The following is a 55,910-nucleotide window of genomic DNA, read 5'->3' on the forward strand; positions in this document are numbered from 1 at the left end:
AGTTGCCAGATTCACAGGCTGACACCCCCTCATCGCGGGCAAGCCCGGCTCCCACATTTGGTCCGCAGCTGTGCCTAGTGGTCCAGCGCACTCAAGATCGCATGGGCCACTTTCACCCGCTCCCCGTTCGGGTAGTTCTTGTTCGCCAGGATCACCACGCCCATATCCTTGCTCGGCACATACGCCACGTAGGCGCCGAAGCCGTTGGTGGAACCGGTTTTGTTCACCAGTGTGTCAGCGTGCGGGGCCTGCGGTGGGGTCAGCCAATTGACCGCGTGCGGCTCCCGGGCCATCGGGGTCGAGTTGCCGGCGAGCAGTGCATCTAGCTTGATGGGGTAGGGGTACAGCTCCCAACCCAGCCCCTGGGTCATGCCGTCCACGGTGTAGTAACCGGTGTGCGTGGTGGCAATCGCTTGCTGCAACGGCTTTTCCAGGCCCTCGGGGTGCATGTTCGCTTCCACGTACTTGAGCAAGTCTGCGGCGCTGGTCTTCACGCCGTAGGCTTCGCTGTCCATTGCGCCCGGGCCGACCCGCACGGGTTTGCCATCGTTGCCATACCCTTGGGCGTACAGCTTCATCTGGCTTTGCGGCACCCGGATGAAGGTGTGTTTCAGGCCGAGTTTGGGGATCAGGGTGTTTTCCATCAACTGATCGAACGGCTGCTTGAGGCTCTGCGCGGCCAGGTAGCCGAACAGGCCCAGGCTGGGGTTGGAATACAAGCGATGGGTGCCGGGGGCGAAATCGGGTTTCCAGTGCTGGAAGTAGCTGATCATGTGCTGATTGTTGTCGGCCTCTGCCGGAAACTGCAGGGGCAGGCCGCCGGCGGTATAGGTACCGAGCTGGAGTACGCTGATGCGGTCGAAGGTGTCGCCCTTCAAGGCGGGCAGGTACTGGCTGGCCGGGGCCGACAGGTCAAGCGTGCCGCTGGCCACCGCGTACCCGGCGAGGGTCGCGGTAAAGGTCTTGCTCACCGAGCCAATCTCGAACAGGGTGTTCTCGCTGACAGCTTGCCTGGCATCCTTGGAGGCGACGCCGTAATTAAAGTATTGAGTCTTGCCGTTCTGTACGACGCCGACCACAAGGCCCGGGATGGACTGCTGCTGCATCAGCGGTTTGACGCTGGCGTCGACCACGGCGCGCAGGTCGTTGGCGGCCAGGCACTGCCCTGCACCGATAAGGAGTGCAAGTGCCGTGAAATGACGCACTCCAGAGAGTAAATAGTGAGGCATGATAGCGCTTCCATGAGAGTGATCGATTGAATGGATAGCCTGCGCGGGCGTGGCAAATGTAGGCAGTTCGCCCGTTTCGGACAAACGATCAAATCTCGCCCCAGCCATTAGAAATTTTATGGGCTAAACATGCTGCGTTCCCATCTGCCCCTCAACGCCCTGCGTGCCTTCGAGGCTTCCGCCCGACATTTGAGCTTCACCCGCGCGGCCATCGAGCTGTGCGTGACCCAGGCGGCAGTCAGTCATCAGGTCAAAAGCCTGGAGGCGCAACTCAACGTCACGTTGTTCAAGCGCCTGCCACGGGGCCTGATGCTGACCCGCGAGGGCGAAACCCTGCTGCCGGTGTTGCGCGAGTCGTTCGACCGCATCGCCTTGACCCTGGGCCAGTTCGAAGGCGGGCATTACCGCGAAGTGCTCAGCGTCGGCGCCGTCGGTACCTTTGCCGTGGGCTGGCTGCTGCCGCGCCTGGCGGAATTCCAGAGCCGTCACCCGTTCATCGACCTGCGTCTGTCCACCCACAACAACCGCGTCGACGTGGCCGCCGAGGGTCTGGATTATGCGATCCGCTTCGGGGCCGGCGCCTGGCACGGCACCGACGCCAGCCAACTGCTGGAGGCGCCGCTCACGGTGCTGTGCGTACCGCCGCTCGCCGAGCAATTGCAGGTGCCCGCCGACCTGCTGAAACACACCTTGCTGCGCTCCTACCGCGCCGATGAATGGAACCTGTGGTTCCAGGCCGCCGGTTTGCCCGCCGATACCCTGGTGCCGCGCAGCATTGTGTTTGACTCGTCATTGGCGATGATGGAGGCGGCGCTGCAAGGCATCGGCGTGGCGTTGGCGCCGGCGATGATGTTTTCACGCCAGTTGGAAAGCGACGGCATTCGTCAGCCGTTCGACATCGGCATCACCACCGGCAGCTACTGGCTGACCCGTTTGCAGTCGCGGGCCGAGACGCCCGCGATGCTGGCGTTCAAGGCGTGGTTGCTGCAAACGGCTGCGGGCTAGGCCAGGTATTTGCGAAACCAGCCCAAGGTCCTGTCCCACGCCAGGTTCGCCGCCGCCTCGTCATAACGCGGCGTCGAATCATTGTGGAAGCCATGGTTGGCGCCCTTGTAGATATACGCCTCGTAGTGGGTGCCGGCGGCTTTCAAGGCGGTTTCGTAGGCTGGCCAGCCTTCGTTGATCCGCGTGTCCAGCTCGCCGTAATGCAGCATGATCGGTGCCTTGATGCGCGGCACGTCCTTGGCCTCCGGCTGGCGCCCGTAGAAGGACACGGCCGCGCCCAGTTCCGGGTAGGCCACCGCCGCCGCATTGGTCACGCCGCCGCCGTAGCAGAACCCGGTGATGCCGACCTTGCCGGTGCTGCTGTCGTGGTGCATCAGCCATTCGATGGCGGCGAAGAAATCATTCATCAACTTGGTGGGGTCGACCGTTTGTTGCAGCGCCACGCCTTTTTCATCGTTGCCGGGGTAACCGCCCACCGAGGTCAGGCCGTCCGGGGCAAGGGCAATGAAACCGGCCTTGGCCAGGCGCCGGGCGACGTCTTCGATGTAGGGGTTCAAGCCGCGGTTTTCATGCACCACCACCACGGCGGGCAGTTTGCCGCTGGCCTTGGCCGGGCGCACCAGGTAGCCGCGTACGCTGCCGTTGCCCTTGGGCGAGGGGTAGGTGATGTAGTCGGCGACGATGTCCGGATCGGTGAACTTCACTTGCTCGGCCAGCGCATAGTCGGGGCTCAGGGCGGTGAGCAGGGCGGACGCGGTCAGCCCGGCGAAGGTGAACTGCGCGGCGCGGTCGAGAAATTCGCGGCGGTTGATCTTGCCATGGGCGTAGCCGTCATAGAGTTCCAACAGTTCGGGAGCAAAGTCTTTCGCGGTGAGACGAGTCATCGGTGCATTCCTCGATTGGCGGTGGCGGTCAATGTAGCCCTTCGCGGCCATCGACGACTACCCTGTGTGACAGGGCAGGAGGCGGACGGGGAATAAAATCCATGGATGAGCTGTTAGCTGAGCACGTGTGTCCTTTTCTCTTGCGGAGCGTTCCATGAAGCGTCGAATCAGCCCGGCCGTCGTACTGGCTCTCGTCTTTGGTTTTTTCTCCAGCGCCCAGGCGGTGGAGTACAAGGATGTCAATCGCACCGCCAGCCAGATCAGTTTCACCTACAAGCAATTGGGCCAGCGGGTGTATGGCACGTTCAGTGATTTCGAAGGCACGCTGACCTTCGACACGCAAAAGCCCGAGGCCGGGCATGCGCTGCTCAAGATCCAATTGGCGAGCATCGATGCCGGCAGCCCCGACGCCAATGACGAGTTGCAGCGTGCCTCGTGGTTCGACACCGCGACCTACCCGGTGGGCGTCTACGAGTCCACCGGCGTCAAGGCGCTGGGCGACAACCGCTTCACGATCAGCGGCAACCTGACCATCAAAGGCACCACGCGCCCGGTGAATGTGGACGTGGTACTCAAGGAGCAAAGCGGTATCGGCGTGTTCGACGGCGAGTTCGTGCTCAAGCGCGGCGACTTCAAGATCGGCGAGGGGGAGTGGGCGGGCAACAGCGTGGTGTCCAACGATATCAACATCAAGTTCAAGATGGTTGCGCCGCAACGCTAGTTTGCCACTTGGTAAAGATGTCGACTGATACACCGCTATCGCAGGCAAGCCAGCTCCCACAGGGAACTTGTGGTGGTTGGAAAAACGCTGTCAGCAGTGGCATCGCGCCGCAACGCTAGCGTGCGAACTTTTTGGCCCCGGCCACGCAGCCGATGACCGCAACGGTCACCAGCACCATGCCCAGGCTGACCGCCTCATGCAGCAGTCCCGCCGCCAGCGCCAGGCCGAAGAACGGTTGCAGCAACTGCAATTGGCCGACGGCGGCGATGCCACCCTGAGCCAGCCCGCGGTACCAGAATACAAAGCCGATCAGCATGCTGAACAGCGACACATAACCCAGGCTCAACCAGGCCGGCCAGCCGATGCCGGTGAAGCTCGGCGGTGCGAGAATCAGGCTCAACGGCGCCACCACGGGCAGCGACACCACCAGCGCCCAGCAGATCACCTGCCAGCCACCCAGGCTGCGTGACAACGTGGCGCCTTCGGCATAACCCAGCCCGCAGGCCAGCACCGCCAGCAGCATCAACACATCACCGACGGGGGCGGCGCTCACGCCCTGGGCCACCGCGTAACCCATCACCAGCGCGCTGCCCAGGATCGAAAACAACCAGAACACCGGGCGCGGTCGCTCGCCGCCGCGCAGCACGCCAAACACCGCCGTGGCCAATGGCAGCAGGCCGATGAACACGATGGAGTGCGCCGAAGTCACGTATTGCAGGGCCAGCGCCGTGAGCAGCGGAAAGCCGATCACCACGCCCAGGGCGACGATCACCAAGGGCCCCCACTGATGGCGCGCGGGGCGTTTTTCCCGGAACAGCCACAGCAGCCCCACGCCGAGTACGGCGGCGATGGTGGCGCGAATCAGGGTGAGGAACACCGGCTCGAATTGCATCACCGCCAGGCGCGTGGCAGGCAATGAGCCGCTGAAGATCACCACGCCGATAAAGCCGTTGATCCAGCCTTGGGCGTTGTGGCTCGGGGTGTCGAGGGAAGCTGTGCGTTCCATGGGAAGTATCCGAAAAGGCAGGGTTGCGTAGCCGGCATCCTAGGACTGAAGATTAAGACAATCAAAAAATTGTCATGGATACATCCCCATGCCCCGCGCCCGCTACAAATCCCTGGTCGACCGCTTTGCCGAGGACATCCGCTCGGGAAAAATGCCGCCCGGCACGCGCCTGCCGACCCATCGCCAATTGGCCGCCGACCATGGCCTGGCCCTGGCCACCGCCAGCCGCGTCTACACCGAGCTTGAAAGCATGGGGCTGGTCAGTGGCGAAACCGGGCGCGGCACCTTCGTACGCGAAATCTCCCTGCCACCGGGGCAGGGCAGTGGGCAGATGAGCGTGGCGGCAGGGATGCTCGACCTGAATTTCAATTACCCGTCGCTGCCCGGCCAGGCCGACCTGCTGCGTACCGCCTTGCGCCAGTTGGCGCTGTCCGGCGACCTGGAGGCGCTGCTGCGCTACCAGCCCCACGCCGGTCGCCTGCATGAGCGCGCAGCGATGGCGCGGCACTTGTTGAGCCGGGGGCTGACGCTGGCGGCTGAGCAGGTCTTGCTGGTCAGTGGCGCGCAGCACGGGTTGGCGGTGACGATGATGGCGCTGCTCAAGCCAGGCGATGTGATCGCGGTCGACGCGCTGACCTATTCCGGGTTCAAGGTGCTGGCCGAAACCCTGCATCTGGAGATCGTCGCGATCCCGGTCACTGCCAGCGGTCCCGATCTGGATCATCTGCAACAACTGTGTCGCCGACGTACGGTGCGTGCGGTGTACAGCATGCCGACGCTGCACAATCCGTTGGGTTGGGTGCTGGACAAGGCACAGCGCGAGCGACTGGTGACTATCGCCCGCCAGCACAACCTGATGATCATCGAAGATGCGGCCTACGCGTTTCTGGCCGATGACGCGCCGCCGCCACTGGCGAGCCTGGCGCCGGAGCGCACGGTGTATGTGGGCGGGTTGTCGAAGAGTGTCGCGACCGGTTTACGGGTGGGCTTTGTTTCGGCGCCGGCGGCCTGGGTGAAGGTGCTGGAACGCACGATCATGGCTACCACCTGGAACGTGCCCGGGGTGATGAGTGCGATTGCGGTGGCCTGGATCGAGGACGGCACCGTGGCGCGACTGGAAGCGCAGAAGCGCAAGGACGCCCGGGCGCGTCAAGCGCTGGCCACGCAGGTGCTGGCGGGGTTGCCGTATACCCGCCATCCGTCCTCGTATTTTTTGTGGTTGCCCCTGCCGGAAGAGGCAAGGGCCGATCAGATCGCCATGGCCTTGCAGCGCGACAACGTGTCCGTCTCCACTGCCGAGCCGTTCGCAGTGTCAGCCCAGGTGCCCCACGCACTGCGCCTGGCACTGGGCTCGGTGGACATGCCGGCCCTGCGCGAGGCGTTGCTCAAGGTAAGACGGGTGGTGGAGCCGTATTAGGCGCTGTCTCAGTATTTGTAAGCCTGGCGACCGATCAGCAGCCATTTGCCTTTCTGTTTCTGCCAGACCTGGAAGTTGTCGATATCGGTCGGCACTTCTACGCCACTGTTCACGGCCAGCGCGTGGAAGTGGTTGCGCACCAGGGCGGTGTCGCCGTCCATCGTGATGGTCTGGTTCTGCATCTCAAGGGTCTTGAAGGCGCTGGTATGGGTTTCCAGGTCGGCGATGAATTGCGCCTTGTTCTGCACCTTGCCGCTGGAGTGCCCGTAGGTGAGTTTGTCCGAGGTCAGCGCGTGCAGTTGCTTGAGGTCCAGATGGAGCATGGCCTGGGTCAGTTGGTCGACGGCCTGGGCCACATCTTTCTCGGCGTTGGCCGGCGCTGCCGCGACGTAGCCGGTGAACAGGCACAGAAAACCGATCAGCAGTTTGGCTTTTTGCATGGGTGTTTCCTTATTGTTGTTGGGGGTGGCGACGACTGTTTTAGTCGTCGTACAACCATGCAATATTTCAGGTGGATAAGGAAAGTGAAATTTTGAATATCTTGAAAAGATTCGTTTTTGCGGGGCTCTTAGAAATAATTGTTCTTGTACGACGTCTCAACACATCAAGAGTCTTCTGACAATCGCGACACTGACTTTCTAGGCGGATGGCTCATGGCTATGCTATCGCCGCATTGTCCCCATCGATCAGGAGCCCAGCCCATGACACCCGACGAAAAATACCAGGCCGCCCAACAGCGCCTCGGCTATCAACTGGACGAATTCAAGGTGGGCGGCAACTACACGCCGTTGGTGCGCGACGGCAACCACCTGTATATCAGCGGCCAGATTCCCCGGGTGGGCGACACCATCGTGTTGCCGGGCAAGGTCGGTGACAGCCTGACACTGGCCCAGGCACAGACCGCCGCCGGCGTCAGTGCACTGCGTTGCCTGGGTTTGCTCAAGCAGGCGTTGGGCTCGCTGGACCGGGTCAAGGCGATCCCGCGCATTGCTGTGTACGTGCGCAGCGCCGAAGACTTCGACCAGCAAAGCGAAGTGGCCAACGGCGCGTCGGACCTGCTCCATGAAATCCTGGGCAGCGCGGGCGTGCATACCCGCACCTCGGTGGGCGTGATGCAACTGCCGAAATCGGCGGCGGTGGAGGTGGAGATGATCGCGGTGGCGCACAGCGCCTGATGTGAACCCCCGTTGGCAGAGCTTTTCCAGCCACTGCCAGTCCCCTGTGGGAGCGGGCTTGCCCGCGAAAGCGGTGCATCAGTCGGCATCTGCTTGACTGAAAGACCGCTCCCGCAAGTTCGACCGGGTTCAGTCTTCTCCCAACGGTGGCGTACGCGGCGGAATCCGGCGTTTGCTGCCGGTGGCTTCAAACGCCGAGGCAAACCGCAGCAGCGCCGAATCGTCATACGCGCGACCGGCAAAGGTCAGGCCAACGGGCATGCCGATGTCCGCCATCACGCCCATCGGCACGGTGACGGTGGGCACGCCCAGGTGGCGGATGGCGAGGTTGCCGTTGGCCACCCAGATCCCGTTGCTCCAGGCGATATCGGCGGACGCTTCGTTCACGTCGGCGTCCGCCGGGCCCACATCGGCCACGGTGGGGAACAGCACAGCGTCCAGCCCGAGACTGTCCATCCAGTCTTCCAGGTCGAGCTTGCGGGTTTGTTCGAGGCCGCGCAGGCCGTCGGGTACGGTGCTGATCTGGTCCCACGGGGTGATGCCGCGTTCCGCCATGCGCACATACTCGTCCATGCCGGCGGCCAGGTCGTCTTCACGGTTGGGCAGGGTGCCGGGGTCGTGGGGGAAGATCTTCGGCCCGTCCACATCCGCCAGGCGGTTCAGGTTCGGGTCGTTGTTGGCACGCAGGAAATCGTCAAAGGCCCAGGCCGACAGTTCCCACAGTTCGTCGTGCAGAAATTCCTTCGACACCAGGCCACGGGTGAATACCGTCGGGGCCCCGGGGCGGTCGCCTTCGCAGTTGGACACCAGCGGGAAATCCACTTCGATCACTTCGGCACCGGCCGCTTCCAGCGCCTGGCGGGCGTCTTTCCACAGGTCGACGACGCTGGCACGGGTGTTGATCTTCTGTCCGGTCGGCCCGCCGATGCCGGGTTTTTCGCTGGTGCCGGCGTCGGGGTCGGCGTTGATGTACATGCGGGGTACGCCGAATCGTTTTCCGGCAAGGGATTCGGATGTTGCTGCCAACTCGATGTAGGACGCCGGGCGCACCGATGTCACGCTGGGGATCGGCACCCAGGGTTGCAGGCGCCACAAGTCACCCCGGGTGTCCGGGTCTTCGGCGACTACCACGTCGAGCACTTCCAGCAGATCGGCCATGGTGCGCGCGTACGGCACCACCACGTCCATGGTCGGGGTCAGCGGCCAGTTGCCGCGCACTGAAATCACCCCACGGGATGGCGTGTAGGCGCACAGGCCATTGTTGGAGGCCGGGCCGCGTCCGCTGGACCAGGTCTCTTCGGCTACGCCGAACGCCGCAAAGCTTGCCGCCGTGGCGGTGCCGGCGCCGTTGGAGGAGCCGGAGGCGAAGGGCGCGGTGAGGTAGTTGGCGTTGTACGGGCTTTCGGCGCGGCCATACACGCCGCGCTGCATGCCGCCGTTGGCCATCGGCGGCATATTGGTCTTGCCCAGGCAGATGGCGCCGCCGCCGCGCAGGCGTTCGATGGTGAACGCATCTCGCTGGGCGACCAGGCGGGCAAACGCCGGGCTGCCGGAGGCGGCGGTCAGGCCCTTGACGAGGTAACTGTCTTTGGCGGTGTAAGGAATGCCGTCCAGGGGGCCCAGGGTTTCGCCCTTGGCCCGGCGCACATCGGACGCCTCGGCTTCTTTCAGGGCGTCGGGGTTGCGCACCACCACAGCGTTCAAGGCAGTCGCGGTCTGCGGCCCGTCGTAGGCATCGATCCGCGCGAGGTAGGCTTTTATCAGTTCAACGGCAGTGGTCTGGCCGGCTTCCAGCGCAGCGCGCAATTGGGCAATGGAGACTTCGGTAACTTGCATCACGTTTTTTTCGCCGCCTTCAAGTGGGAGGTATGGCGGCAGTCTACGGACAGATATTTCACAAAACCAGCGTCGCATGGTCGGCGTAGGCCGCACGCATGACCTGCCAGGTGTACTCGTCGGCGGGGATCAGGTGTTCGATACGCAGCGAGGTCAGGGTGATGTCCTGGGGCATGCCGAAGGTGGTGAAGGTCGACAGAAAGTTCAGCTCGCCCCGGGCGGAACGGATGCGCGTCAGCACCAACGGCGGCAGTTGCGCCGGCAGCTCGGTGCTGGCTGGTACAGGCAACGTCGTCAGTAATGCAGCCAGTTCGGGGTTGCCCAGTGCTTCGCGGGTTGCCCGCTGCCAGGCGAGCGTGCGGATCTCCTCGGCGTTGATCAGGTGGTCGCCCAGGCCGCCCGTTTGCAGCAGCGTGGTGAGCAGGTTCAAGCCATCAACCGCGTCCGCCGGCAGGCCGACCAACCCGAACAGCACGGCAGCGCTGGCATTCGCCGCCAGCACCTCCCAGTGGCCGCCGAGCAAAATCGCCGGGGCAGGGTTGTTGGCATGCAGCACGTGATCAACCGCTTCTCGTACCGCCGACATGGCGGGCGAGACGAGCGGGGTGGCCGTGTAGCGGGGGGCGTAGCCGCTGGCGAGGAACACCCGGTTGCACTGCTCCAGCGGTGCGTCCAGCGCGCTCAACATCCGATGCAAGGTGCCCGGGCTCGGCTTGGCACGCCCGGTTTCGATGCAACTGAGATGGCGCTGGGAAACACCGGTGATCAGTGCCAGGTCCAATTGGCTGAGCTTGGCGCTGCGACGTAACTGGCGCAGTAGCTCGCCGGCACTAGGGGGCTTGTCCATGAGATGTTCATGACCTCCGAGGTCATTGCGAGGGGCGCTACCTTATCACTAGGGTGGGCTTCGATCACTTCAAGGACGACACCATGTGCAGACCCTCTCTTGCCCTGGCCGCGTTGCTGGGCTTTTCGCTGTACACCCTGGCCACGATGCTGACGGCGCAGCAATCGCTGTTGGCGTTCGGGCTGCAATTGCTGTCGCGGCCCGACACCGCGCAGGTGGTCATCGATCTTTACCTGATGGCAGTGCTGGCCTGTGTGTGGATGCACCGGGATGCCCGCAGGCGCGGGCGTTCGGTGGCATCGTTGGTGCCTTACTTTGTGCTGACGGCGGTATTCGTATCGGTGGGGCCGTTGTTGTATCTGGTGGTGAATGGTGGTCGGGATGAATGAGCTGTCAGCGGTTTATGCAGCGTGCGTGCGTTCTGTCTGACAGGGTGCGGCGTTTTTATTGGGGCGGCTTCGCCGCCCGGCGCGGGACAAGCCCGCTCACTACAAGAAGGCGCTGGTTCCGGTGCGGTCCACCAGGCGAATGCTGTCGCGTCCGCCGCGCTTGGACTCGTACAGCGAGGTGTCGCCTTGTTCGATCAGGGCGCAGAGGTTGGCGGGCGGTTGGTCGAACAGGTTGGTGCCGATGCTCAAGGTCACCGGGGCCGGGGTGGTGAAGGTCTGCGAGGCCAGTTGCTGGAACTGGTCGCGCAGACTGCTGCCCAGCTCGACGACCTGTTCGGTACAGGCGGGGGTCAACAGGATCACGAATTCATCGCCCCCCAGGCGCGCCGCCAGCGCTCCTTGGGGTACGACCGCGCGGATCATCTCGCTGAGGGCGATCAGCAGACGGTCGCCGGCGCTGTGGCCGTAGTGGTCGTTGACCAACTTGAAGTTGTCGATATCGATCAGCAGCAGGGCGCCCGGGTTGGTTGGCGATACCTGGCCCAGCAGGCGCGGCGCCTGCAGGTCGAGGGCGCGTCGGTTGAACAGCGCGGTCAGTGGGTCGCGGGCGGCCAGGCGGGCAATCTGCTGTTCGCGGCGGTAGCGCTCGGAACCGGTCATCGACAGCGCGATCAGCATGATCGCCATCGCGCCTTCCACCAGGGACACCTGAATGATTTCGCCCTTGAACGCCGCCAGGTCGATCAACGTGCCAGGGATCAACACCGACAGCGCCTTGGCCACATAAAACGCACCGTGGACCAGCAGCACATACCGCAGTTGCACCGCGCCGATGCTCAGGGACTTGCCATGGGGCCGCAGCAGGAAACTGGCGCGCAGGGTCGGCAGCGCCACCAGCAGGGATTGCACCGCCATCATGGCCTTGGACCATGAAGGATCGGCGGGCAACATCAGCATGCCGAGCCAGATCACCAGCATCAGCAGCCATAGCAGCGACAGGCGCACCTGGGTAAAACGCGCCACGCCGAGCAGGAACAGAAAGTGAGCGGTCACCAGCAAGCCGTTGGCGAACCAGATGCCGATCATCAGGAAACCATTGAGGCGCAGAAGCGCCAGGGTGGAGCCGATGCTGATGATCGCGAACCCCGTCGCCCAATACAGCAGCGAGCGTTCACGAACGCTGCGCCATTCAACTGCCAGGTACAGGGCGGCAGCGGCGGCCAGGGCGACCGTAAGGGCCAGAATCGTAGGAGGGTCGAGCGTCATGTCTTGCCGGGTCTGCCTGGTGTGCGTTCAAAAACGCGATTGTAAGCGCACACGCAGGTTTTTCAGAACACTCATCGTGATAGCACACGGCCATCCGATGATCGGCGGGTCAGACGCCCTTGGTCGACGGCAGCAATATCGTCAGGATGCCCGCCAGCGGCAGGAACGAGCACAGCTTATAGACGTACTCGATGCCATGGCCGTCGGCGAGTAGGCCGAGCAGCGCGGCGCCGATCCCGCTGAAGCCGAACATCAGGCCGAAGAAGATCCCGGCGATCATGCCCACGTTGCCCGGCACCAGTTCCTGGGCGTACACCACGATGGCCGAGAAGGCCGAGGCGATGACGAACCCGATCACGACGCTCAACACGGCCGTCCAGAACAGGTCGACATAGGGCAGGGCCAGGGTGAACGGCGCAGCGCCGAGGATGGAGAACCAGATGACCTTCTTGCGCCCGATCTTGTCGCCGATCGGGCCGCCCGCGAAGGTGCCGACGGCCACTGCGCCGAGGAACAGGAACAGATACATCTGGGAATTGGCGACCGACAGCTGGAATTTTTCGATCAGGTAGAAGGTGAAGTAGCTGGTCAGGCTGGTCATGTAGAAGTATTTGGAGAACACCAGCAGCGCCAGCACCACCAGGGCAAAGGTCACGCGGCCTTTCGACAGGCCGTGGGTCGCCTTGCCGCCTTGCTTGAGCTTGAACAGATTGAGGTGGTTGCCGTACCAGCGGCTCAGGCCGTACAGCACCAGGATCGCGAACACGGCGAACAATCCGAACCAGGCGATATGGCTCTGGCCGTAGGGAATGATGATTGCCGCCGCCAGCAACGGGCCGAAGGCGCTGCCGGTGTTGCCGCCCACCTGGAAGGTCGACTGCGCCAGGCCGTAGCGGCCGCCGGAGGCCAGACGCGCCACGCGCGAGGTTTCCGGGTGGAAGGTCGACGAGCCGACGCCCACCAGCGCCGCCGCCAGCAAAATCGCCGGGAACGTGCCGACGAACGCGAGCATCAGGATGCCGATCAAGGTGCACACCATGCCCGCCGGCAAGAGCCACGGTTTAGGGTGACGGTCGGTGTGGTAGCCGATCCACGGTTGCAGCAGCGAGGCGGTCAGCTGGAATGTCAGGGTGATCAGGCCGACCTGGGTGAAGCTCAACCCGTAGTTGGCCTTGAGCATCGGGTAGATCGACGGCAGCACGGCCTGGATCAGGTCGTTGATCAGGTGGGCCAGGGCACAGGCGCCGAGGACGCGCAGGACCAATGGGCTTATCTGGGGCGTGCTGGTTGCAGCGGCGGGTGACGCGGTGAGGGTCGACATGCAGGCATTCCATACAAGGCAGCGAACTGGGGCGGCACGTACTTGAGCGCGCCGCTTGTTTCATATTTCGGTGTTTATGCTAGATTCGGCGAAAATGCCTGTCTCGCGAAATTCGGGCGACAACTAGCGCAAAAAGGGCGAAATGTACTCATCACTGGATAAATTTCTTCGGGACATCGACGAGGGCGATTGGGCCGTCATCAGTTCGGCCACCGATTATCCCGAAAACTGGGTGATCCCCGAGCACCGCCACGAAAAACACCAACTGTTATACGCCATTGAAGGCGTGATGGTGGTGCATTCGGCGCTGAACCAGTGGACGGTACCGCCCAACCGGGGGTTCTGGATGCCCTGCGGCCAGTTGCATTCCCTGCGTTGCGTGGGCGCGTTGAAGATGCGCAGCGTGTTCGTGCGACCTGACAGTTTTCCCAACCTGCCCGCCGAAACCAAGGCGGTCAGCATTTCGCCCCTGCTCAGCGAACTGATCAAGGCGTCCGTGAGCCTGAAACCGCCCTATGCCGAAGACTCGCGGGACGCGCGCATCATGCACCTGATCCTCGACGAACTGGCCATCCTGCCGGCCTTGCCGCTGTCCCTGCCGCAGCCCGCCGACCCGCGCATCCAGCAGATTTGCCTGGCCTGGCAGGACGACCCGGGCGATGCCTCCACCGTGGCTGACTGGAGCGAACGCCTGGCCCTCGACCAGAAAACCATCCAGCGTCTGTTTCGCAAAGACACCGGGTTGACCTTCGGCCAGTGGCGCCAGCAGGCGCGTCTGCTGCTGGCGCTGGAGCGGATTGCGGTGGGGGAGAAGATTATCGACGTGGCGTTCGAGCTGGGCTACGAAAGCCCCAGCGCCTTTACCAGCATGTTCAAGAAACAGTTTGGCAAGACGCCGAGTCATTTTTTCCGCTAGGGCTAGTTGATTCGCGGGTGCTGCTGCACCAGGTTCTGGCGCTTGGCTTCCAGCGCGGCAATTTCGGCATCGATGTCTTCGATCTTCTGCTCGATATTGTCGTGGTGTTCCTGCAACAACTCCTTGGCTTCTTCCATGTCGGAAGCCGAAGGCGCGGCACCGCGCAGCGGGCGGTTGGCGGTTTCTTTCATGGTCAGGCCGGTGACCAGGCCGACCACCGCGAACACCATCAGGTAGTAGGCGGGCATGTACAGGTTCTGGGTGCTTTCCACCAGCCAGGCCGCGACGGTGGGCGTGACACCGGCGATCAGCACCGAGACGTTGAACGCACTGGCCAGCGCGCTGTAGCGCAAATGGGTGGGAAACATCGCGGGCAGGGTCGAGGCCATCACGCCGATAAAGAAGTTCAGCACCACGGCGAGAATCAACAGGCCGCTGAAGATCAGCCCGATCTTGCCGCTGTTGATCAGCATGAAGGCCGGAATTGCCAGCAACAGCAGGGCAATGCTGCCGGTGATGATAAAGGGCTTGCGGCCGATCTTGTCGCTGACAAAACCAATGAACGGCTGCACGAACAGCATGCCGACCATGATCGCGATGATGATCAGCACGCCGTGGTTTTCGCTGTAGTGCAGGTTGTGCGACAGGTAACTGGGCATGTAGGTCAGCAGCATGTAATAGGTCACGTTGGTGGCCGCGACAATGCCGATGCAGGTCAACAGGCTGCGCCAGTGCTGGGTGGCGACTTCCTTGAACGAGACTTTGGGACCGTGGCTCAGGCCTTCGCGGTCGCCCTGTTCGAGGGTCTCGATGTGTTGCTGGAATGCCGGGGTTTCCTCGAGGGCGTGGCGCAGGTACAGGCCGATGATGCCCAGGGGCAGGGCGAGGAAGAACGGCAGGCGCCAGCCCCAGGCTTCGAACTGCTCATCGCCCAGCACGCTGGAGATCAACACCACCACGCCGGCACCGAGCACGAAGCCGGCAATCGAGCCGAAATCCAGCCAACTGCCGAGGAACCCGCGCTTGCGGTCTGGCGCGTATTCCGCGACGAAGATCGAGGCGCCGGTGTATTCACCGCCCACCGAGAAACCCTGGGCCATTTTGCACAGCAACAGCAGGATCGGCGCCCAGATGCCAATCGAGGCGTAGGAGGGGATCAGGCCGATGCCGAAGGTGCTCAGGGACATGATCACGATGGTGGCCGCCAGTACTTTCTGGCGCCCGTATTTATCGCCCAGCGCGCCGAAGAACAGGCCGCCGAGGGGGCGGATCAGGAACGGCACCGAGAAAGTGGCCAGGGCCGCGATCATCTGCACGCTGGGCGACGCGTCGGGGAAAAACACCTTGCCGAGCACATAGGCGACGAACCCGTAGACACCAAAGTCGAACCATTCCATGGCGTTACCCAGGGCGGCGGCGGTGATCGCCTTGCGCATCTTGGTATCGTCGACGATGGTGATGTCGTTCAATCCGATGGGATTGACGCTTTTCTTGCGTGATTTCATGGTGACCACTCTAAAACAGTACAGGGGAGGTGCCATCGCAGCGATGGCACCGCTCTGTCAGTTCAGATACAAGCGCGCACGAAAAAATTCACCGCTATTTGCGTTTTTTCGCCGAGCAGGATGAAGTTGACCGACCTCTCCTGCGAGTTCCGCCCATGTCCGCTTCTTCCCCTCGTCTGATCTACCGCGCGCCGCAGCCTGGCGACGTGCAGCGTCTGTTCGCCATTTACGGCGACCCGCAGACCCATCTGTTCAACCCCGCCGGCCCCCTGGCCAGCCTGGCCGATGCCCAGCGCCTGCTCGACGCATGGCTGGCGCAATGGGCCCGCGATGGCTACGGCTGGTGGGCGATTGCCCGTGTCGAGGCGCCCGACCATCTGATCGGTTTCGGCGGCATCGCACCCATGAATTACCTGGAGCAGCCCCGCATCAACCTCGGTTACCGGCTGGCGGTCGACGCCTGGGGGCAGGGCTACGCAACCGAGTTGGGCCATCACGCCCTGCAACTGGCCTTCGACACCCTGGGTTTGCCGGAGGTGTTCGGGCTGGTGAGGCCCGACCACGCCGCATCGATCCGGGTGCTGGAAAAACTCGGCATGCAGCGTTTTGGCCTGTTGGACGATGTACCGGGCAAGGCGCCGAGCCTGGTGTTGCGCATTTGTCATCCTACAACTGCGTTGAGCTGAGTTTTAACACCGCCGTGTAATACATCGGGATTGGCAATCTTTCAGATTGACAGCGTTCGGGGGGACCGATATAAAAGTGGAGGTTGTACGACGACATATGACGTTACATATGTCCTACCTAACAAAAATAAAAGTGATGCCATGAACTTGAACGAGCCCATCAACGCCCAGCGCGTTGGCCAGGCGGTAGGCAACTACCGCTGGACCATCTGCGCGATGCTGTTCTTCGCCACCACCGTCAACTACCTCGACCGCCAGGTGCTCAGCCTGTTGGCGCCGCAGCTGTCCACGCAATTCGGCTGGAGCAACACCGACTACGCCAACATTGCCGCGGTGTTCCAGTTTGTCTATGCCATCTCCATGCTGTTCGCCGGGCGTTTCGTCGACAAGATCGGCACCAAGGCGGCCTATGTGGTCGCCATCGGCGTGTGGTCCACCGGCGCGATCATGCATGCGTTTTCGGTGCCGATGGGACAGGGCATCGCGGCGATCAGCGGGGCGATCGGCCTGGCGGTGATCCCGGTGTCGATCGCCGGCTTCATGTTGTCACGGGCGGTACTGGCGATTGGCGAGGCGGGCAACTTCCCCATCGCAATCAAAGCGACCGCTGAATACTTCCCGAAAAAAGAACGCTCCCTGGCCACCGGGATTTTCAACTCGGGCGCCAACGTCGGCGCGATCCTGGCGCCGATCTGCGTGCCGTTGATCGCCGGGCTGTGGGGCTGGGAAGCAGCGTTCATGGTGATCGGCATGCTCGGTTTCGTGTGGGTGGCGATATGGGCAGCCATCTACGAGAAGCCGGAGCAGCAAAAGCGCCTGTCGGCCGCCGAGCTGGCGTATATCCGCAGCGACCAGACTGTGCAGGTCATCCCGCCAGTGGCCGCGGGTGCCGTCGAGAAGAAAGTCTCGTGGTTCAAGCTGCTGACCTATCGCCAGACCTGGGCCTTTGCCTTCGGCAAGTTCATGACCGATGGCGTGTGGTGGTTCTTCCTGTTCTGGCTGCCCACGTACCTGTCTGCGCAATACGGCATGAAAGGCGCCGATATCGTCATGCCGCTGGCGGTGCTGTACAGCATGACCATGGTCGGCAGTATCGGCGGCGGCTGGTTCCCGAGCTATTTCATGTCCCGTGGTGACGCGCCCTATGACGGTCGCATGAAAGCCATGCTGGTGATCGCATTGTTCCCGTTGGTGGTGTTGCTGGCACAGCCGCTGGGCTACATCAGCTTCTGGGTGCCGGTGTTGCTGATTGGCATCGGCGCCTCTGCGCACCAGGCGTGGTCGTGCAACATTTTCACCACGGTATCGGACATGTTCCCGCAGAAAACCGTGGCCTCGGTGGTCGGCATCGGCGGCATGGCCGGTGGCATGGGCGGGGTGGTGATGACCAAGATCGGCGGTTGGGTATTCGATTACTACAAGTCGGTCGGCGATATTCACACCGGCTACATGATCATGTTCGCGATCTGTGCGCTGGCTTATCTGGTGGCGTGGAGCGTGATGAAGACATTGGTGCCGCGCCACAAGGAAATCACTGACTTGTAAAGGTCCGCCGCCCTGCGCTGGCAATAGTGCAGGGCGGCAGCACGGCTAGCGGTTGCGCGTCACGCGCCACACCGTATTGGCCAGGTCATCCGCGATGATCAATGCCCCTTTGGGGTCCACCGTCACGCCCACCGGACGGCCCCGGGTCTTGCCGTCTTCACCCCGGAAGCCGGTGGCGAAGTCCACGGGCTCGCCTGCCGGCTTGCCATTGCTGAACGGTACGAAGATCACCTTGTAGCCCACCGGGTTGTCGCGGTTCCAACTGCCGTGTTCGCCCACGAATACCCCGTCAGCGAATTGCTCGCCCATCTGCGGTATCGAAAAATCCACGCCCAATGCGGCTACGTGAGAACCCAGGCTGTAATCCGGCTTGATGGCGGCGGCCACCTTGTCCGGGTTTTGCGGCTGCGCGCGCGGGTCGACATTCTGGCCCCAATAGCTGTAGGGCCAGCCATAGAAGGCACCTTCACGCACCGAGGTCAGGTAGTCCGGCACCAGGTCGGGGCCGAGTTCGTCGCGTTCGTTGACCACGGTCCAGAGTTGCCCTGAATCCGGTTGGATCGTCAGCGCGGTCGGGTTGCGCAGGCCGGTGGCATAGGGCTTGTGCGCGCCGGTCGCGGCGTCGATCTGCCAGACCATCGCACGGTCGATCTCCACTTCCATGCCGCGCTCGGTGATGTTGCTGTTGGAGCCGATGCCCACGTAGAGCTGGCTGCCGTCGGTACTCACGGCCAGGGATTTGGTCCAGTGATGGTTGATCTGCGCCGGCAGGTCGGTGACCTTGGAGGGCGGGCCGCTGGCTTTGGTCTGGCCGTCGGCGTAATCGAAGCTGACCAGCGCGTCCTGGTTGGCTACATAGAGTTTCCCGTTGGCGAACGCCAGGCCGTAGGGCGCGTTGAGGTTGTCGGCGAATACGGTTTTCACTTCATAGGTGCCGTCGCCATCGGCGTCGCGCAGCAAGGTCAGGCGATTGCCGCCCTTGACCTTGGTGTTGCCCTCGGCCTTGATCACGCTGGCGATCACATCCTTGGGCTTGAGTTTGGCGGCACTGCCGCCTCGTCCTTCGGCGACGAGAATGTCGCCATTGGGCAGCACCAGCGTCTGGCGCGGGATGGCCAGGCCGGTAGCGATGGCGGTGATGGTGTAACCCTCGGGTACCCGGGGCTTCTGATCACCCCAGGGCGCCGGCTGCGCAATCTTCATGCTGGGCAACAGGCTGCTCTGCTGCTCGGGCAGCTTGGGATCGGGGCCGCGGGACTGAGTGTTGTCGCTTCCACCGCCGCAGGCACTGAGCAACAGTGCCGCGCTTAGCAAGGTCAAGGTGTGAGGGGCTTTCATTTGACACCTCCGTTGCGCAGACCGGTCCAGGTAGCCGCCAGTGTCAGCAGCAAGACAATCGCCGACAGCACTAGGCCGCCAGGCATCGAGGCGTAGGCGTCCTTGGCATGCTGAAACGCGTTGACCAGGCCAAGCAGCCAGGTGGCCAACAGCAACAGCACATAACGTGCGGGTTGTCTCGACCGACGCCCGCCACGCACTAGATGCACCAGCGCGAACAGAAAGGCCAAGCCACAGAACACCAGCGCACCGGCAATCAACCAGGAGGCAAAGTTGGCCCATTGAATCTGGTAGGTCTGGGTGTAGGCGATGTCGCTGAGCAACGCCCCGAGAAACAGCGGTACAGTGCCGGCGAGCAAGGTCGCGTGCAGCGGCCCCGGGTTGATTCGGTAGGTGGGAAGGGTAGTCATGGTGGCGGCGGCTCCTTGTTGTACAACGCCCCAGGCCGGGGCAGCGCATAGGAAATGAACGCGCCGCGTGTCAGAAAGTTCAGCGTGATTCGTGTCGAAATATTATGAACACCCCGCGTGAGCCCGGGCCTAACGCCGTATCATTCCGTCATTTTCCAGTTGCCAGGCATTTCCATGACACACCCTCGCATCGGCTTTGCGTGCCAATACAAGCATCCCGACCGCCTGCTGTCGGCCAGTGCCCTCAAGTTGATCGAAGGCCCGTTCAACCCGCGTACCACCACCTTGCGCTGGATGGACGGCGTGGCACCGCAGGTTGCCCGTGACAAGCTGGTGGAAATCGTCACCCACAACCTGGCCGCGCAGTTGCGCCTGCTGGCCTATGTGGCAGAACTGCCGCCGATGTTGCGCATGCTCAGGCTCAGCAGCGACCTGCTGCCGTTCTACAGCCACCCGAAAGTGGCGGCGGTCTATCAGGACCCTGCGATCCAGCGCCAGTTGGAGGAGGGCTTTGCCGCCATCGGTGATCTGGCTCGCGCGTCGGATATCCGTCTGTCATTTCATCCTGGCCAATATTGCGTGCTCGGTTCCGACAACCCCGGGGTGGTGGAGAACAGCCTGGCCGAGTTCGAATACCACGCAGACATGATCCGCATGATGGGCTACGGTCGACGCTTCCAGGACCTCAAATGCAACGTGCACATAGCCGGACGCCTCGGCGTGGATGGCACCCGCGCGACATGGGCACGCCTGTCGGACGTGGCGCGCAATTGCATCACCTTCGAGAATGACGAAAAGACTTATGGCCTGGACCACTGCCTGCAAGTCGCCGACCTGGCGCCCGTGGTGCTGGACATCCACCACTGCTGGATCCATGAAAACGGCTACATCGAGCCCGACTCCGAACGGGTCGCGCGGGTGATCGAGAGCTGGCGTGGTGTGCGCCCGACCATGCACTACTCCCAACCCCAGGAAAGCCTGCAGGAACTGGGTTTCGACGCCGAACACAAACTGGAAATGGACGCGCTGCTGCAGGTGGTATCCAAGCGCGACCTGTATGCCCATAGCGCGCAAATGTGGAACCGCTGGACCAACGACTACGCACTGCAATTCCTCGACCGCTTCGACATCATGCTCGAAGCCAAGGACAAGAACGTCGCCTCGTTGGCGTTTTATGAGCATTTCAAGCATCGGTCGATCTAGAGGACGAAGGCTTGGCAGCGGCTGGAAAGACGCTGCCAGAGGCGCTATCTCACCAACAATACAGATCCAATGTGGGAGCTGGCTTGCCTGCGATAGCGGCGGCACAGCCGACACAGATTCCACCTGACCCACCGCCTTCGCAGCCTCGCCGGGGCTCGACAGTTGCTCCCACAGGGGATTGGCAGTGGCTGGAAAAACTCCATCAGCAGGGCCATCGCGCCGGGCGCTTTTTTTACCAACAACAGAGATCCCCTGTGGGAGCTGGCTTGTCGGGTCGCCGCATCGCTGCGAAGACTGCGGCACGGCCAACACCGATACCACCTGCCTCACCACCCTCCACACATCAGGTTAAGCTATAGGATTATTGGCGATAAACTCAGCTATACATACGCCCAACCTATGGATTGCCCCATGATCAACTTTCGCCTCATCCGCCATCTCTGGCTGTTTCTCGCCGTCGCCGAAGAACAGAACTTCGGCCGTGCCGCCAAGCGCCTGGGTATGTCGCAACCGCCGCTGAGCGAGCAGATTCAGGTGCTGGAGCAGGCGCTCAAAGTCACATTGTTCGAGCGTTCGCGGCGTGGGGCTCGGTTGACGCCCGTGGGGGCGGCGATCCTGCCGGCGGTGCGCAAGTTCGCCGAGCAACTGGAGCGCCTGGAGCTGGCGGTGGAAGAGGCGGTGGCGGGGCAGTCGGGCATGCTCACCATCGGGGCGATTTCCACGGCGATGTTCGATGTGCTGCCCGACCTGATCGACCGGCTCAAGCAGCAATACCCCCATCTCACCGTATCGGTGCGCGAGATCGATAGCGTGGAGGCGGTACCGGCGCTGGAGGCCGGAGACATCGACCTGGCCTTCGCCCGGCTGGACGGTGACCTGGGCCCGGCCATCCACTCGCTGCCACTGCGCGAAGACCGCCTGATGGTGGCGCTGCCCAGCGATCACCCGCTGGCCACGCGCTCGCGCATCAGTCTGTCGAGCCTGGCCAGCGAGCCGCTGGTGATGTTTTCGCGCAAGGTCAGCCCGGTGTATTTCGACAACCTGATTGCCACCTGCCGCGCCAGCGGTTTCTCGCCACGGGTGCTGCACGAAGTGCGTTCGGTGGCCTCGCAGATCGCGTTTGTCAGCTGCGGCCAAGGCATCGCGCTGGTGCCGGCTTCACTGAAAAAACTCGCGCCGGACAACGTAGTGCTGCGCGCGCTCAGCCAAAAGCTGCATGTGGTCACCACCGCCGTGGCCTGGAACAGCGAACGCCCAAACCCGTTGGTCACGGAGCTGGTCGCGCAGTATCAGGCTCATACGATTGGCGTATGAAAGCGTTCCGTCATTCGTCATTTACACAGGGTTGAAAACCCTCGAGATTTGACGGCTGTCTGATCAAGGAGCCTCCACCATGTCGTTCGCCCACACCCTTGTGCCGCTGACGGTCGACGGCGTGTCATTGAACATCGCTGCCCTGCATCGTCCCGGCGAGCGTGCCCCCATCGTGTTTTTGCATGGCTTTGGCTCGACCAAGGAAGACTATGCCGACATCGTCCTGCACCGGGCTTTCGACGGGCACCCCTTTGTGGCCTACGACGCTCCGGGTTGCGGCGAAAGCCAGTGTGCCGACCTGTCGAAGATCAACATTGCCTTCCTGTTGGACACCGCGTTGCAGGTGCTGGCGCATTTCGAGATCGAGCGCTTCCACCTGGTGGGCCACTCCATGGGCGGCTTGACCGCACTGATGCTCGCCGACCGGTTCCCGGGGCGGGTGCTCAGCTTTGTCGATATCGAAGGCAATATCGCCCCCGAAGACTGCTTTCTCAGCCGCCAGATCGTCGATTACCCGGCGCAGGATCCCGAAGCGTTTTTCAGCGCCTTTATCGAGCGCACCCGCCAGGCCCCGGCGTACGCCAGTGCGTTGTACTCGGCAAGCCTGCGCCACAAAGTCAGGGCCGGCGCGGTGCGCGGGATTTTCCAGTCGATGGTGCACCTGTCGGACCACGCCGACCTGATGGGCAAGTTCCTCGGCCTGCCGTGCCCGCGCCTGTTCATGTACGGCGAGCAGAACGCCACGCTGTCCTACCTGCCGCACATTCAGGCCCGGGGCGTGCGCCTGGCGCCGATTGCCGACTGCGGGCACTTCCCGATGTATTCCAACCCGGTGGCGATGTGGCGCCAGATCGGCGACTTCATCAAGACTTGAACCGCCCCACCAGGCCATTCAACTCATCCGACAGGTTCGACAGCCGGCCCGAATCGTCCTGCGCCGAGTTGGCCAGGCGTTCCACCAACCGCGCCTCGTCATAGATCTGCTGGATGTGCCGGTTGATCTCTTCGGCCACACTGTGCTGTTCCTCGGCGGCGGCGGAGATTTGCAGGTTCTGGTCGCGGATCTCGTTGACCGACAACTGGATGCCTTCAAAGCTGTCCCGCGCATTTTCGATGGACGCCACACTGGCGCGGGACAGGTCCAGGCAACTGCCCATTTTCTGCGTGACTTCCTGGGTCTTGCTGCCCAGGGTGCCGAGCAGTTGTTCGATCTCCCCGGTGGAGTCGGACGTGCGCTTGGCGAGGGCGCGCACCTCGTCCGCGACCACGGCGAACCCGCGGCCCTGGTCGCCGGCACGGGCGGCTTCGATGGCGGCGTTGAGGGCCAGCAGGTTGGTCTGTTCGGCAATCGCGCGGATGGTGCCGAGAATCTGGTTGATGCTGCGGCTACCGGCCTCCAGCTCGACCATGGCCTGGGACGACTCGGTCAGGCGCCGCCCCAGGCGGTTGACATTGTCGGTGGTCAATTCGATCTGTTGCTTGCCTTCGGCCACGCGGCGATGGCCGTTTTCGGCGGACTCGGCGGCGCCGCTGCACGAGCGCGCCACTTCGTTGGCGGTGGCCACCATTTCATTGAAGGCCGTCGACACCAGTTCCACTGCTTCGCGCTGTCTGCCGGCGGCCTCGTTCATGTTGTGCGCCACCTCGCTGTTGACCTTCGAGGCGTTGTGCAAATTGCTCGACGCCGCACCAATGTGCTGGATCAGTTGGCGGATCGCCGCGAGAAACTTGTTGAACCAGCCGGCCAGCTCGGCAGTTTCGTCTTTACCCGTCACATGCAGCTCATGGCGCAAGTCGCCTTCGCCCTGGGCGATCGATTGCAAGCCGGTGCTGACCTGGCCGATGGGCTTGACGATGACCTTGGAAAACGCCGCTGCGATCAACCCGAAAATCAGCACCAGCACGCCGACGATGACCGCCGTGAGGTACGTCATGCGGGTGGCTTCGGCCATGACTTCGCGCTGTTCGATCAGCCCCACATACCGCCATCCCAGACCCGGGGAAGTCCACACATTGGCCATGTAGCGCATGCCATCGATGACCACTTCGGTGGAGCCCTGGGGCGTCTCGGCCAGTTGCGCGTAGGGCGCGCCAAGGTCCTTGAGCGGTTTGAAGTTGTGGGCGGCGTCACGCGGGTCCACCAGCACCACGCCGTCTTCGATCAGCATCACATAGCCGCTTTCCCCCAGCTTGATGCTCTTGAGCAGCTCGGTGAGGTTCTTGAGTGACACGCTGACCACGAACACGCCCTTGGGCTTGCCGGTGTTGTCCAGCAGTGCGCGGGCGGTGCCCACCAGGGCCACGTCATCCTTGTCGTAGTAGTAAGCCGGGGTTCGCACGGTTTTGCCGGGGCTGGCCATGGCGGCCTTGTACCACGGGCGGGCGCGGGGATCGTACTGGGCCAGTTTCGGGTCGTCGGGCCATTTGGCGTAGGTGCCGTCTTCCAGGCCGATGGACAGAATCGCCGCCGCCGGGTGTGTGGCGCCATAGCGGGCAAAACGGTCGATCACCTGCTGCGCCGCCGCCGGCATCGGTTGGTTGGCCGCATCGGCGGGGCGGTAATCCTTGAGGCTGTCGACGGATGTGTATACAGAATCGGTCGCCAGCTGATCGACGTTTTGCAGCGTGCCATCGAAGAACTGGCGGATATTGCCATCGATCTGGCGAATTTCCCGGGTGCTGCCATCGATAAACTGATCCACCGCCTGGGTCCGCGTATTCATGACCGAGATCACGGCGACCAGGCTGACCGGGATAAATGCGACAGAAACAAAAGCCAGTACCAGTTTATTTTTTATTTTCATCGAGACGACCATCAGCAGGGAGGGCGGCCAAACCGCCGCGTGTCAAAAAGCACGCGGCAATTTGCTATGACTGATGTTTCGGCGCTGTTTGGATAAAGCTTTAGGGTTTTTTGTACACAATACAAAAGGCGATTGTTCTGTATCCAATCAATACACATCACGCAGGTAACGCTTCTGTTCGCTCAACTGGCGCCAGTACTCGCCGGCGCCCTCGAGGCCCAGTCCGCCGTGGGTTTGCGCGATGTCACGCAGCGCCTGGTCGACGTCCTTGGCCATGCGGCTGGCGTCGCCGCAGATATACAGCCGGGCGCCGTCCTGCAACCAGCGCCACAGTTCGGCGCCGTTTTCGCGAATGCGGTCTTGCACGTAGATCTTCTGCGGCTGGTCGCGGGAAAACGCCAGGCTCAGATGGGTCAGCAGGCCGTCGTGCTGCATGCCCTGCAACTCTTCGCGGTAGTAGAAGTCCGTCGCGGCATGCTGTTCGCCAAAGAACAGCCAGTTGCGTCCCGAGTGGCCCTGGGCGCGGCGCTCCTGCAAAAAACCGCGGAACGGCGCGATGCCGGTGCCCGGGCCGATCATGATCATCGGCACGTCGCCGTCGCTGGGCGTACGGAAATGTTTGGACGGTTGCACGAACACCGGCACGTCGCCGTCGCCGGCACGGTCGGCGAGGAAGGTCGACGACACCCCCTTGCGTTTGCCATAGCGCACGGCGGCCACGGTAAGGTGCACTTCCTGCGGGTGGGCCTTGGCACTGGAGGCGATGGAATACAGGCGCGGTTGCAGGCGCTTGAGGGTGCCGAGCAGTTCGTCCGCCGTGCAGTCGATGGGGTATTCATGCAGCACATCCGCCAGTTGCCGGCCCCACAGCCAATCCTTGAGGGCAGCCTTGCGTTCGGGTTCGAGCAACTGCTTGAGGCCCGAGTTCGCGCTGCGTTCAGCGATAAACGCCAGGGTGTCGCTGCTGGGCCGGGCGATTTCGAAATGCTGGATGAGTGCCTGTTGCAGCGGCAGATCACCAAAGGTATCGATGTTCACTGGCGTCGTGGCAGCCAGACGGGTCAGGCCCAGCAGCTCGTCAACCAGCTCCGGGCAGTTGCGCGGCTTCACGCCCAGGGCATCACCGGCTTCATAGCTCAACCCGGAGCCTGCCAGGTCGAGAGCGAACTGGCGCGTCTCCTTGTGTTGGCTCTGTGGGTTCAAGTGTCGATTGAGCAACAACCGCGCGCCGTGCAACTTGGTTTTGCCGGCGTGGGTGGCGGGCGCGGCGGCCTTGGCCGGGTTGAGGCTGTGTTGCAAACGCTGCAACCAGGCCTCGGCGTGCTCTTCGAATTCGGTGTCGCAGTCGACGCGTTCCAGCAGGCGCGTGGCACCCAGTTCCAGCAGGCGCTGGTCGAGTTGCTTGCCGTGCTGGCAGAACTGATCGTAATTCGGATCGCCCAGGGCCAGCACTGCGAAGCGCAGCGATTCCAGACGCATCTCGGCGTTGTTCAGGCTGTGCCAGAACGCCTGGCCATTGTCCGGCGGATCGCCGTCGCCAAAGGTGCTGCTGATCAGCGCCAGGGTGTGGGTGCTGGCCAGTTTGCTGGCGGGAAAGTCGGCCATGGCACTCAGTTGCACGTTGATGCCGCTGTCACGCAAACGCAGGGCGAAGCGCTCGGCCAGGGCTTCGGCATTGCCGGTTTGCGAGGCCCACAGCAAGGTCACGGCGGGCGACTCCAGCGCGGGCAGCGCAACGGCGGTGTTGTCGGCACGGCTGAACAGCCCGGCGAGTACACCGTCCAGCCACAGGCGGGTGTCTGCGGCCAGCGGCGCGCTGGAGGGCAGCGTCGGTACACCGGCGACCTGGCCCCCGGCGCCCGACTGCAAACCGCTGAGGAAACCGGCGAGGTAGGTGCGCTCACGGTCGCCGAGTTGCGGCGGCGAGACGTTACGGATGCCGGCGATTTCGGCGAAGGCGTCGAGGCGCGACATGCTGAGGTCCTCTACTGAAGGGGATGAATCGGTGGCGGCCGGGCCGTCGAGGAACCGATGGTCGATCAGCTCGACCCGGGCCAGCGCCACCGCGCAGAATTTGAATTCAGGCTGCAACGAAATCGGGTCGACGGCATCGTGGGTGACGGCGTTGATTGCCAGGTGTTCGCCGAACACATCGTTCCAGTGGAAGGGCGCGAAACAGTTGCCGGGCCGCACACGGTCGGTGACTCGCGCCGGCAATACCGCACGGCCACGTCGGGAGCGCACTTCCACTGCGTCTTTGTCCTTGATGCCCAGGCTGGCGGCGTCTTCGGGGTGCAGTTCGACGAAGGGGCCGGGGTTGAGTTTGTTCAGGGTTGCGACCTTGCCGGTCTTGGTCAGGGTGTGCCACTGGTGCTGCACGCGGCCAGTGTTGAGTACGAAGGGAAGGCCCTCATCGGGCATTTCCGCCGGCGGCAGGTGAGGGCGGGGCAGGAAGTGCGCCTTGCCGTCAGCAGTGGCGAAGCGCAGCGTGCCGCCGTTCCTGTAGCGGATCGGGTTGCGGTCGCCGGCATCACTGGATGCGCAAGGCCATTGCACGGGGCGTTCGCGCAGGCGTGCATGGCTGGTGCCGCGAATGTCGTAGCCGGTCGCGGGGTTCCAGGCGCGCTTGATCTCCTCGAACACCTCGGCGGCGCTGGCGTAGGTAAACGCCTCGGCAAAGCCCATCTCGCAGGCGACCCGGGCGATGATCTGCCAGTCGGGCAGGGTGTCGCCGGGGGCGTCCACGGCCTTTTGCATCAGCGTCAGGTTGCGCTCGGAGTTGATCATCACCCCTTCGGCCTCGGCCCACAGGGCGCCGGGCAGCAGGATGTCGGCGTAACGGTTGGTTTCGGTGTCGAGAAAGGCATCCTGAGTGATGACCAACTCGGCGGCCTGCAAGCCCTCGATCACTTTGCGGCGATTGGGCGCGCTGGCGACCGGGTTGGTGCAGATGATCCAGCAGGCCTTGATCTGTCCGGCGGCCATCTGCTCGAACATCGCGACGGTGCCGCTGCCGGCGGAGCGCGGCAGGCTGTCGGTGGGCAACTGCCACAGGTCTTCGACAAAGGCGCGGTCGGCTTCGACCAATAGCGAGCGCTGGCCCGGCAGGCCCGGGCCCATGTAACCCATTTCGCGACCGCCCATGGCATTGGGTTGCCCGGTGAGGGAAAACGGCCCGCTGCCCGGGCGGCAGATGGCGCCGGTGGCCAAGTGGAGATTGCACAGGGCATTGGTATTCCAGGTGCCGTGGGTACTCTGGTTGAGACCCATGGTCCAGCAACTCATCCACTCGGTGGCCTCGCCGATCCAGGTGGCGGCCTGGCGGATATCCGCTTCGGCCAAGCCGGTCAGTTCGGCCACGACAGGGGGCGGGTAGTCGTCGAGAAACCCCGGCATCGCCTCCCAGCCTTCGGTGAAGACGGCGATAAAGGCAGGGTCGGTGTGGCCGTTCTTGACCAGCAGGTGCAGCAGGCCGTTGAGCAGGGCCAGGTCGGTGCCCGGCTTGATGGGCAGAAACAGGTCGGCCTTGTCCGCCGTTGCGCTGCGTCGGGGGTCGACCACGATCAGCTTCGCGCCGGCCTTGACCCGGTCCATCATGCGCAGGAACAGGATCGGGTGACAGTCGGCCATGTTGGCGCCGATCACGAAAAACAGGTTGGAACGGTCGAAGTCGTCATACGAACCAGGCGGGCCGTCGGAGCCCAGTGACAGCTTGTAGCCGCTGCCGGCGCTGGCCATGCACAGCCGCGAATTGGACTCCAGGTTGGCGGTGCGTACAAAACCCTTGGCCAACTTATTGATCAGGTACTGGGCTTCCAGCGACATCTGGCCCGACACATAGAACGACAGTGCATCCGGTCCGTGAGTGTCGAGGATGCGGCGCAGGCGGCCAGCGGTTTCACGGAGCGCCTTGTCCATGGGCAGGCGCACCGGATCGTGATCGCGGGCCTGGCGCAGGTAGGCGTTCTCCATGCGCCCGGAGTCGGCGATGGCCTGACCGCAGGTGGTGCCCTTGGTGCACAGGCGGCCGAAGTTGGTGGGGTGGGCCTTGTCGCCGATCACCTTGACCACTTTGTTGTGTTCCACCTGCATGACGATGCCGCAGCCCACGCCACAATAGGGGCACACGCTGCGGACGCTCTGATTTGCCATCGATCACCTTCATAAACAAAAAAAGCGCCATGCGGCCCTCCGTTGAAAAACGGGGGCCACACGGCGCCTTTGTCGTGAGCGGTCAGTCTGCGTTGACTGCCTGGTTGAGGTGTTGCTAGCAAGTCACGCGCCAGCTTTTTATCGGATGTCGTGTGGGGAAATGTCTCCCCAGGGTGAAGCTACTGATGCCCTGTAGTGAGCGGGCTTGTCGAATCGTCGCACCGCCCGCGCCGGGCTGCGTAGCAGCCCCAAAAACGGGAGCGCTGCGCACTCCAGCGCGGGACAAGCCCGCTCACTACAGAAAAGCATCCTGTCCAGCACAACACATATTCTGCTCAGCACAACAAATACCCAGCGCACCTGAATGTGCACATTTTTGAAGCGATGCGCACCAGTTGGAGGCGTGGAACACGGTCTGGCGCAGGGTCACTCGCCGCGCAAGCCAGTCCTGCGGGCGTCGCAGCCAATTGGCACAGAGCCTGCAAGTCCACCCTCAACCCACCTCGGTCAACGACGATCGACAACAGGGGTAATAGCGGAAGGTCAGGCGCAGTCGCCCGATCCGAACCCGCATAAGAACAGGCAAAGACGCCTGGAACCGTAAGGTTTCAGGCGTTTTTTTTTGCTTTTTTAAAACCGTGATGAGCGTTGTCGGGTGCCTTATATGAACAGTCTGAAAACCCTGGTCGTCGTCGGCAATGGCATGGTCGGCCACCACTGCGTGGCGCAATTGATCGAACGTGGCGCACTGGCGCATTACCGCCTGCACGTGTTCAGCGAGGAGCCGATGCGCGCCTATGACCGCGTGCACCTGTCGGAATATTTCACGGGTCGCGATGCCGAGTCGTTGGCCTTGTCCGAGGCGTCGCTGTACCAGACGCCGGGGGTTACCCTGCACCTGGGCGTGCCGGTGCTGGAAATCGATCGGGCCCGCCGCGAAGTGATCACCGCCGACGGATGCGTGCCGTACGACAAGCTGGTGCTGGCTACCGGGTCCTATCCGTTCGTGCCGCCCATCGAAGGCGCCGAAGGCGATTCGCGGTTGGTCTACCGCACCCTGCAAGACCTCGACGCCATTCGCACCGCCGCCCGCAGTGCACGCCGTGGCGTGGTGGTCGGTGGCGGCCTGCTGGGCCTGGAAGCGGCCAACGCACTCAAGAGCCTGGGGCTGGAGGCGCATGTGGTGGAGTTCGCGCCGCGCCTGATGCCGGTGCAACTGGATGACTTCGGCGGGCTGGCCCTCAAGGCCCAGATCGAACGCCTGGGCGTCGGCGTGCACTTGTCCCGAGCCACCCAGTCGATCAGCGCCGGCGAGCATTACCGCTACCGCATGAACTTTGCCAATGACGAGTTCCTGGAAACCGACCTGATCGTGTTCTCCGCCGGCATTCGTGCCCAGGATGCGCTGGCGCGCCAGGCCGGGTTGGAGATCGGTCCGCGCGGTGGCGTGGTGATCAATGACGAGTGCTTGAGCTGCGACCCGAACATCTATGCTATCGGCGAATGCGCCTCGTGGAACGGCAGCCTGTTCGGCCTGGTCGCACCGGGTTATCAGATGGCCCGGGGCGTTGCCGCACTGTTGTGCGGGCAGACCGCCGAACCGTTCGTGGGCGCCGACATGTCCACCAAGCTCAAGCTGCTGGGGGTGGACGTCGGGTCCATCGGCGATGCCCACGCCCACACCCCGGGCGCACGCAGCTATCAATTCATCGACGAGGCCAGCGCCAGCTACCGTCGCCTGGTGGTGGACGCCAGCGGCAAGCACGTAATCGGCGCGGTGCTGGTGGGTGACAACAGCTACTACGACACCCTGCTGCAATACATGCAGAACACCATCGCGTTGCCCACCGAGCCGGCCAGCCTGATCCTGCCTTCCACCGGCGGCGCACCGACCCTGGGCCCGGGCGCCTTGCCCGAGTCGGCCACGGTATGCTCGTGCCACAACGTGACCAAGGGCGCGATCTGCTCGGCCATCGATGGCGGCTGCACCGACCTCGGCCTGCTCAAGTCGCAGACCAAGGCCTGTACCGGTTGCGGCGGTTGCGCCGGTTTGCTCAAGCAAGTGTTCGAGCATGAACTGATCGCCCGTGGCGTCAGTGTCGACAAGAGCCTGTGCGAACACTTCGCCTTCACCCGCCAAGAGCTGTACGCGATGGTGCGCGTGGAAGGCATCACCACCTTCGAAGCACTGTTGGGCAAACATGGCCGGGGCCATACCGGGTGCGATGTGTGCAAGCCGGCGGTGGGCTCGATCCTCGCATCGTGCTGGAACCAGCCGATCATGGACGCATCGCTGGTGCCGTTGCAGGACACCAACGACACGTTCATGGCCAACATGCAGAAAAACGGCACCTATTCGGTGGTGCCCCGCATCCCGGGTGGCGAGATCACCGCAGACAAACTCATCGTGATCGGCGAAGTGGCGAAGAAATACGACCTCTACACCAAGATCACCGGTGGCCAGCGCATCGATTTGTTCGGCGCGCAACTGCACGAGCTGCCGGACATCTGGGGCGAACTGATCGCCGCCGGGTTCGAGACCGGGCATGCCTATGGCAAGTCCACACGCACGGTGAAGTCCTGCGTGGGCAGCACCTGGTGCCGCTACGGCGTGCAGGACAGCGTGAAAATGGCGCTGCTCATCGAAGACCGCTACAAGGGCCTGCGCTCGCCGCACAAGCTCAAGTTCGCGGTGTCCGGCTGCACCCGCGAGTGCGCCGAGGCGCAGAGCAAGGACGTGGGCGTGATCGCCACCGAGAACGGCTGGAACCTCTACATCGCCGGTAACGGCGGCATGCGCCCGCGCCATGCCGAACTGTTCGCCACTGACCTGGATGACGCCACGCTGATCCGCTACATCGATCGCTTCCTGATGTTCTATATCCGCACCGCCGACCGCTTGCAGCGCACTTCGGTATGGCGCGAGAGCCTGGAAGGCGGCCTGGACTTCCTCAAGGACGTGATTATCGACGACAGCCTGGGCCTGGGCGCCGAGCTGGAAGGGCAGATGCAGCTGGTGGTCGACCGCTACGAGTGCGAGTGGGCCAATGCCCTCAAGGACCCGGAAAAACTCAAGCGCTTCCGTACCTTCGTCAACGACAAACGCCCGGACCCGGACATCCACTTCGTCCAGGAGCGCGGCCAGCGCCGGCCGATCATGGCCGCCGAACTCAACTTGATTCCCGTCATCGAGGAGATTGCCTGATGCACTCGTCCAATGTTCAGCGACACCTGGCCACCTGGAAAACCGTGTGCAGTGCACAGGACCTGGTGAGCAATTCCGGGGTGGTGGTGTGGTTCGACGGCGCGCAAGTGGCGCTGTTCTACCTGCCCCAGGCGCAAGCGCTGTATGCCATCGACAACCACGACCCGGAATCCGGGGCCAATGTGATCGGGCGTGGCTTGATCGGCAATATCAAGGGCGACCTGGTGGTGGCCGCGCCGATCTACAAACAGCATTACCGCCTGGAGGACGGCCAATGCCTGGAGGCGCCGCAACAACGCCTGCGGGTCTGGCCGGTGCGCTTGAACGGGGATGCGGTGGAGCTGGGGGTGAACTGACTCGCGACCCGCCCGGGGCCTCCTTCAGGTCAGGTCCCGGGTGGCCCGGATCGAATCGTTTTTCAGTTCTTCGGCAAACTTGCGCATCAGCCGCACCAGGTTGTCGAAATCGCCTTCGTCCCAGGTGGAAAAGATCGAAACACCCATGCGTTCGCGGGCGTCGTCTACGCGGTCGGTCATGGCCTTGCCTTTTTCGGTGATCACCGACTCCCGCACTCGCCGGTCCAGCGAACTTGCCTGGCGCTCGATCAGGCCCTGGCTTTCCAGTTTGGTGACTTGCCGGCTCACGGTGGTGTAGTCACGTCCCACGCGATCGGCCAGTTCGACGACGCCAATCGGCCCCAGCCGCTCCACCAGCACCAACAGCGGGAACAAGGCCCGGTCGAGGGTGATTCCGGCTTCGCGCACCATCGCCTCGTCACGCTGGGGGCGGTTCATCACCCCGACAATCTCAACGAGTGAGCTATGCAGATCGCGCAGTTGCGCGCTCATATGTGCTTTTTGCACATTTTTAATTGACACTGTGTTTCTCCATCTTAATATGTGCATATTGCACATATAGGTGATCCGTATGAAAGCGCAATCCGTTGTCGATGTTCTGATTTGCGGTGCCGGTGCCGCCGGCCTGACCCTGGCGATTGACCTGGCCCGCAGGGGCATCGGCGTACGCCTGATCGAAAAAAACGCGCAACCCTTCCATGGTTCGCGGGGCAAGGGCATTCAGCCCAGATCCCAGGAAGTCTTCGAAGACCTCGGGGTGCTCGAGCGCCTGATGGCCGCAGGAGGAGTCTATCCGACTGAACGACGATACCGCGACGACGGCACCTGCATCGACGCCGATTTCACCGAGGGCAGGGCGCCGACGCCCGCCGAACCGTACCAGCTGCCATTGATGGTGCCGCAGTTTCTGACCGAACGGGTGCTGCGTGAACGCCTGCTGGAACTGGGCGGCCGGCCCGAGTTCGGCTGCGAGCTGATCGGCTTTGTGCAGGACGCTGAAGGCGTCACCGCCCGGTTGTCGAGCGCATCGGGCGAAGAAAGCCTGCGCGCCCGCTGGCTGGTCGGCGCCGACGGTGGCCGCAGCTTTGTCCGGCACGCGCTGGATATCGGCTTCCCCGGCAAGACCCTCGGCGTGCGTGCATTGGTGGCCGATGTGGAATTGTCCGGGCTGTCGCGAGATGCCTGGCACCGCTTCGGTGACGCCGACCCGCAGCGGCAAATCGCGGTGTGCCCGTTGGCCGGTACCGAGCTGTTCCAGATTCAGGCGCCGGTCCCGCTGGACGCCGAGGTCGACCTCAGTGCCCGAGGCCTGACCGCCCTCGTCGCGCAGCGTACCGGGCGTGATGATATTCAGGTGCGGGCGGTGTCCTGGGCGTCGGCCTACACCATGAATGCGCGGTTGGCCGACCACTACCGGGTGGGGCGTGTGCTGCTGGTGGGCGATGCCGCCCATATCCACCCGCCCACCGGCGGCCAGGGCCTCAACACCAGCGTGCAGGACGCCTACAACCTGGGCTGGAAACTGGCGGCGGTGAGCCGGGGTGCCCCGGATGCATTGCTCGACACTTACGAGCAGGAGCGGCGTCCCGTGGCGGCCTCTGTGCTCGGGCTGGCCACCCGCCTGCTGGGGGCGATGAAAGACGGTGACATGCGCCGGGGCCGGGAAGTGCAGCAGCTCGACCTGGGGTATGCCGGGTCTGCATTGGCCCTGCAAACGTCTGCCCGCTCAGGTGCGCGGATGGCTGGCGACCGCGCCGCGGATGCGCCGCTGACCGGCGCGAGCGGCCAGCCGCAGCGGGTGTTCGACCTGCTGCGCGGGCCGCAGTGGACGTTGCTGGCGTTCGAGGCGCCGCGTGGGCTGGTCGCACCTCGGCCCGGGTTGGCGATTCATCACGTAGGGGCGGGCGATGAGCTGATCGACGCGCAAGGCCATCTTCAGCGTGCCTACGGTCTGGCGAAAGGGGACTGGATGCTGGTGCGCCCGGATGGCTACCTTGCAGGGATCGTAGCATCCAGGGAAGTTGACAGTTTGGAGGAGTATTTCCCGGGCGTGGGGCTTAGCCGTTGAGCGACGGATTGCCCAGCGCTTGCGCCGGCACCGCGCCGGGCGTCTTGATGGTCTTGGTGACGATGTAGGTGAAGTAGCGTTCGATGGCCAGGTCTTCCACCAACAACTGGTCGATGAAGCGTTGGTATTGATCGATGTCGGCGGCACGGATCATCGCGATGTAGTCCACGCCGCCGCCGGTGGCGTAGCAGAACTCCACCTCCGCGGCCTCGGCCATGCGCTGTTCGAAGCGGCGCATGTCCTGGGCGGTGTGGCGGGCCAGGGTGATTTCCACCAGCAGTTGCTGGCTCTTGAACACCTGGCTCCAGTCGATCACCGCGCGGTAGCCCTTGACCAGGCCGGCGCTTTCCAGCTTGCGCACGCGCTCCCAGGCCGGGGTCACCGACAGGTTGATCGCCTCGGCCAGGCTGGACTTGGTGATGCGCCCGTCCTCGGAGAGGATGCGCAGGATGTTCAGGTCGTAACGGTCAAGCTTGTGCATCAAGGAAAATCTCCACAGGCCACAGACTTAAAACAGCTCCTACAGGGATTTTGCCAACCCGGGAAGTCCCTGGTTGAAACACAAAACCTGTGGGAGCTGGCTTGTCGGGTCGCCGCATCGCTGCAAAGACAACGGCACTGCTAACACAGATGCCGCCTGACCCACCGTCTTCGCAGCCTCGCCGGGGCTCGACAGCTCCCACAGGGGGTTGGTAGTGTCTGAAAAAGCTCTGCCAACAGGGTCATCGCGCCGGGCTCTTTCTCGCCAACAATAGAGCTCCAATGTGGGAGCTGGCTTGCCGGCGAAGGTCGTCAACGATAACGCATACCTGCCGGGTGTACGCCGTGTTCAACCGAGGACTTCGTTGGCCACCTGGTCTATCGCGCCGACGGTGATGTCGACGATCAGGTCGGCGTCTTCGCGGGTGAGGATCAGCGGCGGGGCGAAGCCGAGGATGTCGCCGTGGGGCATGGCGCGGGCGATCATGCCGCGTTCCAGGCAGGCGGCCGAGACTTTCGGGCCGACTTTCAGCGCGGCGTCGAACGGCGTGCGCTGCTCGCGGTCGGCCATGAATTCCACGGCGGCGAGCATGCCGTCACCGCGCACTTCGCCCACCAGCGGGTGGCCTTCGAGGGTTTCGCGCAGGCGCCGGTTGAGGTAACCCCCCACCTGTTCGGCGTTTTCCGTGAGGTTTTCGCGTTGCAGAATGTCGAGGTTGGCCAGCGCGGCGGCGGCGCAGATCGGGTGTCCGGAGTAGGTCCAGCCGTGGCCCATGGCGCCTTCGGTGGTGGAGGCCTTTTCGATCACGCTCCACACCTTCTCGCCGATGATCACCGCCGACAGTGGCGCGTACGCACTGGTCAGGCCCTTGGCCGTGGTGATCAGGTCCGGGCGCATGCCGTAGCGCTGGCTGCCCATTTTCGAGCCCAGGCGGCCAAAGGCGCACACCACTTCATCGGCAATCAGCAGCACATCGTATTTGTTCAGCACGGCCTGGATCGCGTCCCAGTAACCGGCCGGCGGCACCACGATACCGCCGGTGCCCATTACCGGCTCGCCGATGAACGCGGCCACGGTGTCCGGGCCTTCGGCCAGGATCATTTTTTCCAGCTCGTCGGCGCAATAGCGCACGAATGCGGCTTCATCCATGCCGGTCGGTGCCTTGCGGTACCAGTGCGGGCACACGGTGTGCTTGATGCCCTGTTCCGGCAGGTCGAAATGCTGATGGAAGGCGGCCAGGCCGGTGAGGCTGCCGGTCATGATGCCCGAGCCATGGTAGCCCCGGTCGCGGGAGATGATTTTCTTCTTCTGTGGGCGACCCAACACGTTGTTGTAGTAGCGCACCAGCTTGATCTGGGTTTCGTTGGCGTCGGAACCCGACAGGCCGTAGTAGACCTTTTCCATGCCCTGCGGCGCCCAGTCCATGATGCGGCTCGACAGCTCGATGATCGCTTCGGTCGAGTGGCCGACATAGGTGTGGTAGTAGGCCAGCTCCTTGGCCTGCTTGTGGATGGCGTCGGCCACTTCGGTGCGGCCATAGCCGATGTTCACGCAGTACAGGCCGGCAAAGGCGTCGATCAGCTCGCGCCCTTCGTGGTCACGGATGTGGATGCCCGAGGCGCCTTGAATGATGCGACCTTTCAGCGCGCCGCTGGCATGGTCGTGGGCGTGGGTGGACGGGTGCATGAAGTGCGCGCGGTCCTGTTCGAACAGGCGGTCGAGTTCGTGGTTCATTGCGAGTCTCCTGGGAATTGTCCTTGGTGGTGCAGGCAAAAGTATTTGGTTTCGACAAAGGCTTCGAAGCCCTCGGTGCCGCCTTCACGGCCCAGGCCCGAGGCCTTCATGCCGCCGAACGGAATCGGGTGGCCGGTGAATTTCACCCCGTTGACCGCGACCATGGCGTGGTCGAGGCGACGGATCAGCGGGTAGATCAGGTCGAGCCGGTTGGAGCAGATGTAGGCCGCCAGGCCGTATTCGGTGTCATTGGCCAGGGCAACCGCCTGGTCCAGGCTGTCGAAGGGCATCACCCCGGCGATGGGCGCGAAGTTTTCTTCGCGGTAGATGCGCATCCCGGGCGTGACATCCGCCAATACGGTGGGCTGGTAGAACAGGCCGCCGAGGGCATGGGCCTCGCCGCCGACCAGGCGTTGTGCGCCCTGTTGCAGCGCGTCGGCCACCCGCTCGGCAGTCACGTCGAAGGCGGCCTGGTGCATCAATGGGCCCACATCCACCGCCTGCTCCCGGTCACCCACAAGGGCCGGGCCCACCCGCAGTTCGCGCACGGCGGCGGCGAAGCGGGCGAGAAACGCCGGGTAGACCGAACGGTCCACGAGGATGCGGTTGGCCGCGCAGCAATCCTGGCCGGAGGTCTGGAACTTGGCTTCCACGGCCACCTTCACTGCCAGGCCCAGGTCGGCATCGGCACACACAATGAACGGTGCGTTGCCGCCCAGCTCCAGCGCGACCTTTTTCACATCCTGGGCCGCGGCTTGCAGCACCAGCTTGCCGACGCGCGTGGAGCCGGTGAAGCTCACCGAACGCACGCGGATGTCCTGCACCAGGGTTTGCATGGTCATCTGTGGCTCGCCCAGCACCACGTTGAACACCCCGGCGGGAAACCCGGCTTCTTCGGCCAGTTGCGCCAGGGCAAAGGCCGAGTAGGGGGTTTCGTGGGCCGGCTTGACCACCACCGTGCAACCGGCGGCCAGCGCGGCGGCGGCTTTGCGGGTGATCATCGCCGAAGGGAAATTCCATGGCGTGAGCAGGGCGCAGACGCCCACCGGTTCCTTGACCGTGCCCAGGTGCGCGCCGGGAATATGGCTGGGGATGTTCTGGCCATAGAGGCGCCGGGCTTCTTCGGCGAACCACGGGATAAAACTGGCGGCGTAGGCGATTTCGCCACGGGACTCGGCCAGGGACTTGCCTTGTTCCCGGCTGAGGATACGGGCGAGGTCTTCCTGATGTTCGAGGATCAACGCGGCCCAGCGCTTGAGAATCGTTGCGCGCGCCTCCAGGCTCTGTTCACGCCAGGCGGGGAAGGCGCTGTGCGCGGCGTCGACGGCGGCGACAATCTGCGGTTGTTCGAGCATCGGCACATGGCCGATCACTGCCTGTGTGGCCGGGTTGTGCACGGCGATGCTGCTGGCGCTGTCACTGTGGACCCAATGGCCGTCGACATAGCACAGCGCCTTGAACAGCAGTGGGTGTTGGTACGTCATGGTGGTCACTCCCAATCGTCTGAGTGCAGTCATGCTAGGGCAGGGCAGCGCGGGAAAAAGCCGGTTTGGCCGGGGTGTGGCAGTGGTTTTTTTCTGATTGCCGGTGCCATTTCCGGTGATTTCTGTGGGAGCCGGGCTTGCCCGGCTCCCACAAGGGGCGCGGGGGTTATTGGGCGGCCTTGGCGTTGGCGATCCAGCCGTCGAAGGTGGCCTTGTTTTCACTCATCCAGTCATCCGCGAGCTTGCGAATGTTGCGTTCGCTGGAACCGTCCTGGCTGATGGTTTTTTCCCAGTAGCTCCAGGTGGCCTGCGGGAAGGTCATCTGTTCCACCAGCTTTTTCACCGCCGGGTTGGCGGCAATGAACTGCTTGTTGCCGATCGCGTACCAGTTCCATGCCGCCATGGCCATGCGGCACGGGTCGGCGCCGCCGGCGCAACCTTCCACGCCAGGGGTCAGCGCGCTGGTGGTGCTGGGTACGTTGCCCGGCAATGCATCGAACGGCGTCGGCAGCCACACCACGTCCTTGCCCGGCACCATGGTGTTGGTCATCCAGGACGGCGCCCAGGCGTAGAAAAACACCGGTTCGCCGCGCTTGAGGCGGGCGACGTTTTCGAACATCAGTGCTTCGTACTTGCCGCGCACCGGGTTGACGGTGGCCTTGAGGCCGAACTTGTCGAGCTGGTAGTCCACCACGTCACCGCAGCCCCAGCCCGGGTCGCAACTGATCAGGTCGGCCTTGCCGTTCTTGCCGAACAGGCCAGCGATCTTCGGGTCTTTCAGCTGTTCCAGGCTGGTGATGTGGTAAGCGTCGGCGGTCTTCTTGTCGATCATGTAGCCGTTGTAGCCGGCGCCGGTGATGGAACCGCCACCGACCACTTCGGTGCGGTCCTTGACCTTGTCGAAGCTGGGTTGAAGCTGTGGCAAGGTCACGTCCATCGACAGGTCCAGGTCGCCCTGGGCCGCCGCCGGAAAGAACAGCGTGGTGTTGACGGTGCTCAATTTGCTCGCATAACCGAGACGCTTGGCGGCCTCGATGGCGATCTTGGTGATCACGTAGTTGCCGCCGGTGCTTTCCGACTGCACGAAGCGGATGGTCTTGCCATCGCCCGGCAAGCTTTCGGCCAGCACCGAAGTGCTCCCCAGGTACAGCACCGCCGCAACGCCCAGCAAGGTTTTGACTGGATGCATCATGATTTCCTCTTTGTTTTTCTCGTTATGGTTAAAGGGTGGCAGTCAATAACGGGCATTCATGATTGGTTGTTATGCGTTTACCGCGCGCAGGGTGAACAAGCGCTTGAACAGTGACTTGCGTTTTTGCGGTGTGGGTTGCGCCAGGTTCTGGGTAATGCGGTCGAGCATCATCGCCAGCAGCACGATGGCGATCCCGCCCACGGCGGCGCGGCCCACGTCCATGCGTCCCAGGCCCTGCAGCACCACCAGGCCGAGGCCTTCGGCGCCGATCATCGCCACCACCACCGACATCACCATGGCGGTCAGCACGGTCTGGTTGAGGCCGCCAAGGATGGTCGGGATCGCCAGGGGCAACTGGATTTCCCAGAGCAGTTGGCGACGGTCGGCGCCGAACGCCAGGCCGGCTTCGACCAGTTCGGTCTCGACCATGCGGATGCCCAGGTAGGTGAAGCGGATGAGGGGCGGGCAGGCGGAGATCACGACCGCCACTTCGCCCGACACGGTGCCCACGCCGAACAGCATCACCACCGGCACCAGGTACACGAAGGTCGGCGTGGTCTGCATGATGTCCAGGATCGGTCGCATCACGCTCCATACCCGTTCGCTGCGGGCGCACCATACGCCCACGGGAATGCCGACGATCATGCAGATCACAATCGCGGTGGTGATCAGCGACAGGGTGGTCATGGCTTCGTCCCACACCCCCAGCGCGGCGATCACGATCAGTGCCGCGGCGCTGAACAGCGCTACGCCCAGGCGCGCGGCGCGGTAGGCGATCAGGAACATCAGCACCACCATCACCGGGAACGGAATGGCGTGGATCACCGTGTCACTCAGCGCCAGCAGGTGCTCCACGGGCCAGCGAATCGCCTGGAACAACGGGCGCAGGTGAATGCCGATCCATTCCACGCCCTGGCTGATCCATTGGTCCACGGGAAATACAGCGAGGTCTTCTGACTTAAGCATGGTGTGCAACCTCCGAAACGGCAGGGCGAGGGGGCGGGACGCTGGCGATGCAATCGAGGATATCGGCGCTGTCGAGGGTGCCGGCGAACAGCCCGTCGGCGTCCACCACTGCCACCGGCAGGCCCGGCTTGAGCAGGCGCGCCACTTCCACCAGCTTGGCGTTGGCCGGCACGCTGACGAACTGCGGCGACAGGCGTTGCAGGGCATCGCTGCCGGCGCCCACCGCCAGCAACGCGCCGGAGTCGAGCACGCCCAGCGCTTTGCCCGCAGCGTTGAGGACAAAGGCGCTGGCGCTGTCGTTGCCGACGATGCGGGTATCGCCCTGGGCCAGCAGCGTGTCGGCGGGGCGCATGATCGAACGCGCATCGAACAGCCGCGAGCGGTCCACTTCGCGGGTGAACCCGGCGACATAATCGCTGCCCGGGTCGGCGACGATTTCCTGTGGCGTGCCTTCGCGCACCACTTGGCCGTCGGCCATGATCGCGATGCGCGTGCCCAGCTTCAGAGCTTCCTGGAAGTCGTGGGTGATGAACAGGATGGTTTTTTTCAGGGTGCGTTGCAGGCGCAGCAACTCGTCCTGCATCTCGGTGCGGATCAGTGGGTCGAGGGCACTGAAGGCTTCGTCCATGATCAGCACATCGGCGTCGGTGGTCAGCGCACGGGCCAGGCCGACCCGCTGGCGCATGCCGCCGGACAGCTCATGGGGATGGTGGTCGGCCCACTTGGCCAGGCCGACCACCCCGAGCACTTCCAGGGCGCGCTTGCGCCGTTCGGCAAGGGGCACGCCGCGCAGCTTGAGACCGAATTCGGTGTTTTCGATCACGGTCTTGTTCGGCAGCAGGGCGAAGTGCTGGAACACCATGGAGATGCGTGTGCGGCGCACTTCGCGCAGCTCGTTTTCGTTCAGGCTCACCAGGTCCTTGCCGTCCAGCAGGATCTTGCCGGCGGTGGGCTCGTTCAGCCGGTTGATGCAGCGCGCCAGGGTCGATTTGCCCGAGCCCGAAAGGCCCATGATCATGTAGATCGCGCCCGTGGGAATGGACAGCGATACGTTATTGAGGCCGACCACCGTGGCGGTCTCGGCCAGGATCCGGTCCTTGCTGGCACCGGCGGTCAAGAGCTGCATGGCTCGGTCGGGCGTCTGCGAGAACACTTTGTACAGGTTCTCGATCTTTAGTCGTTCGCTCACCAATTGCCTCCAATTGTTGTTTTGCTATCTGCGGATATTTCGTCAATCGAAATTTTTGGGCTACCGGCAGTAAAAGGTCACTTGGTGGTGCAGTCGCAAGGGTGCAGTCGCAAAAATTTCTTGTTGTTGTACACATCACTTACAGCATGAGCGGCAGGGCGGTGCAAGGGCCGGGCGTCAGCCGGTCGGGCTCTGCGCCGCGGCCATGCTGTCCCGGGCCTTGCGTGCCACGCGAAAGGCCTCCACGCCGGCGGGCACGCCGCAGTACACCGCGATCTGCACCAGGGCGGCGCGCAGTTCGTCGTCGGTCAGGCCGTTGCGCAGGGCACCGCAGAAATGCGTGCCGAATTCGTCCATGCGCCCCAGCGCGGCGAGCATGCCCAGATTGAGCAGGCTGCGTTGCTTGAGGTCCAGGGCGTCGTCAGTCCAGACCATGCCCCAGCAATATTCGTTGAGCACGGCCTGGAACGGCCGCGAGAAATCGTCAGCCTTGCCCAGGGCCTGGTCGACGTAGGCATTGCCCAGTACCTGGCGGCGTACGTTTTCGCCCTGGGCCTGTAATGATTTATCCATGGTGGGTCTCCGAATCGGTCAGGAAGTCACGCATGAGGGCCGCCACCTGCTGCGGCGCCTCGATCAGAATGCAATGGCGCAAGCCCGGCAGTATGCGCAGCGTCGAGCCCTGGATGCGCTCGTGCATATAGGCGGCCATGCGCGGGTTGGAGCCGAGATCGTCGGAACCGGTGGCGATCAGCGTGGGGCAGCGGATCTGTCCCAGTTGCTCGCCGAAATCCGACTCGGCCAGCACCCGGTACGCCGCCGCATAACAGCCTGGGTCGTTGGCCGCGTTCAGCTGACGCAAACGCAGCACCGCATCGGGGTTGCGCGCCTGGAAGTCCTCGGTCAGCCAACGCGCCAGCGACGCTTCGTAATGCGCCACCGGTTCGCCGGATTGCAGGGCGGCGAGGCGTGCTGCCACACGCTCGCGCTCCTCGACGTTGCGCCCGGCGACGGTCGACAGCAGCACCAGCCGCCGCACCCGCTCGGGATGCGTCAGGGCCAGGCGCTGGGCAATCAGGCCGCCCAGCGAAAACCCGGCCAGGTCGAACGCGCCGAAGCCCACGTGCTCGGCCAGCGCCAAGGCTTCACCGACCAGGTGGTCGATTTCGTAGCGTCCCGGTGTGCGCGACGACTGGCCGTGACCGCGCAGGTCGAACGTGAGCACGGTGAAATCGTCGACTAACTCCGCCACCACCTCGCGCCAGGCGTCCAGGCTGGAGCCCACCCCATGGATGCACACCAGCGTGCGGGGGCCATGCCCGTCGAGACGGTAATTGAGCGTGACGTTGGCCACGTGCAGTTGTCGTGAGTCGCTCATGGGCTTATCCCGTCACCGTTTCGCGACGCTTGGCGCGCTCGCGTTCGGCAAACACGGGCATCACTTCGTCGATGAACAGGCGCAGGGTCTGTTTTTGCAGCTCGAACGGCAGGTTGAAGGTCAGGCCCAGGCAATACTGGTCGACGCCGGCGGCTTCGTAGTCGAGCAGCTTGGCGATGATCTCGTCCGGGGTGCCGAACATCAGGTTGCGCCGGATGTTTTCCGGGTTGTAGTTCTCCTTGCCGCGCACCGCTTCGAACGGCACCGGTTCGGGGAAACCGTTGTGCACGGTGCCGACGTTCTGCATCAGGTTTTCGAAGGCGCGGCCAAAGTCCATGCTGTGTTGCACCGGCACTTGCCAATCGTCGGCGTTCGCGTAGACACAGGTACGGCGCTGCATCATGAAACGCGGACGCGGCACGTGGGGGTTGTCGGCTACGGCCTTGTTGAATTTCTCGCCCAGCACGGCGATTTCCGCCGCGGGCATCGACAACGGCGTGGAGAGAATATTGGCGCCGATGCCCACCGCCCAGTCGAAGGTACCCGGGTCGCGCGCCGCCACCCAGATACGTGGGTGGTCCTTTTGCAAGGGTTTGGGCACCGCGGCGGTCAGCGGGAATTTCCAGTAGTGGCCGTCATGGGCGTAGTCACCGGCCCAGAGTTTCTGCACCGCCGGCACCAGCTCCTTCATGTAGCCGACGCCTTCCTGCTGTTGCAGGCCGGGGGTCATGCGGTCGAATTCGTACTGATAGGAGCCTCGGGCGATGCCGAACTCCAGGCGGCCTTTGGTCAGGTGGTCGCACAACGCGGCTTCGCCGGCCAGGCGGATCGGGTGCCAGTAGGCCGCCGCGATGGTCGCGGTGCCCAGGCGAATGCGTTCGGTGTGCTGGCCGAGCCAGGTCAGGGTCTGGAACGGGTTGGGCGCAATGGTGCATTCGAGGGTGTGGTGTTCGGACGTCCACAGGGTTTCGAAACCGCCCTCATCGGCGATCTTCGCCAACTCCAACAGGTTGGCCATGACGGTCTGCATCGGCACGTCCGGGGAGAAACGTTCCATGCTCAGGGATACGGCAAATTTCATGTGAGGCTCCTTGAATAATCAGCGCAGGCGGATGACGAACGGGTCCTGCATCTCGCCGGAATAGTCGATGACCACGTTCTTGGCGCGGGAGAACTCGCGCATCACGTCAAAGCCGCCGCGTCGCCCATACCCGCTCTGCTTGAAGCCGCCGTTGGCCGACATGTAGGCCGAGCTGCGGTAGGTGTTGATCCACACCGTGCCGGCGTCGATCTGGTTGGCAAAACGCAGGGCGCGGTCGATGTTCTGGGTCCAGATGCCCGAGGCCAGGCCGTAGGAGGTGTCGTTGGCCAGGCTGATCATCTGGGCTTCGGAGCTGAACGGCATGACCCCCACCACCGGCCCGAACAATTCGTCACGCATGAACGGCATGTCGTTGCTGGCGTTGGCCATCACCGTCGGTTCGAAGTACCAGCCTTCACTCAGGTGTGCGGCGCTCGGGCGCTTGCCACCGATGGCGGCCTGGGCGCCTTGCTGGAGGCCGCTGGCGATGTAGCCTTCGATCTTCTGCAACTGGGCCTGCAAGGCCAGCGGGCCGATGTCGGTGTTGGCTTCCATCGGATGCCCGACGGTGATGCGCTGGGTGCGCGCCACCAGCGCTTCGACGAACGGCTTATAGATCGAGGCCTCGACAAAGCACCGCGAACCGGCCACACAGCTTTGCCCGGCGGCGGCGAAGATGCCGGACACGACACCGTTGACCGCCTTCTCGATGTCTACGTCTGCAAACACCACATGGGGCGACTTGCCGCCCAGTTCCATCTGGCACGGCACCAGGTTGTTCGCCGCGTTGCCGGCGATGCGGCGCCCGGTGTCGGTGCTGCCGGTGAACACGTATTTGGCGATGTCCGGGTGACGGGTCAGCGCTTCGCCGGTGACCGCGCCGTTGCCGGTGACCACGTTGACCACCCCGGCAGGGAAGCCGGCTTCGATGATCAGCTCGGCCAGGGCCAGGGTCGAGGCGCTGGCATGTTCCGAAGGTTTGATCACCACCGTGTTGCCGATGGCCAGGCACGGCGCAAGGGTGCCGGTGAGCAGCATCAGCGGCGAGTTCCATGGCGTGATCATGCCCACCACACCCAGCGGTTCGCGGCTGCTGTAGTTGAGCTGGTTGAGTTTGTTCACCGGGATCACGTCGCCCTGCAGCTTGTCGGCCATGCCGGCGAAGTAGGTATAGGCGTCGGGCAGGGCGCTCATCTGCGCGCTCATTTCCCGCAGAAGCTTGCCGTTGTCGCGGGTTTCCAGCAGGGCCAGCTCTTCGGCGTGTTCGGCCACCAGTTGGGCCAGGCGGTAGAGCAACTTGCCGCGTGCGGTGGGCGTCATGTTGCGCCACTGCGGGTCATGGAAAGTGCGCTTGGCCGAGGCCACCGCGCGGCCCACATCGCCAGCATCGCCTTGGGCGAACTGGTACCAGGATTGACCGGTGGTGGGGTCGAAGCTGTCGACATAAGTGCCGTTCTCGGGCGCGACGAAGCGGCCGTCGATAAACAGGTTGAGACGATTGCCCTCAAGGGCGCTGACCGTGGTTTTCATGCAAGTGTCCTGTGTGGATCAAAGCGGGGCGTTTTCGAGCATCGCGATGCGGCCGCTGGCGGCGGAACCGGTGTAGATGCCGAACTGCTGGTTTTCGCGTTCGCGGGCGTAGCGGCGCACCACCGAACGCAGTTCGTTGACGGGCATCTGTTCGATGGGCAGCTCGTCCAGCGGGAAGAAGCGCAGGGTGTCGGGCAGTTCGCCGTCCAGTGCGCCGAGTTGGGCGCGGTAGATCAAAAAGCCCGGGTCGGTGTCGTCGACATCGAACACCGAGTACAAAAAGGTCGACTCCAGTTCAACCGGCAACGCGCTGGTCCCGGCGTCGATAAAACCTTTGCGCTTGCCGGCCACCGGCAGCGTCCAGCCGCCCTTGCCGTCGGCGCGGAACAGGATCGCGCCGTCGGTTTCGATCAGGTAACCGATGATCATCTTGTGCGAGTCCAGCCAGCTGGCGGGCAACGGATCCTGGATGTTCGCGTAGCGCCCCCGGCAGAAACACAGGGGCAGCTTGGGGCTGGTGCCGAAGGCGCGGACCTGGCCGATCAGCACCAGGTGATCGCCGGCGTCGATGCGCTGGTGCACGGAGCAGTCGAACCAGGTGAGGCTGTCGGTGAGGATCGGCGCGCCGGTGTGTACGGTGTCGTGGTTGACCGTGTGGAACTTGTCCGGCGACTTGGAGGCAAAGGTGCCGGAGACGTCGACCTGGCCTTCGTGCAGCAGGTTGACGGCAAACTGTTCGCTGGTGGCGAAGGCGTCGTGGCTGGCGGCGGATTTGCCGACACACACCAGCAACAGCGGTGGATCGAGGGACACCGAGGTGAACGAATTGGCAGTCATGCCCCGGGGGTTGCCGTCGGCGTCATGGGTGGTGATCACGGTCACGCCGGTCACGAACGTGCCGAACGCCTGGCGCAAGGCCCCTGGGTCGACGGCTGCAACGTTGGCGCTGATCTCGGTGCTCGGCATCGGAGTGCTCCTGTTATTAGGTGTTGAAGCAAGCCTACGGGCGAGTGGCGCCGTGGGCTTGCGTCGAAAAACCGGAATTGCGCGGTCGGTTTTGCTGGGGTTCGCGCTAATCCCTGTGGCTGAGCCGGTTTTTGTTTAAGACTTCTCCGCCTCCATCTCTGCCATGTCCTGGTAGCGATCCGCGATGCGCGGGTGGGCGCGGGAGCCGTCGGAGGCGCCGATGGCGATCAGCACTTCGTCCGGGCTCGGGGCGTCGGCCACCTGGAAGTTGGCGGTGAGGAAGTGCGAGCGCTTGCCGGTCTCGCTCTTGTGCACCATCGGCAGGGCGAGCAGGGCGCCCGGGGCGTTGCGGGTGTTGGTGAAGCTCAGGTAGGCGGTGCCTTCCACCGCTTCGCGGAACAGGTTGCCGAAACGCAGGGTGTGGATCAGGCCCGAGGCGTGCTCGATCTCGCCATTCACACCGACGGCGGCGGCCTTGCCAAAGGCTTCGACCTTGCCACCCGGCATCAGGGCGATCAGGCGGCGGGTCATTTCGTGGCCCAGGCCCGGGGCCAGGCGCAGGATTTCGGGGCGCAGGTTTTCGACGAAGCCCTGGCCGGCCCAGGGGTTTTTCAGGATGGCGGCCACCACGATCAGCGTGATGGGTTTGCCGGCTTCCTTGCCCCCTTCGATAAAGGTTTCCTCGATGAAGGTGCAGTACTTCCTGACGCCCAGATTGTCCAGATTCATGATGAGGTGTCGCCCTTGTTGTGGTTGGTTTTGCCCAAGGCTAGGGGCAAAGGCAAAACCCGTCTTCCTGCGGTTCGGCGGATAAATGCGTTGGACATTGCTAGGAAGTGGAGCAAGTATCAGGCGGGCCGGGCAGGCACCTTGGCTGTCATGATCCCCACGTTCAGGTGAGCGTCTTGAATCGAGAAATGCAGATACTGTCGCTGCGCGACGTGGCCAGTCAGATCAACTCGGGCGGCGACTTGCAGTCGATGCTGCACCAACTGGTGTACGCCAGCTGCCGCCACACGCACTGGACCATGAGTTCGATCATGGCCATCGACATGGACGCAGGCTTTGGCCATGTGATCGCCCGGCACGACCCGACCCTGGTGCAGCGGCCGTTGGTGGACAGTTGGGAGTTGTCCTCCAGCCCGGTAATGACCGCCTTGCAGCGCAACGAGCCGGTGTTCATCCATGACGTGCGCGATTGCGAATACCCGGGCTACCGGCGTGATTCGGTGGAGCGTGATTACCGCACGGTGATGGTGATGCCGATGAACTGCACCGATTTCGAAGGCCGGCCCATGGTACTCAGCGTGATCTCGCGCACGCTGATGGCCGCCTCCGAAGAAGACCGGGTATTCCTCGGCATGATCATTCACCTGGGGGCCATCGCCGTGGAGCGCCAGCGTCAGCTGGAAACCCAGCGCCGCGCCGCCGAACGCATGCAACAGGCGCTGCACGTGCACACCTCGATGCTGGAACACGTATTGGGCGGGGGCTCGGTGACGTCGCTGTCGTTGATGGTCGGCAACCAGTTACCCAACCCGGTGATCGCCGTGGACTTCACCGCCAACCAGGTGGTGGCGGGGCGTTCACCCGACACCACGTTGTTCGACGACGCCGCCTGGCAAAGCGCCGTTGCCGGTGTGTTGAGCGTGCAGATCACCCAGGCTGCCCAGGACAGCTTGCGCAGTGCGCTGCGCAACACCGTCAATCTGTTCCTGGATGACGGCCAGCGCCAGTTCACCTTGCGGGCGCAGATCGAGCCGCTGATGGTCGACCATGAGCTGGTGGGCGCGCTGGTGCTGTTTCCGGTGGCGGCGCCGGTCAACGAGCTGGATTTGCTGATGCTGGAAAGCGCCAAGTTCGCCCTGAGCGTGCAGATGATGCGCAGCTTTATCCGCTTTCGCTTCGAGACCCGCACCCAGACCGAACTGCTGTTCGAAGTGCTGGAAGGCCGCTGGCGCGACGCCGAGGATATCCAGCAACGCGCCCGGCGCCTGGGCATCGGCTTCAACAGCGCACAGCAGATGCTCATCATCGATTACGGCAGCAAGGCCCGCGAAGCGCGGAACCTGCACCACAACGTGGCGCGCATCCTCACCCGTGCGGCGATCCCGGCCACGGTGATCAGCGTCGACAACGGCCTGGTCTGCCTGGTCCCGGCCGAAGAGCCGAACGGTCGCGAACGCCGGGCCAAGGTCAAGCGCCAGATCACCGATGACCTGGCCCATTACCTGGGCGGCGAACCGCTGCTGTTGGCCAGTGGCGTGTGCAAGGTGCTGGACGACTATCCCGTGGCCTGGGAGCGCTGCCGCCGGTTGCTCGACATTGCCCGTTCGTTCGGGCGCAGCGGGCCGATTTCCGACCAGGACTTCGGCCCGATCCCGATCTTCGTCGCGGCCGTGGGCGGTGAAGACATCCGCACCTTCGTCAACGAAAGCGTGGGCGCCATGCTGGAACACGACCGCAAACACCAGACGCCGTACCTGGAAACCCTGACCGCCTACCTGCGCGAAAGCTGCCGCAGCCAGGCTTGCGCGGATGCGATGGGGGTGCATGTGACCACGCTGCGCTACCGCCTGGCGCGGATCCAGGAATTGTTCGGCATCGATGTGGAAACGCCGGAACGCCGCTTTGCCACCGAGCTGGCGATTCACTTGCAGCGGGTTATCGACAGTTGATCGACGCCCGGGAAAACCGCGCAGGAAAGTGTTTCAATTGCCTTTTTGAACGCGTGGGGCAGACCTATGAATTTGTTGGACCCATTGTCAGGTAATGAGCCGCTGACCCAAGGCGGTGCGTCAAAAGGTGCAGGGTTCCTGAATGCATTCTGGGGCTGGGGTTTTTCGGCGTTGCATGACCCTCTGCTCCGGGGTTACCTCGCGGAGTTCCTGGTGTATCAGGCGTTGCTCACCCAGCACAAACCGCCATTCCAGATCCCCACGTCGCATTTTTCGACGAAGATGGAAGGCGACGTGCACGACCTGGTGTTTTTCATGGGCGATGAAAAATTCACCCTTCAGGTCAAGTCCAAGGACTCTTTCAGCAAAAGCCAGACGTTCGACACCTCCTTCGCGCAAGGGTATGACTGCACCACGAACACGTCCCTGCCGGCGGATCACTGGTCGGACTTCTATGTGTTTGCCTACCTGACGCTGAACAACGATCACTGTGCCCAGCTCAAGGCACTGCATGAGCAGTGGAACCCCAACCCGTCGCTGGCCAGGCCAAGGGACAAACTGTTCTTCAAAGCCACACAGAAAGAGGTGGTGCACTCGGTATTGGAGCTGGATAACTGGCGCTTTTTCGTCATGGAACGGGAGCACTTGCGTGGGCAGAAAAGCATCACTCTGAACAGTCTGCGTACCCGAGTGGCCAGGGGGCAGGCGGTACAGACCGACTATGACGGGCTGATGGAAACCCTGATGGAACTGGCCTGTCTGCGCTACGCGAAGCATTGCGCTGCGGAGTGTTCCGTGGCGTGAAAAAACGGGCGGGCTCCGTAGAGCTCGCCCGCACGCTGGCGTGAAGCCCCTCAGCGCCTGGTGGCTGCCGTATGCGCCGCCAGGAAGGTGCGCATCAACCGCGCAATCTCGGCACCGTCTTCCTCCAGGGCAAAGTGCCCGGTGTCCAGCAAGTGCAACTCGGCGTTCGGCAGGTCACGCTTGTAGGCTTGAGCGCCTTCCACGTCGAACGATTTGTCGTTCTTGCCCCAGACGATCAGCATCGGCGGTTGGTATTGACGGAAATACGCTTGCCATTCCGGGTAGCGCTTCACGTTGGATCCATAGCTGTAGAACATCTCGATCTGGATATCCTTGTTGCCGGGTCGGTCGAGGTAGGCTTGATCCAGGGTCCATGCATCCGGGCTCAAGTGCGCGAGGTCGCGCACTCCTTCGGTGTAGTGCCAGCGGGTGCCGGCCAGCTCCAGGAACGGTCGCAGCCTTGCAGCATTGGCTTCGCTCTTGTCGCGCCAGAAGGCCTTGAGCGGTTCCCAGAATTTGCCCTTGATACCTTCGTCATAGGCGTTGCCGTTCTGCACGATGATCGCGCTGATGCGTTCCGGGTGGTCGTGAGCCAGGCGGAAACCCACCGGGGCGCCGTAGTCCTGCACATACATCGCGTAGCGCGACAGGCCGAGCTTTTCGGTGAGGCCATTCATCAATTCGGCGACGTGATCGAAGGTGTAGGCGAATTGTCCCACCGGTGGCATGTCGCTCTGGCCGTAACCCGGGTAGTCCGGTGCGATCACATGGTAGCGGTCGGCAAGCTGCGGGATCAGGTTGCGGAACATCTGCGAAGAGGTGGGGAAACCGTGCAGAAGCAGCAGCACAGGTGCGTCCTTTGGTCCGGCTTCGCGGTAGAACAGGTTGACGCCGTTCACGTTGACGGTGTGGTAGCTGGTTTCAGTGATGGAGGCGGCAGGTGGTGCCGCATCAGTGGCGGCAAAGCCTGGGGTGGCGCTTATCGACAATGCGGTGCACAGCGCCAGGGCAGTCAGGGAAAAACGCGATACGCGGCTCATGGTGTGGCTTCCGGATCAGTGGGTTACAAGATGTGCAAATCATCTGATCCAGCGACCCGATGGAGAAGAACCAGGGGCATTAACAGACTGTTTCAGCACACGAAACAATCAATGGGGCATTGTCGCGGCCATAAGCAGATCAAATAGATTGAATCACCAATGCTTATTTTTTTTATGGGAAATCACGGGGGAGAATCGGCGCAACAATAAAAAAACGACAGGTCCTTCCATGTCCGATCTACCTCTGCAACTACGCATTGCCCGGCGCCAGGACGAAGCCGAGGGCATCATCTCGCTGGAGCTTGTGGACCCCAACGGCGACTGCCTGCCGCCATTCGAGGCGGGGGCGCATATCGAGGTCCGGGTGGCGCCCGGTCTTGTACGTCACTACTCACTGTGCGGTTCACCCGAAGACCTGGGTCGCTACCGTTTGGGCATCTTGCGCGAGCCTGCTTCCCGGGGCGGTTCGGCGCAGATTCATGGGCAGTTTCACGAAGGGCGGTTGGTGGAAGTGACGGCACCGCGCAACCAGTTCCGATTGGTGGAGAACGCCGGGCATTCGTTGTTGCTGGGCGGCGGTATCGGTATCACGCCGATCCTGGCGATGGCCTGGCGGTTGCAAACGCTGGGGGCGTCGTTCGAGGTGCATTATTGCGTGCGCAGCGAGGCTCGTGCGGCGTTCCTCAATGTGCTCAAGGACGCGCCGTTCGCCGACTGTGTGACCTTGCACGTGGATGACCTCGGCCAGCGCGTGGACCTGCGCGCCTTGTTGCAAGGGCCCGATTCGCAGCGGCATGTGTACGTGTGCGGTCCGGCGGGTTTCATGGATGCCACCCTCGACACTGCACGCGGCCTCGGCTGGGCCGCGCAGAACCTGCATTACGAATATTTCGCCGCGCAGCTCGACACCGAAGGCGCCGCCTTCACCCTTCATGCCGAACGCTCCGGCCTCACCCTGCGAGTGCCGCCGGACCGCAGCATCGCCCAGGTGCTGCAAGCCGCGGGCGTGGAGGTGCCGCTGTCCTGCGAGCAAGGCGTGTGCGGCACCTGCTTGACCCGGGTGCTGGACGGCATTCCGGACCACCGTGACCTGTTCCTCACCGACGACGAAAAAGCCGCCAACGACCAGATGCTGCTGTGCTGCTCCCGCGCCCACAGTGCGAGCCTGCGCCTGGATATCTGAAGGAGATGCCCATGAGTTTTCTACGCAATTGCTGGTACATCGCCGGTTGGGCCGATGAGTTGATCGAAGGCCAACTGCTGCCGCGCACGCTGCTCGACGAAAAGATCGTGATGTTCCGCGACAGCCACGGCGCCTTGCAGGCGTTGCAGGACCGTTGCCCGCACCGTTTCGTGCCGCTGCACCTGGGGCGCCTGGAAAATGACCGCATTCAATGCGCCTACCACGGCCTGAGTTTCGATTGCAGCGGCGCTTGCGTGCACAACCCCCACGGCAACGGCGCGATCCCGGCGGCGGCGCGGGTGAGGGCGTATCCGATGCAGGAGCGGCACGGGTTCGCCTGGATCTGGATGGGCGACCCGGCGTTGGCCGACCCGGCCCTGATCACCGACTTCAGCCCGGTGGACCCGAGCACCGCGTACATCGGCAAGAGTTACCTGCACGTGAAAGCCAATTACGTGCTGGAGACGGACAATATCCTCGACCTCAGCCATATCGAATTCCTGCACGGTAATTCCCTGGGCAGTGCGGCCGTGGCACAGGGCGTGATCGAGGTGGAGCAGCATGGCGACACCGTGCATTCCAAACGCACCACCCACAATGAACAGCTCACCCCCGAGCTTGAACGCCTGCGCGGTGTGCCCGCCGGCCAGCGCGTGGATCGCTGGCTGGATGTGCGCTGGAATGCGCCGTCGAACATGCTGCTCAACAGTGGCTACACCTTCAGTGGCGCGCCGCGTGAGCAAGGCAAGTCGGTGTACGTGGCCCATGTGTTCACCCCGGAGACCGCCTCCACCACCCACTATTGGTTCGGCATTGCGTTTCCCAAGAGCCTGGGCGAAGAGGGGCGGCGTCTGGCCGAAGACAATATCCAATGGCTGAGCCAGCCGTTCACCACCGAAGACATGCCGATGCTGCAAGCCCAGCAGGCGGTGATCGGCGATCAGGACTTCTGGGCGCTCAAGCCGGTGTTATTGGCCAGCGATGGCGGGGCGGTGCGGGCGCGGCGCCTGCTGGAAAAGATGATCAGGCACGAGCAGGCCGGCCTGCCCAGCGCTTAATCCTGGGGCGGGGACGCGTTCAGCGCCTGTGCATAGGCGCTGAACATGTCGGCCATGGCATCGGCATACACCGCGATCTCTTCGGGGGTTCGAGGGCTGATGGAAAAATCCTTGCCCACCGAGCTGAGCGTGTTGAGGATCAAGTCGCAGGCCAGCGCGCGAACCGGCGGTGTTGCCTCGGGTAGCAACTCGAGCATGAAGCGCTCGAATGCCTGTTGTCCCGCCGCGCGCACCTCGACGGCCTCGGGGGCGTCGCGATACAGCGGCGCGGAATCGTGCAGGGCGCCGCGCATCTGCGCTTCCTCGCATTCCGAGCGGATGAATGCATGCACCAGCGTGCGCAGGCGCTCCAGGGGCGGGGTGTCATGCCGTTCCAGAATGTCGCGCAGCATCTGGGTAGTTTCCTGCCACTCATCGCTCTGCAAGCGGAACAGGATCGCCGCCTTGTTCGGGAAGTATTGATACACCGAACCCACACTGACGCCCGCCTTCTCGGCCACCCGTGCGGTGGTGAAACGGGTGGCACCTTCCTTGGCCAAAACCTGAATAGCCGCCTCCAGAATCGCAGCCACCAGTTCCGCAGATCGGGCCTGCTGGGGCTGTTTGCGCGAGGAAATACGCGGGGTCTGGCGCGTGGTCATGGAGCGCTCCTGTCTTGGGGCCAATGCGAATAGCGAATGCGACGAATCGCTCGCATACTTTTAATGCGACGAATTAGTCGCATCTTAATCCCAACCCCACGGAAATCAATCATGTCGAGCCTGACCACCGCGCCATTGGCGCCCCTGATCGAACGCCTCTACGCTCAAGCCAGCGCCGCCACCAGCCCGGTGCTGGGGTCGGTGTCCAACGAAGAACGCGAGCGCCTGATGCACAGCAAGACCGAATACCTGGAACTCTACGGCATGCTCAAGGATCTGTGGCTGCCGGTGTCCCGCGACACCGGCAAGCTGCTTTACCTGCTGGCGCGCAGCAGCAAGGCGCGGGCGATCGTCGAGTTCGGCACTTCGTTTGGCCTGTCGACCCTGCACTTGGCTGCCGCGCTGCGTGACAACGGCGGTGGCGTGCTGATCGGCAGTGAATTCGAACCCTCGAAAATCGCCCTGGCGCGCCAGCACTTCATCGAAGGCGGCGTCAGCGACCTGATCGAGATTCGCGAGGGCGACGCGCTGGTGTCCCTGGCTCGCGATCTGCCGGACAGCGTCGACCTGCTGTTGCTGGACGGCGCCAAGGCGCTGTATGGCGAGGTGCTGAGCCGGGTGGAACCGCACCTGCGGCCTGGCGCGCTGGTGGTGGCGGACAACACCGATTACTGCCCGGAATACCTGGCACATGTGCGCGCACCGGAAAACGGTTATCTGTCCGTGCCCTTTGCCGATGACATCGAGTTGTCGATACGTCTGCGCTGACGTTCACTCACCCAGGAGCAACCTTATGCACGTATTTGTCACCGGCGCCACCGGTTGGGTCGGCACCGAAGTGGTGAAAGACCTGATCGACGCCGGTTATCTGGTCACCGGTTTGGTCCGTTCCGACCCCAAGGCCCGTGTGCTTGAAGCCATGGGTGCCAAGGTGCTGCGCGCGACGCTGGACGATCTGGACACCTTGCGCCGCGCCGCCTGGACCGCCGACGCGGTGATTCACACGGCGTTCAACCATGATTTTTCGCGGTTCGCCGAAAACTGCGTGCAGGACCGTCGCGTGATCGAAGCCTTCGAAAGCGCGCTGAAGGGCTCGGATACGCCGCTGATCGTGACCTCCGGCTTGTCCGGCCTGACACGCGGCGCCACCGAAGCCGACCTGCCGGGCGCCGGCTCGCCGCGTCAATCGGAAGCCGCCGCCCGGGCCCTGGCCCAGCGCGGTATCCGTACGGCAACCGTGCGCCTGGCGCCCTCGGTGCATGGGTTGGGGGACCACGGCTTTTTGCCGATCCTGATTCGCCTGGCGCGGGAGACCGGCGTGTCGGCGTATCTCGGTGAGGGAGGCAATTGCTGGTCGGGCGTCTATCGTTGCGATGCCGCGCAGGTTTACCGCCGGGTGCTGGAAGACGGCCTGAGCCAGTCGGCCTACCACGCGGTGGCGGACGAGGCGGTGCCGTTCAAGGCCATCGCCGAGGTCATCGGTCGCCATCTGGGCGTGCCGGTGGAGTCGCGGCCACGGGAGCATTTTGGCTGGTTCGCCAACATGGCCGGGGCCGATATGGCGGTGTCCGGCGCCCAGACCCGCGAGGTACTGGGCTGGAACCCTGGCGGCCCGAGCTTGCTGAGCGACCTTGATCAAAGCGGTTATTTCATCTTCTGAGCAGGAGCTTTTCATGACACAACACACTACGCCTCGGGGCTCGGTCAGCAGCGTGTTGCTGACGTTGCTGCCGATCACCCTGGCGGTATTCGTCGGCTTTTTGATCATGGGCATGCAATTGCCGGTGCTGCCGTTGCACCTGCACCAGACCCTGGGCATGAGCCCGCTGGTGGTGGGTGTGGTGGTGGGCGCACAGTTCGCGGCGGCACTGCTGTCGCGGGGTTGGGCGGGCAATTTTGCCGACATG

49 protein-coding genes and 1 pseudogene (1 of these 50 running past the window's edge) are annotated in these 55,910 nt (G+C 63.4%); 21 read left to right on the top strand and 29 right to left on the bottom strand.

Translation table 11 applies throughout. The features are described from left to right. Positions 1 to 74: 74 nt before the first annotated feature. Positions 75 to 1,229 (bottom strand): class C beta-lactamase, encoded by a 1,155-nt coding sequence (gene ampC / locus ACW9IN_RS01670; RefSeq protein ID WP_457364247.1) that lies wholly within the window; start codon positions 1,227 to 1,229, stop codon positions 75 to 77. Positions 1,230 to 1,358: 129 nt separating this feature from the next. Between ampC and ACW9IN_RS01675 the strand changes: the two genes are divergently transcribed. Further along, entirely contained in the window at positions 1,359 to 2,234 is an 876-nt protein-coding gene (locus tag ACW9IN_RS01675; RefSeq protein WP_457364248.1) for a LysR family transcriptional regulator, read from the top strand. On the opposite strand, the gene yghX is transcribed toward ACW9IN_RS01675, so the two are convergent. Next, positions 2,231 to 3,118, bottom strand: coding sequence for a YghX family hydrolase (gene yghX / locus ACW9IN_RS01680; RefSeq protein ID WP_457364249.1), 888 nt, complete (start codon positions 3,116 to 3,118; stop codon positions 2,231 to 2,233). The genes ACW9IN_RS01675 and yghX overlap by 4 nt on opposite strands. Positions 3,119 to 3,272: 154 nt before the next feature. Between yghX and ACW9IN_RS01685 the strand changes: the two genes are divergently transcribed. Further along, positions 3,273 to 3,839 carry a YceI family protein gene (locus ACW9IN_RS01685; protein WP_457364250.1) on the top strand — a complete coding sequence of 189 codons (567 nt, stop codon included), beginning with the start codon at positions 3,273 to 3,275 and terminating at the stop codon, positions 3,837 to 3,839. A gap of 115 nt (positions 3,840 to 3,954) precedes the next feature. Here ACW9IN_RS01685 and ACW9IN_RS01690 read toward each other — a convergent pair whose 3' ends face one another. Continuing rightward, on the bottom strand, positions 3,955 to 4,845 hold the full coding sequence (locus tag ACW9IN_RS01690) for a DMT family transporter (RefSeq protein WP_457364251.1): 891 nt from the start codon (positions 4,843 to 4,845) through the stop codon (positions 3,955 to 3,957). An 88-nt stretch (positions 4,846 to 4,933) separates the two neighbouring features. Here ACW9IN_RS01690 and ACW9IN_RS01695 point away from each other — a divergent pair, with 88 nt between their 5' ends. Continuing rightward, positions 4,934 to 6,262, top strand: a complete 1,329-nt coding sequence (locus ACW9IN_RS01695; protein ID WP_457364252.1) for an aminotransferase-like domain-containing protein — start codon at positions 4,934 to 4,936, stop codon at positions 6,260 to 6,262. Positions 6,263 to 6,270: 8 nt separating this feature from the next. On the opposite strand, the gene ACW9IN_RS01700 is transcribed toward ACW9IN_RS01695, so the two are convergent. After that, complete coding sequence (locus tag ACW9IN_RS01700; RefSeq protein WP_457364253.1) at positions 6,271 to 6,702, bottom strand: nuclear transport factor 2 family protein; 432 nt, start codon at positions 6,700 to 6,702, stop codon at positions 6,271 to 6,273. 261 nt (positions 6,703 to 6,963) lie between these two features. On the opposite strand from ACW9IN_RS01700, the gene ACW9IN_RS01705 reads away from it, so the two are divergent. Beyond that, positions 6,964 to 7,437, top strand: a complete 474-nt coding sequence (locus ACW9IN_RS01705) for a RidA family protein (RefSeq protein ID WP_457364254.1) — start codon at positions 6,964 to 6,966, stop codon at positions 7,435 to 7,437. Positions 7,438 to 7,566: 129 nt separating this feature from the next. On the opposite strand, the gene ACW9IN_RS01710 is transcribed toward ACW9IN_RS01705, so the two are convergent. Next, on the bottom strand, positions 7,567 to 9,276 hold the full coding sequence (locus ACW9IN_RS01710; protein ID WP_457364255.1) for an amidase: 1,710 nt from the start codon (positions 9,274 to 9,276) through the stop codon (positions 7,567 to 7,569). A 55-nt stretch (positions 9,277 to 9,331) separates the two neighbouring features. After that, positions 9,332 to 10,120: an MmyB family transcriptional regulator gene (locus ACW9IN_RS01715; protein ID WP_457364256.1), complete on the bottom strand. Its 789-nt coding sequence runs from the start codon at positions 10,118 to 10,120 to the stop codon at positions 9,332 to 9,334. Between the two features lie 83 nt (positions 10,121 to 10,203). Between ACW9IN_RS01715 and ACW9IN_RS01720 the strand changes: the two genes are divergently transcribed. Further along, the gene (locus ACW9IN_RS01720) at positions 10,204 to 10,509 is read left to right on the top strand and encodes a DUF2834 domain-containing protein (protein ID WP_457364257.1); all 306 of its coding nucleotides are present in this window, start codon (positions 10,204 to 10,206) and stop codon (positions 10,507 to 10,509) included. A gap of 99 nt (positions 10,510 to 10,608) precedes the next feature. On the opposite strand, the gene ACW9IN_RS01725 is transcribed toward ACW9IN_RS01720, so the two are convergent. Further along, complete coding sequence (locus ACW9IN_RS01725; protein ID WP_457364258.1) at positions 10,609 to 11,775, bottom strand: GGDEF domain-containing protein; 1,167 nt, start codon at positions 11,773 to 11,775, stop codon at positions 10,609 to 10,611. Between the two features lie 109 nt (positions 11,776 to 11,884). After that, positions 11,885 to 13,096 carry an MFS transporter gene (locus tag ACW9IN_RS01730; protein ID WP_457364259.1) on the bottom strand — a complete coding sequence of 404 codons (1,212 nt, stop codon included), beginning with the start codon at positions 13,094 to 13,096 and terminating at the stop codon, positions 11,885 to 11,887. Positions 13,097 to 13,238: 142 nt separating this feature from the next. On the opposite strand from ACW9IN_RS01730, the gene ACW9IN_RS01735 reads away from it, so the two are divergent. Further along, positions 13,239 to 14,012 carry an AraC family transcriptional regulator gene (locus ACW9IN_RS01735; protein WP_457364260.1) on the top strand — a complete coding sequence of 258 codons (774 nt, stop codon included), beginning with the start codon at positions 13,239 to 13,241 and terminating at the stop codon, positions 14,010 to 14,012. Between the two features lie 2 nt (positions 14,013 to 14,014). On the opposite strand, the gene proP is transcribed toward ACW9IN_RS01735, so the two are convergent. Then, positions 14,015 to 15,517 (bottom strand): glycine betaine/L-proline transporter ProP, encoded by a 1,503-nt coding sequence (gene proP / locus ACW9IN_RS01740; protein ID WP_457364261.1) that lies wholly within the window; start codon positions 15,515 to 15,517, stop codon positions 14,015 to 14,017. Between the two features lie 155 nt (positions 15,518 to 15,672). Here proP and ACW9IN_RS01745 point away from each other — a divergent pair, with 155 nt between their 5' ends. Together ACW9IN_RS01745 and ACW9IN_RS01750 are read left to right on the top strand one after the other, a co-directional pair. Next, positions 15,673 to 16,203, top strand: coding sequence for a GNAT family N-acetyltransferase (locus ACW9IN_RS01745; protein WP_457364262.1), 531 nt, complete (start codon positions 15,673 to 15,675; stop codon positions 16,201 to 16,203). Positions 16,204 to 16,344: 141 nt separating this feature from the next. Continuing rightward, positions 16,345 to 17,748: an MFS transporter gene (locus tag ACW9IN_RS01750; RefSeq protein WP_457364263.1), complete on the top strand. Its 1,404-nt coding sequence runs from the start codon at positions 16,345 to 16,347 to the stop codon at positions 17,746 to 17,748. 45 nt (positions 17,749 to 17,793) lie between these two features. Here ACW9IN_RS01750 and ACW9IN_RS01755 read toward each other — a convergent pair whose 3' ends face one another. Both ACW9IN_RS01755 and ACW9IN_RS01760 read right to left on the bottom strand, forming a co-directional pair. Continuing rightward, on the bottom strand, positions 17,794 to 19,086 hold the full coding sequence (locus tag ACW9IN_RS01755; RefSeq protein ID WP_457364264.1) for a PQQ-dependent sugar dehydrogenase: 1,293 nt from the start codon (positions 19,084 to 19,086) through the stop codon (positions 17,794 to 17,796). After that, positions 19,083 to 19,496 (bottom strand): DUF2231 domain-containing protein, encoded by a 414-nt coding sequence (locus ACW9IN_RS01760; protein ID WP_457364265.1) that lies wholly within the window; start codon positions 19,494 to 19,496, stop codon positions 19,083 to 19,085. The genes ACW9IN_RS01755 and ACW9IN_RS01760 overlap by 4 nt, the downstream gene beginning before the upstream one ends. Before the next feature lie 174 nt (positions 19,497 to 19,670). Between ACW9IN_RS01760 and ACW9IN_RS01765 the strand changes: the two genes are divergently transcribed. The 3 genes from ACW9IN_RS01765 to ACW9IN_RS01775 all read left to right on the top strand — a co-directional run bounded on the left by ACW9IN_RS01765 (position 19,671) and on the right by ACW9IN_RS01775 (position 22,887). Further along, the gene (locus ACW9IN_RS01765; RefSeq protein ID WP_457364266.1) at positions 19,671 to 20,699 is read left to right on the top strand and encodes a UV damage endonuclease UvsE; all 1,029 of its coding nucleotides are present in this window, start codon (positions 19,671 to 19,673) and stop codon (positions 20,697 to 20,699) included. Positions 20,700 to 21,110: 411 nt separating this feature from the next. Next, positions 21,111 to 22,013: a LysR family transcriptional regulator gene (locus ACW9IN_RS01770; protein ID WP_457364267.1), complete on the top strand. Its 903-nt coding sequence runs from the start codon at positions 21,111 to 21,113 to the stop codon at positions 22,011 to 22,013. Positions 22,014 to 22,092: 79 nt separating this feature from the next. After that, a complete protein-coding gene (locus ACW9IN_RS01775) occupies positions 22,093 to 22,887 on the top strand; it encodes an alpha/beta fold hydrolase (protein ID WP_457364268.1) in 795 nt (264 codons plus the stop codon). Here ACW9IN_RS01775 and ACW9IN_RS01780 read toward each other — a convergent pair. The 3 genes and pseudogenes from ACW9IN_RS01780 to ACW9IN_RS01790 form a co-directional block, all read right to left on the bottom strand. Then, positions 22,877 to 23,644, bottom strand: a complete 768-nt coding sequence (locus ACW9IN_RS01780; RefSeq protein WP_457364481.1) for a methyl-accepting chemotaxis protein — start codon at positions 23,642 to 23,644, stop codon at positions 22,877 to 22,879. The two genes, ACW9IN_RS01775 and ACW9IN_RS01780, sit on opposite strands and share 11 nt — an antisense overlap. 87 nt (positions 23,645 to 23,731) lie before the next feature. Continuing rightward, a pseudogene (locus ACW9IN_RS01785) lies at positions 23,732 to 24,829 on the bottom strand (cache domain-containing protein); the annotation flags it as partial. Between the two features lie 135 nt (positions 24,830 to 24,964). Further along, positions 24,965 to 28,969 (bottom strand): molybdopterin-dependent oxidoreductase, encoded by a 4,005-nt coding sequence (locus ACW9IN_RS01790; protein WP_457364269.1) that lies wholly within the window; start codon positions 28,967 to 28,969, stop codon positions 24,965 to 24,967. Positions 28,970 to 29,633: 664 nt separating this feature from the next. On the opposite strand from ACW9IN_RS01790, the gene nirB reads away from it, so the two are divergent. Both nirB and nirD read left to right on the top strand, forming a co-directional pair. Next, complete coding sequence (nirB, locus tag ACW9IN_RS01795; RefSeq protein WP_457364270.1) at positions 29,634 to 32,174, top strand: nitrite reductase large subunit NirB; 2,541 nt, start codon at positions 29,634 to 29,636, stop codon at positions 32,172 to 32,174. Continuing rightward, complete coding sequence (nirD, locus tag ACW9IN_RS01800) at positions 32,174 to 32,530, top strand: nitrite reductase small subunit NirD (protein ID WP_457364271.1); 357 nt, start codon at positions 32,174 to 32,176, stop codon at positions 32,528 to 32,530. The genes nirB and nirD overlap by 1 nt, the downstream gene beginning before the upstream one ends. Positions 32,531 to 32,554: 24 nt before the next feature. On the opposite strand, the gene ACW9IN_RS01805 is transcribed toward nirD, so the two are convergent. Next, on the bottom strand, positions 32,555 to 33,022 hold the full coding sequence (locus tag ACW9IN_RS01805; protein WP_457364272.1) for a MarR family winged helix-turn-helix transcriptional regulator: 468 nt from the start codon (positions 33,020 to 33,022) through the stop codon (positions 32,555 to 32,557). A 79-nt stretch (positions 33,023 to 33,101) separates the two neighbouring features. Between ACW9IN_RS01805 and ACW9IN_RS01810 the strand changes: the two genes are divergently transcribed. Beyond that, a complete protein-coding gene (locus ACW9IN_RS01810) occupies positions 33,102 to 34,598 on the top strand; it encodes an FAD-dependent oxidoreductase (protein WP_457364273.1) in 1,497 nt (498 codons plus the stop codon). On the opposite strand, the gene ACW9IN_RS01815 is transcribed toward ACW9IN_RS01810, so the two are convergent. The 12 genes from ACW9IN_RS01815 to ACW9IN_RS01870 form a co-directional block, all read right to left on the bottom strand. After that, positions 34,588 to 35,079 carry an Lrp/AsnC family transcriptional regulator gene (locus ACW9IN_RS01815; RefSeq protein WP_457364274.1) on the bottom strand — a complete coding sequence of 164 codons (492 nt, stop codon included), beginning with the start codon at positions 35,077 to 35,079 and terminating at the stop codon, positions 34,588 to 34,590. The two genes, ACW9IN_RS01810 and ACW9IN_RS01815, sit on opposite strands and share 11 nt — an antisense overlap. Before the next feature lie 348 nt (positions 35,080 to 35,427). Further along, positions 35,428 to 36,813, bottom strand: coding sequence for an aminotransferase (locus ACW9IN_RS01820; protein WP_457364275.1), 1,386 nt, complete (start codon positions 36,811 to 36,813; stop codon positions 35,428 to 35,430). After that, the gene (locus ACW9IN_RS01825; protein ID WP_457364276.1) at positions 36,810 to 38,297 is read right to left on the bottom strand and encodes an NAD-dependent succinate-semialdehyde dehydrogenase; all 1,488 of its coding nucleotides are present in this window, start codon (positions 38,295 to 38,297) and stop codon (positions 36,810 to 36,812) included. Before ACW9IN_RS01825 ends, ACW9IN_RS01820 begins: the two co-directional genes overlap by 4 nt. Before the next feature lie 166 nt (positions 38,298 to 38,463). Next, positions 38,464 to 39,489, bottom strand: a complete 1,026-nt coding sequence (gene proX / locus ACW9IN_RS01830; RefSeq protein ID WP_457364277.1) for a glycine betaine/L-proline ABC transporter substrate-binding protein ProX — start codon at positions 39,487 to 39,489, stop codon at positions 38,464 to 38,466. 69 nt (positions 39,490 to 39,558) lie between these two features. Continuing rightward, positions 39,559 to 40,455 (bottom strand): ABC transporter permease, encoded by an 897-nt coding sequence (locus ACW9IN_RS01835; protein ID WP_457364278.1) that lies wholly within the window; start codon positions 40,453 to 40,455, stop codon positions 39,559 to 39,561. After that, entirely contained in the window at positions 40,448 to 41,644 is a 1,197-nt protein-coding gene (locus ACW9IN_RS01840; RefSeq protein WP_457364279.1) for a quaternary amine ABC transporter ATP-binding protein, read from the bottom strand. Before ACW9IN_RS01840 ends, ACW9IN_RS01835 begins: the two co-directional genes overlap by 8 nt. Positions 41,645 to 41,821: 177 nt before the next feature. Further along, positions 41,822 to 42,217 (bottom strand): carboxymuconolactone decarboxylase family protein, encoded by a 396-nt coding sequence (locus tag ACW9IN_RS01845; RefSeq protein ID WP_457364280.1) that lies wholly within the window; start codon positions 42,215 to 42,217, stop codon positions 41,822 to 41,824. Continuing rightward, positions 42,210 to 43,022 (bottom strand): alpha/beta fold hydrolase, encoded by an 813-nt coding sequence (locus ACW9IN_RS01850; protein ID WP_457364281.1) that lies wholly within the window; start codon positions 43,020 to 43,022, stop codon positions 42,210 to 42,212. The genes ACW9IN_RS01845 and ACW9IN_RS01850 overlap by 8 nt, the downstream gene beginning before the upstream one ends. Before the next feature lie 4 nt (positions 43,023 to 43,026). Continuing rightward, a complete protein-coding gene (locus tag ACW9IN_RS01855) occupies positions 43,027 to 44,103 on the bottom strand; it encodes an LLM class flavin-dependent oxidoreductase (RefSeq protein WP_457364282.1) in 1,077 nt (358 codons plus the stop codon). 18 nt (positions 44,104 to 44,121) lie between these two features. Continuing rightward, positions 44,122 to 45,633 carry an aldehyde dehydrogenase gene (locus ACW9IN_RS01860; RefSeq protein ID WP_457364283.1) on the bottom strand — a complete coding sequence of 504 codons (1,512 nt, stop codon included), beginning with the start codon at positions 45,631 to 45,633 and terminating at the stop codon, positions 44,122 to 44,124. An 18-nt stretch (positions 45,634 to 45,651) separates the two neighbouring features. After that, positions 45,652 to 46,599, bottom strand: coding sequence for a flavin reductase family protein (locus tag ACW9IN_RS01865; RefSeq protein ID WP_457364284.1), 948 nt, complete (start codon positions 46,597 to 46,599; stop codon positions 45,652 to 45,654). Between the two features lie 135 nt (positions 46,600 to 46,734). Continuing rightward, positions 46,735 to 47,328: an amino acid synthesis family protein gene (locus ACW9IN_RS01870; protein ID WP_457364285.1), complete on the bottom strand. Its 594-nt coding sequence runs from the start codon at positions 47,326 to 47,328 to the stop codon at positions 46,735 to 46,737. A gap of 188 nt (positions 47,329 to 47,516) precedes the next feature. Between ACW9IN_RS01870 and ACW9IN_RS01875 the strand changes: the two genes are divergently transcribed. Together ACW9IN_RS01875 and ACW9IN_RS01880 are read left to right on the top strand one after the other, a co-directional pair. Continuing rightward, a complete protein-coding gene (locus ACW9IN_RS01875) occupies positions 47,517 to 49,277 on the top strand; it encodes a helix-turn-helix domain-containing protein (RefSeq protein WP_457364286.1) in 1,761 nt (586 codons plus the stop codon). Positions 49,278 to 49,343: 66 nt separating this feature from the next. Next, positions 49,344 to 50,081, top strand: a complete 738-nt coding sequence (locus tag ACW9IN_RS01880) for a hypothetical protein (RefSeq protein ID WP_457364287.1) — start codon at positions 49,344 to 49,346, stop codon at positions 50,079 to 50,081. 50 nt (positions 50,082 to 50,131) lie between these two features. Here the strand turns inward: ACW9IN_RS01880 and ACW9IN_RS01885 are convergent, their stop codons facing one another. Further along, positions 50,132 to 51,121 carry an alpha/beta fold hydrolase gene (locus tag ACW9IN_RS01885; protein ID WP_457364288.1) on the bottom strand — a complete coding sequence of 330 codons (990 nt, stop codon included), beginning with the start codon at positions 51,119 to 51,121 and terminating at the stop codon, positions 50,132 to 50,134. A gap of 229 nt (positions 51,122 to 51,350) precedes the next feature. Here ACW9IN_RS01885 and ACW9IN_RS01890 point away from each other — a divergent pair, with 229 nt between their 5' ends. Together ACW9IN_RS01890 and ACW9IN_RS01895 are read left to right on the top strand one after the other, a co-directional pair. Next, on the top strand, positions 51,351 to 52,304 hold the full coding sequence (locus tag ACW9IN_RS01890) for a PDR/VanB family oxidoreductase (protein ID WP_457364289.1): 954 nt from the start codon (positions 51,351 to 51,353) through the stop codon (positions 52,302 to 52,304). Between the two features lie 11 nt (positions 52,305 to 52,315). Further along, on the top strand, positions 52,316 to 53,362 hold the full coding sequence (locus ACW9IN_RS01895) for an aromatic ring-hydroxylating dioxygenase subunit alpha (protein WP_457364290.1): 1,047 nt from the start codon (positions 52,316 to 52,318) through the stop codon (positions 53,360 to 53,362). Here ACW9IN_RS01895 and ACW9IN_RS01900 read toward each other — a convergent pair. Then, positions 53,359 to 54,003, bottom strand: a complete 645-nt coding sequence (locus tag ACW9IN_RS01900) for a TetR family transcriptional regulator (RefSeq protein WP_457364291.1) — start codon at positions 54,001 to 54,003, stop codon at positions 53,359 to 53,361. The genes ACW9IN_RS01895 and ACW9IN_RS01900 overlap by 4 nt on opposite strands. Before the next feature lie 111 nt (positions 54,004 to 54,114). On the opposite strand from ACW9IN_RS01900, the gene ACW9IN_RS01905 reads away from it, so the two are divergent. The 3 genes in view from ACW9IN_RS01905 to ACW9IN_RS01915 are tightly spaced (at most 25 nt apart) and all read left to right on the top strand, a layout consistent with a single transcriptional unit that may run on beyond the window. Next, entirely contained in the window at positions 54,115 to 54,771 is a 657-nt protein-coding gene (locus ACW9IN_RS01905) for an O-methyltransferase (RefSeq protein WP_457364292.1), read from the top strand. 25 nt (positions 54,772 to 54,796) lie between these two features. After that, the gene (locus ACW9IN_RS01910) at positions 54,797 to 55,663 is read left to right on the top strand and encodes an SDR family oxidoreductase (protein ID WP_457364293.1); all 867 of its coding nucleotides are present in this window, start codon (positions 54,797 to 54,799) and stop codon (positions 55,661 to 55,663) included. 13 nt (positions 55,664 to 55,676) lie between these two features. Then, positions 55,677 to 55,910 carry the 5' portion of an arabinose transporter gene (locus tag ACW9IN_RS01915; protein WP_457364294.1) on the top strand. Its footprint extends 966 nt past the window's final position, so 234 of the gene's 1,200 nt are visible here — the first part of the coding sequence; its start codon is at positions 55,677 to 55,679; its stop codon lies beyond the right edge, outside the window.

The organism is Pseudomonas sp. SDO5271_S396 (genome assembly GCF_054071795.1).

What these genes read in the sequence shown, in the direction of transcription:
- proP (WP_457364261.1), bottom strand. Translation starts at nt 15,517, where the DNA reads ATGAAATCACGCAAGAAAAGCGTCAATCCCATCGGATTGAACGACATC.
- ACW9IN_RS01810 (WP_457364273.1), top strand. Translation starts at nt 33,102, where the DNA reads ATGAAAGCGCAATCCGTTGTCGATGTTCTGATTTGCGGTGCCGGTGCC.
- ACW9IN_RS01805 (WP_457364272.1), bottom strand. Translation starts at nt 33,022, where the DNA reads ATGAGCGCGCAACTGCGCGATCTGCATAGCTCACTCGTTGAGATTGTC.
- ACW9IN_RS01720 (WP_457364257.1), top strand. Translation starts at nt 10,204, where the DNA reads ATGTGCAGACCCTCTCTTGCCCTGGCCGCGTTGCTGGGCTTTTCGCTG.
- ACW9IN_RS01865 (WP_457364284.1), bottom strand. Translation starts at nt 46,599, where the DNA reads ATGCCGAGCACCGAGATCAGCGCCAACGTTGCAGCCGTCGACCCAGGG.
- ACW9IN_RS01825 (WP_457364276.1), bottom strand. Translation starts at nt 38,297, where the DNA reads ATGACGTACCAACACCCACTGCTGTTCAAGGCGCTGTGCTATGTCGAC.
- nirD (WP_457364271.1), top strand. Translation starts at nt 32,174, where the DNA reads ATGCACTCGTCCAATGTTCAGCGACACCTGGCCACCTGGAAAACCGTG.
- ACW9IN_RS01860 (WP_457364283.1), bottom strand. Translation starts at nt 45,633, where the DNA reads ATGAAAACCACGGTCAGCGCCCTTGAGGGCAATCGTCTCAACCTGTTT.
- ACW9IN_RS01770 (WP_457364267.1), top strand. Translation starts at nt 21,111, where the DNA reads ATGATCAACTTTCGCCTCATCCGCCATCTCTGGCTGTTTCTCGCCGTC.
- ACW9IN_RS01780 (WP_457364481.1), bottom strand. Translation starts at nt 23,644, where the DNA reads ATGAACGAGGCCGCCGGCAGACAGCGCGAAGCAGTGGAACTGGTGTCG.
- ACW9IN_RS01705 (WP_457364254.1), top strand. Translation starts at nt 6,964, where the DNA reads ATGACACCCGACGAAAAATACCAGGCCGCCCAACAGCGCCTCGGCTAT.
- ACW9IN_RS01730 (WP_457364259.1), bottom strand. Translation starts at nt 13,096, where the DNA reads ATGTCGACCCTCACCGCGTCACCCGCCGCTGCAACCAGCACGCCCCAG.
- ACW9IN_RS01895 (WP_457364290.1), top strand. Translation starts at nt 52,316, where the DNA reads ATGAGTTTTCTACGCAATTGCTGGTACATCGCCGGTTGGGCCGATGAG.
- ACW9IN_RS01765 (WP_457364266.1), top strand. Translation starts at nt 19,671, where the DNA reads ATGACACACCCTCGCATCGGCTTTGCGTGCCAATACAAGCATCCCGAC.
- ACW9IN_RS01845 (WP_457364280.1), bottom strand. Translation starts at nt 42,217, where the DNA reads ATGGATAAATCATTACAGGCCCAGGGCGAAAACGTACGCCGCCAGGTA.
- ACW9IN_RS01820 (WP_457364275.1), bottom strand. Translation starts at nt 36,813, where the DNA reads ATGAACCACGAACTCGACCGCCTGTTCGAACAGGACCGCGCGCACTTC.
- nirB (WP_457364270.1), top strand. Translation starts at nt 29,634, where the DNA reads ATGAACAGTCTGAAAACCCTGGTCGTCGTCGGCAATGGCATGGTCGGC.
- ACW9IN_RS01750 (WP_457364263.1), top strand. Translation starts at nt 16,345, where the DNA reads ATGAACTTGAACGAGCCCATCAACGCCCAGCGCGTTGGCCAGGCGGTA.
- ACW9IN_RS01695 (WP_457364252.1), top strand. Translation starts at nt 4,934, where the DNA reads ATGCCCCGCGCCCGCTACAAATCCCTGGTCGACCGCTTTGCCGAGGAC.
- ACW9IN_RS01735 (WP_457364260.1), top strand. Translation starts at nt 13,239, where the DNA reads ATGTACTCATCACTGGATAAATTTCTTCGGGACATCGACGAGGGCGAT.
- ampC (WP_457364247.1), bottom strand. Translation starts at nt 1,229, where the DNA reads ATGCCTCACTATTTACTCTCTGGAGTGCGTCATTTCACGGCACTTGCA.
- ACW9IN_RS01690 (WP_457364251.1), bottom strand. Translation starts at nt 4,845, where the DNA reads ATGGAACGCACAGCTTCCCTCGACACCCCGAGCCACAACGCCCAAGGC.
- yghX (WP_457364249.1), bottom strand. Translation starts at nt 3,118, where the DNA reads ATGACTCGTCTCACCGCGAAAGACTTTGCTCCCGAACTGTTGGAACTC.
- ACW9IN_RS01910 (WP_457364293.1), top strand. Translation starts at nt 54,797, where the DNA reads ATGCACGTATTTGTCACCGGCGCCACCGGTTGGGTCGGCACCGAAGTG.
- ACW9IN_RS01885 (WP_457364288.1), bottom strand. Translation starts at nt 51,121, where the DNA reads ATGAGCCGCGTATCGCGTTTTTCCCTGACTGCCCTGGCGCTGTGCACC.
- ACW9IN_RS01790 (WP_457364269.1), bottom strand. Translation starts at nt 28,969, where the DNA reads ATGGCAAATCAGAGCGTCCGCAGCGTGTGCCCCTATTGTGGCGTGGGC.
- ACW9IN_RS01900 (WP_457364291.1), bottom strand. Translation starts at nt 54,003, where the DNA reads ATGACCACGCGCCAGACCCCGCGTATTTCCTCGCGCAAACAGCCCCAG.
- ACW9IN_RS01855 (WP_457364282.1), bottom strand. Translation starts at nt 44,103, where the DNA reads ATGAAATTTGCCGTATCCCTGAGCATGGAACGTTTCTCCCCGGACGTG.
- ACW9IN_RS01880 (WP_457364287.1), top strand. Translation starts at nt 49,344, where the DNA reads ATGAATTTGTTGGACCCATTGTCAGGTAATGAGCCGCTGACCCAAGGC.
- ACW9IN_RS01815 (WP_457364274.1), bottom strand. Translation starts at nt 35,079, where the DNA reads ATGCACAAGCTTGACCGTTACGACCTGAACATCCTGCGCATCCTCTCC.
- ACW9IN_RS01725 (WP_457364258.1), bottom strand. Translation starts at nt 11,775, where the DNA reads ATGACGCTCGACCCTCCTACGATTCTGGCCCTTACGGTCGCCCTGGCC.
- ACW9IN_RS01675 (WP_457364248.1), top strand. Translation starts at nt 1,359, where the DNA reads ATGCTGCGTTCCCATCTGCCCCTCAACGCCCTGCGTGCCTTCGAGGCT.
- ACW9IN_RS01905 (WP_457364292.1), top strand. Translation starts at nt 54,115, where the DNA reads ATGTCGAGCCTGACCACCGCGCCATTGGCGCCCCTGATCGAACGCCTC.
- ACW9IN_RS01850 (WP_457364281.1), bottom strand. Translation starts at nt 43,022, where the DNA reads ATGAGCGACTCACGACAACTGCACGTGGCCAACGTCACGCTCAATTAC.
- ACW9IN_RS01700 (WP_457364253.1), bottom strand. Translation starts at nt 6,702, where the DNA reads ATGCAAAAAGCCAAACTGCTGATCGGTTTTCTGTGCCTGTTCACCGGC.
- proX (WP_457364277.1), bottom strand. Translation starts at nt 39,489, where the DNA reads ATGATGCATCCAGTCAAAACCTTGCTGGGCGTTGCGGCGGTGCTGTAC.
- ACW9IN_RS01755 (WP_457364264.1), bottom strand. Translation starts at nt 19,086, where the DNA reads ATGAAAGCCCCTCACACCTTGACCTTGCTAAGCGCGGCACTGTTGCTC.
- ACW9IN_RS01870 (WP_457364285.1), bottom strand. Translation starts at nt 47,328, where the DNA reads ATGAATCTGGACAATCTGGGCGTCAGGAAGTACTGCACCTTCATCGAG.
- ACW9IN_RS01875 (WP_457364286.1), top strand. Translation starts at nt 47,517, where the DNA reads ATGCAGATACTGTCGCTGCGCGACGTGGCCAGTCAGATCAACTCGGGC.
- ACW9IN_RS01745 (WP_457364262.1), top strand. Translation starts at nt 15,673, where the DNA reads ATGTCCGCTTCTTCCCCTCGTCTGATCTACCGCGCGCCGCAGCCTGGC.
- ACW9IN_RS01835 (WP_457364278.1), bottom strand. Translation starts at nt 40,455, where the DNA reads ATGCTTAAGTCAGAAGACCTCGCTGTATTTCCCGTGGACCAATGGATC.
- ACW9IN_RS01760 (WP_457364265.1), bottom strand. Translation starts at nt 19,496, where the DNA reads ATGACTACCCTTCCCACCTACCGAATCAACCCGGGGCCGCTGCACGCG.
- ACW9IN_RS01715 (WP_457364256.1), bottom strand. Translation starts at nt 10,120, where the DNA reads ATGGACAAGCCCCCTAGTGCCGGCGAGCTACTGCGCCAGTTACGTCGC.
- ACW9IN_RS01890 (WP_457364289.1), top strand. Translation starts at nt 51,351, where the DNA reads ATGTCCGATCTACCTCTGCAACTACGCATTGCCCGGCGCCAGGACGAA.
- ACW9IN_RS01685 (WP_457364250.1), top strand. Translation starts at nt 3,273, where the DNA reads ATGAAGCGTCGAATCAGCCCGGCCGTCGTACTGGCTCTCGTCTTTGGT.
- ACW9IN_RS01775 (WP_457364268.1), top strand. Translation starts at nt 22,093, where the DNA reads ATGTCGTTCGCCCACACCCTTGTGCCGCTGACGGTCGACGGCGTGTCA.